At 70.8% G+C, this 55,884-nt stretch carries 60 protein-coding genes (1 of these 60 only partly in view); 41 read left to right on the forward strand and 19 right to left on the reverse strand.

Going from position 1 to position 55,884, the window contains the following annotated elements; genetic code table 11:
* The first annotated feature begins 194 nt into the window (after positions 1-194).
* The 14 genes from ACLJQZ_RS43935 (at position 195) to phoU (ending at position 16,049) form a co-directional block, all read left to right on the forward strand.
* Positions 195-608: a MarR family winged helix-turn-helix transcriptional regulator gene (locus ACLJQZ_RS43935; RefSeq protein WP_410627176.1), complete on the forward strand. Its 414-nt coding sequence runs from the start codon at positions 195-197 to the stop codon at positions 606-608.
* A gap of 218 nt (positions 609-826) precedes the next feature.
* Positions 827-1,966 (forward strand): tRNA dihydrouridine synthase DusB, encoded by a 1,140-nt coding sequence (dusB, locus tag ACLJQZ_RS43940; RefSeq protein WP_410627178.1) that lies wholly within the window; start codon positions 827-829, stop codon positions 1,964-1,966.
* Positions 1,967-2,069: 103 nt separating this feature from the next.
* Entirely contained in the window at positions 2,070-2,729 is a 660-nt protein-coding gene (locus ACLJQZ_RS43945) for a VC0807 family protein (protein ID WP_410627179.1), read from the forward strand.
* 32 nt (positions 2,730-2,761) lie between these two features.
* Positions 2,762-3,454 carry a GntR family transcriptional regulator gene (locus ACLJQZ_RS43950; protein ID WP_410627181.1) on the forward strand — a complete coding sequence of 231 codons (693 nt, stop codon included), beginning with the start codon at positions 2,762-2,764 and terminating at the stop codon, positions 3,452-3,454.
* Positions 3,451-4,452, forward strand: coding sequence for an ADP-ribosylglycohydrolase family protein (locus tag ACLJQZ_RS43955; RefSeq protein WP_410627183.1), 1,002 nt, complete (start codon positions 3,451-3,453; stop codon positions 4,450-4,452). Before ACLJQZ_RS43950 ends, ACLJQZ_RS43955 begins: the two co-directional genes overlap by 4 nt.
* Positions 4,449-5,327 carry a PfkB family carbohydrate kinase gene (locus ACLJQZ_RS43960; protein ID WP_410627185.1) on the forward strand — a complete coding sequence of 293 codons (879 nt, stop codon included), beginning with the start codon at positions 4,449-4,451 and terminating at the stop codon, positions 5,325-5,327. The genes ACLJQZ_RS43955 and ACLJQZ_RS43960 overlap by 4 nt, the downstream gene beginning before the upstream one ends.
* Positions 5,324-6,760: a purine-cytosine permease family protein gene (locus tag ACLJQZ_RS43965; protein WP_410627187.1), complete on the forward strand. Its 1,437-nt coding sequence runs from the start codon at positions 5,324-5,326 to the stop codon at positions 6,758-6,760. Before ACLJQZ_RS43960 ends, ACLJQZ_RS43965 begins: the two co-directional genes overlap by 4 nt.
* On the forward strand, positions 6,757-7,284 hold the full coding sequence (locus tag ACLJQZ_RS43970) for a cysteine hydrolase family protein (RefSeq protein ID WP_410627189.1): 528 nt from the start codon (positions 6,757-6,759) through the stop codon (positions 7,282-7,284). Before ACLJQZ_RS43965 ends, ACLJQZ_RS43970 begins: the two co-directional genes overlap by 4 nt.
* Before the next feature lie 9 nt (positions 7,285-7,293).
* Entirely contained in the window at positions 7,294-10,464 is a 3,171-nt protein-coding gene (locus ACLJQZ_RS43975) for an NACHT domain-containing protein (RefSeq protein WP_410627191.1), read from the forward strand.
* Entirely contained in the window at positions 10,461-11,294 is an 834-nt protein-coding gene (locus tag ACLJQZ_RS43980; RefSeq protein WP_326956668.1) for an alpha/beta hydrolase, read from the forward strand. The genes ACLJQZ_RS43975 and ACLJQZ_RS43980 overlap by 4 nt, the downstream gene beginning before the upstream one ends.
* An 82-nt stretch (positions 11,295-11,376) precedes the next feature.
* Positions 11,377-11,940, forward strand: a complete 564-nt coding sequence (idi, locus tag ACLJQZ_RS43985) for an isopentenyl-diphosphate Delta-isomerase (protein ID WP_410627193.1) — start codon at positions 11,377-11,379, stop codon at positions 11,938-11,940.
* Between the two features lie 120 nt (positions 11,941-12,060).
* Positions 12,061-12,765: a GGDEF domain-containing protein gene (locus tag ACLJQZ_RS43990; RefSeq protein WP_410627195.1), complete on the forward strand. Its 705-nt coding sequence runs from the start codon at positions 12,061-12,063 to the stop codon at positions 12,763-12,765.
* 1,077 nt (positions 12,766-13,842) lie between these two features.
* Complete coding sequence (locus tag ACLJQZ_RS43995; RefSeq protein ID WP_410627276.1) at positions 13,843-15,300, forward strand: LCP family protein; 1,458 nt, start codon at positions 13,843-13,845, stop codon at positions 15,298-15,300.
* Between the two features lie 83 nt (positions 15,301-15,383).
* On the forward strand, positions 15,384-16,049 hold the full coding sequence (gene phoU, locus ACLJQZ_RS44000; RefSeq protein ID WP_410627197.1) for a phosphate signaling complex protein PhoU: 666 nt from the start codon (positions 15,384-15,386) through the stop codon (positions 16,047-16,049).
* Positions 16,050-16,210: 161 nt separating this feature from the next.
* Here the strand turns inward: phoU and pstB are convergent, their stop codons facing one another.
* The 6 genes from pstB to ACLJQZ_RS44030 all read right to left on the reverse strand — a co-directional run bounded on the left by pstB (position 16,211) and on the right by ACLJQZ_RS44030 (position 22,146).
* Entirely contained in the window at positions 16,211-16,987 is a 777-nt protein-coding gene (gene pstB, locus ACLJQZ_RS44005) for a phosphate ABC transporter ATP-binding protein PstB (protein WP_247059102.1), read from the reverse strand.
* Positions 16,988-16,996: 9 nt separating this feature from the next.
* Positions 16,997-17,911 (reverse strand): phosphate ABC transporter permease PstA, encoded by a 915-nt coding sequence (gene pstA / locus ACLJQZ_RS44010; protein WP_410627199.1) that lies wholly within the window; start codon positions 17,909-17,911, stop codon positions 16,997-16,999.
* Positions 17,908-18,834, reverse strand: coding sequence for a phosphate ABC transporter permease subunit PstC (pstC, locus tag ACLJQZ_RS44015; RefSeq protein ID WP_410627277.1), 927 nt, complete (start codon positions 18,832-18,834; stop codon positions 17,908-17,910). The genes pstA and pstC overlap by 4 nt, the downstream gene beginning before the upstream one ends.
* A 199-nt stretch (positions 18,835-19,033) precedes the next feature.
* Positions 19,034-20,164, reverse strand: coding sequence for a phosphate ABC transporter substrate-binding protein PstS (gene pstS, locus ACLJQZ_RS44020; RefSeq protein WP_410627201.1), 1,131 nt, complete (start codon positions 20,162-20,164; stop codon positions 19,034-19,036).
* A 227-nt stretch (positions 20,165-20,391) separates the two neighbouring features.
* Entirely contained in the window at positions 20,392-21,321 is a 930-nt protein-coding gene (mshD, locus tag ACLJQZ_RS44025; RefSeq protein ID WP_410627203.1) for a mycothiol synthase, read from the reverse strand.
* A gap of 69 nt (positions 21,322-21,390) precedes the next feature.
* The gene (locus ACLJQZ_RS44030) at positions 21,391-22,146 is read right to left on the reverse strand and encodes a winged-helix domain-containing protein (protein WP_410627205.1); all 756 of its coding nucleotides are present in this window, start codon (positions 22,144-22,146) and stop codon (positions 21,391-21,393) included.
* Between the two features lie 174 nt (positions 22,147-22,320).
* Between ACLJQZ_RS44030 and ACLJQZ_RS44035 the strand changes: the two genes are divergently transcribed.
* The 11 genes from ACLJQZ_RS44035 to ACLJQZ_RS44085 all read left to right on the forward strand — a co-directional run bounded on the left by ACLJQZ_RS44035 (position 22,321) and on the right by ACLJQZ_RS44085 (position 29,882).
* Positions 22,321-23,220 (forward strand): DUF2993 domain-containing protein, encoded by a 900-nt coding sequence (locus ACLJQZ_RS44035; protein WP_410627207.1) that lies wholly within the window; start codon positions 22,321-22,323, stop codon positions 23,218-23,220.
* 9 nt (positions 23,221-23,229) lie between these two features.
* A complete protein-coding gene (locus ACLJQZ_RS44040; RefSeq protein WP_410627209.1) occupies positions 23,230-23,664 on the forward strand; it encodes a TlpA family protein disulfide reductase in 435 nt (144 codons plus the stop codon).
* A 144-nt stretch (positions 23,665-23,808) separates the two neighbouring features.
* Complete coding sequence (locus ACLJQZ_RS44045) at positions 23,809-23,904, forward strand: putative leader peptide (protein WP_371827599.1); 96 nt, start codon at positions 23,809-23,811, stop codon at positions 23,902-23,904.
* Between the two features lie 91 nt (positions 23,905-23,995).
* On the forward strand, positions 23,996-24,427 hold the full coding sequence (locus tag ACLJQZ_RS44050) for a DUF4395 domain-containing protein (protein WP_410627211.1): 432 nt from the start codon (positions 23,996-23,998) through the stop codon (positions 24,425-24,427).
* An 85-nt stretch (positions 24,428-24,512) separates the two neighbouring features.
* Entirely contained in the window at positions 24,513-25,349 is an 837-nt protein-coding gene (locus tag ACLJQZ_RS44055) for a sulfurtransferase (RefSeq protein ID WP_410627213.1), read from the forward strand.
* Positions 25,349-25,660 (forward strand): DUF1416 domain-containing protein, encoded by a 312-nt coding sequence (locus tag ACLJQZ_RS44060; protein ID WP_326945129.1) that lies wholly within the window; start codon positions 25,349-25,351, stop codon positions 25,658-25,660. Before ACLJQZ_RS44055 ends, ACLJQZ_RS44060 begins: the two co-directional genes overlap by 1 nt.
* 141 nt (positions 25,661-25,801) lie before the next feature.
* Positions 25,802-27,160: a DHA2 family efflux MFS transporter permease subunit gene (locus tag ACLJQZ_RS44065; RefSeq protein WP_410627215.1), complete on the forward strand. Its 1,359-nt coding sequence runs from the start codon at positions 25,802-25,804 to the stop codon at positions 27,158-27,160.
* Between the two features lie 127 nt (positions 27,161-27,287).
* A complete protein-coding gene (locus ACLJQZ_RS44070; RefSeq protein ID WP_326945132.1) occupies positions 27,288-27,902 on the forward strand; it encodes an FABP family protein in 615 nt (204 codons plus the stop codon).
* Positions 27,903-27,913: 11 nt separating this feature from the next.
* A complete protein-coding gene (locus ACLJQZ_RS44075; protein WP_410627217.1) occupies positions 27,914-28,510 on the forward strand; it encodes a 5-oxoprolinase subunit B family protein in 597 nt (198 codons plus the stop codon).
* A 5-nt stretch (positions 28,511-28,515) separates the two neighbouring features.
* Complete coding sequence (locus tag ACLJQZ_RS44080) at positions 28,516-29,364, forward strand: biotin-dependent carboxyltransferase family protein (protein ID WP_410627219.1); 849 nt, start codon at positions 28,516-28,518, stop codon at positions 29,362-29,364.
* Between the two features lie 98 nt (positions 29,365-29,462).
* A complete protein-coding gene (locus ACLJQZ_RS44085; RefSeq protein WP_326956658.1) occupies positions 29,463-29,882 on the forward strand; it encodes a hypothetical protein in 420 nt (139 codons plus the stop codon).
* On the opposite strand, the gene ACLJQZ_RS44090 is transcribed toward ACLJQZ_RS44085, so the two are convergent.
* Positions 29,861-30,709 carry an aminodeoxychorismate lyase gene (locus ACLJQZ_RS44090; RefSeq protein WP_410627221.1) on the reverse strand — a complete coding sequence of 283 codons (849 nt, stop codon included), beginning with the start codon at positions 30,707-30,709 and terminating at the stop codon, positions 29,861-29,863. The two genes, ACLJQZ_RS44085 and ACLJQZ_RS44090, sit on opposite strands and share 22 nt — an antisense overlap.
* Before the next feature lie 133 nt (positions 30,710-30,842).
* Between ACLJQZ_RS44090 and ACLJQZ_RS44095 the strand changes: the two genes are divergently transcribed.
* The 3 genes from ACLJQZ_RS44095 to ACLJQZ_RS44105 are packed head-to-tail and all read left to right on the forward strand — an operon-like array spanning position 30,843 to position 33,521.
* Positions 30,843-31,973: a YgfZ/GcvT domain-containing protein gene (locus tag ACLJQZ_RS44095; RefSeq protein ID WP_410627223.1), complete on the forward strand. Its 1,131-nt coding sequence runs from the start codon at positions 30,843-30,845 to the stop codon at positions 31,971-31,973.
* Positions 31,974-32,022: 49 nt separating this feature from the next.
* Positions 32,023-32,589, forward strand: a complete 567-nt coding sequence (locus ACLJQZ_RS44100; protein ID WP_410627225.1) for an aerial mycelium formation protein — start codon at positions 32,023-32,025, stop codon at positions 32,587-32,589.
* A complete protein-coding gene (locus ACLJQZ_RS44105) occupies positions 32,586-33,521 on the forward strand; it encodes an asparaginase (protein ID WP_410627226.1) in 936 nt (311 codons plus the stop codon). The genes ACLJQZ_RS44100 and ACLJQZ_RS44105 overlap by 4 nt, the downstream gene beginning before the upstream one ends.
* Here the strand turns inward: ACLJQZ_RS44105 and ACLJQZ_RS44110 are convergent, their stop codons facing one another.
* Positions 33,522-34,418, reverse strand: a complete 897-nt coding sequence (locus ACLJQZ_RS44110) for a hypothetical protein (protein ID WP_410627228.1) — start codon at positions 34,416-34,418, stop codon at positions 33,522-33,524.
* A gap of 207 nt (positions 34,419-34,625) precedes the next feature.
* Here ACLJQZ_RS44110 and ACLJQZ_RS44115 point away from each other — a divergent pair, with 207 nt between their 5' ends.
* The 3 genes from ACLJQZ_RS44115 (at position 34,626) to ACLJQZ_RS44125 (ending at position 36,808) form a co-directional block, all read left to right on the forward strand.
* Positions 34,626-34,814, forward strand: coding sequence for a DUF3073 domain-containing protein (locus ACLJQZ_RS44115; RefSeq protein ID WP_247059144.1), 189 nt, complete (start codon positions 34,626-34,628; stop codon positions 34,812-34,814).
* Between the two features lie 110 nt (positions 34,815-34,924).
* Positions 34,925-35,779, forward strand: a complete 855-nt coding sequence (locus tag ACLJQZ_RS44120) for a 3-hydroxybutyryl-CoA dehydrogenase (protein WP_410627230.1) — start codon at positions 34,925-34,927, stop codon at positions 35,777-35,779.
* Positions 35,780-35,872: 93 nt separating this feature from the next.
* On the forward strand, positions 35,873-36,808 hold the full coding sequence (locus ACLJQZ_RS44125) for an alpha/beta fold hydrolase (RefSeq protein WP_410627231.1): 936 nt from the start codon (positions 35,873-35,875) through the stop codon (positions 36,806-36,808).
* Here ACLJQZ_RS44125 and ACLJQZ_RS44130 read toward each other — a convergent pair.
* The 4 genes from ACLJQZ_RS44130 to ACLJQZ_RS44145 all read right to left on the reverse strand — a co-directional run bounded on the left by ACLJQZ_RS44130 (position 36,784) and on the right by ACLJQZ_RS44145 (position 41,177).
* Positions 36,784-37,632: an ECF transporter S component gene (locus ACLJQZ_RS44130; RefSeq protein ID WP_410627233.1), complete on the reverse strand. Its 849-nt coding sequence runs from the start codon at positions 37,630-37,632 to the stop codon at positions 36,784-36,786. The genes ACLJQZ_RS44125 and ACLJQZ_RS44130 overlap by 25 nt on opposite strands.
* Positions 37,633-37,879: 247 nt before the next feature.
* Entirely contained in the window at positions 37,880-39,478 is a 1,599-nt protein-coding gene (locus tag ACLJQZ_RS44135; protein ID WP_410627234.1) for an ABC transporter ATP-binding protein, read from the reverse strand.
* Positions 39,475-40,554 (reverse strand): CbiQ family ECF transporter T component, encoded by a 1,080-nt coding sequence (locus ACLJQZ_RS44140; RefSeq protein ID WP_410627236.1) that lies wholly within the window; start codon positions 40,552-40,554, stop codon positions 39,475-39,477. Before ACLJQZ_RS44140 ends, ACLJQZ_RS44135 begins: the two co-directional genes overlap by 4 nt.
* Positions 40,551-41,177 (reverse strand): hypothetical protein, encoded by a 627-nt coding sequence (locus ACLJQZ_RS44145; protein WP_410627238.1) that lies wholly within the window; start codon positions 41,175-41,177, stop codon positions 40,551-40,553. Before ACLJQZ_RS44145 ends, ACLJQZ_RS44140 begins: the two co-directional genes overlap by 4 nt.
* Positions 41,178-41,254: 77 nt before the next feature.
* On the opposite strand from ACLJQZ_RS44145, the gene ACLJQZ_RS44150 reads away from it, so the two are divergent.
* The 3 genes from ACLJQZ_RS44150 (at position 41,255) to ACLJQZ_RS44160 (ending at position 44,019) form a co-directional block, all read left to right on the forward strand.
* Positions 41,255-42,166 (forward strand): Gfo/Idh/MocA family protein, encoded by a 912-nt coding sequence (locus ACLJQZ_RS44150; protein ID WP_410627240.1) that lies wholly within the window; start codon positions 41,255-41,257, stop codon positions 42,164-42,166.
* Positions 42,167-42,431: 265 nt separating this feature from the next.
* Positions 42,432-43,091, forward strand: coding sequence for a VanZ family protein (locus tag ACLJQZ_RS44155; protein WP_410627242.1), 660 nt, complete (start codon positions 42,432-42,434; stop codon positions 43,089-43,091).
* Between the two features lie 175 nt (positions 43,092-43,266).
* The gene (locus ACLJQZ_RS44160) at positions 43,267-44,019 is read left to right on the forward strand and encodes a GNAT family N-acetyltransferase (RefSeq protein ID WP_410627244.1); all 753 of its coding nucleotides are present in this window, start codon (positions 43,267-43,269) and stop codon (positions 44,017-44,019) included.
* Positions 44,020-44,023: 4 nt separating this feature from the next.
* On the opposite strand, the gene arfB is transcribed toward ACLJQZ_RS44160, so the two are convergent.
* From arfB to ACLJQZ_RS44190, 6 genes are all read right to left on the reverse strand, one after another.
* On the reverse strand, positions 44,024-44,455 hold the full coding sequence (gene arfB / locus ACLJQZ_RS44165; protein WP_410627245.1) for an alternative ribosome rescue aminoacyl-tRNA hydrolase ArfB: 432 nt from the start codon (positions 44,453-44,455) through the stop codon (positions 44,024-44,026).
* Positions 44,456-44,503: 48 nt separating this feature from the next.
* Positions 44,504-45,574: a phosphoribosylformylglycinamidine cyclo-ligase gene (gene purM / locus ACLJQZ_RS44170; RefSeq protein ID WP_410627247.1), complete on the reverse strand. Its 1,071-nt coding sequence runs from the start codon at positions 45,572-45,574 to the stop codon at positions 44,504-44,506.
* 39 nt (positions 45,575-45,613) lie between these two features.
* The gene (gene purF / locus ACLJQZ_RS44175) at positions 45,614-47,143 is read right to left on the reverse strand and encodes an amidophosphoribosyltransferase (RefSeq protein WP_410627249.1); all 1,530 of its coding nucleotides are present in this window, start codon (positions 47,141-47,143) and stop codon (positions 45,614-45,616) included.
* 119 nt (positions 47,144-47,262) lie between these two features.
* Positions 47,263-47,571: a hypothetical protein gene (locus ACLJQZ_RS44180; protein ID WP_326951706.1), complete on the reverse strand. Its 309-nt coding sequence runs from the start codon at positions 47,569-47,571 to the stop codon at positions 47,263-47,265.
* Positions 47,558-47,797 (reverse strand): DUF397 domain-containing protein, encoded by a 240-nt coding sequence (locus ACLJQZ_RS44185; RefSeq protein WP_247059172.1) that lies wholly within the window; start codon positions 47,795-47,797, stop codon positions 47,558-47,560. Before ACLJQZ_RS44185 ends, ACLJQZ_RS44180 begins: the two co-directional genes overlap by 14 nt.
* A gap of 251 nt (positions 47,798-48,048) precedes the next feature.
* Positions 48,049-48,927: a helix-turn-helix domain-containing protein gene (locus ACLJQZ_RS44190; protein WP_410627251.1), complete on the reverse strand. Its 879-nt coding sequence runs from the start codon at positions 48,925-48,927 to the stop codon at positions 48,049-48,051.
* A gap of 165 nt (positions 48,928-49,092) precedes the next feature.
* Between ACLJQZ_RS44190 and ACLJQZ_RS44195 the strand changes: the two genes are divergently transcribed.
* On the forward strand, positions 49,093-49,926 hold the full coding sequence (locus ACLJQZ_RS44195) for an SAM-dependent methyltransferase (protein ID WP_410627253.1): 834 nt from the start codon (positions 49,093-49,095) through the stop codon (positions 49,924-49,926).
* Between the two features lies 1 nt (position 49,927).
* Here ACLJQZ_RS44195 and ACLJQZ_RS44200 read toward each other — a convergent pair whose 3' ends face one another.
* Positions 49,928-50,308 (reverse strand): sterol carrier family protein, encoded by a 381-nt coding sequence (locus tag ACLJQZ_RS44200; RefSeq protein ID WP_410627254.1) that lies wholly within the window; start codon positions 50,306-50,308, stop codon positions 49,928-49,930.
* Between the two features lie 56 nt (positions 50,309-50,364).
* On the opposite strand from ACLJQZ_RS44200, the gene ACLJQZ_RS44205 reads away from it, so the two are divergent.
* From ACLJQZ_RS44205 to ACLJQZ_RS44230, 6 genes are all read left to right on the forward strand, one after another.
* The gene (locus ACLJQZ_RS44205; protein ID WP_410627279.1) at positions 50,365-51,072 is read left to right on the forward strand and encodes a type VII secretion system-associated protein; all 708 of its coding nucleotides are present in this window, start codon (positions 50,365-50,367) and stop codon (positions 51,070-51,072) included.
* Between the two features lie 113 nt (positions 51,073-51,185).
* Positions 51,186-51,980, forward strand: a complete 795-nt coding sequence (locus tag ACLJQZ_RS44210) for a lysozyme (protein WP_410627256.1) — start codon at positions 51,186-51,188, stop codon at positions 51,978-51,980.
* A gap of 266 nt (positions 51,981-52,246) precedes the next feature.
* On the forward strand, positions 52,247-53,122 hold the full coding sequence (locus ACLJQZ_RS44215; RefSeq protein ID WP_410627257.1) for a lysozyme: 876 nt from the start codon (positions 52,247-52,249) through the stop codon (positions 53,120-53,122).
* Positions 53,123-53,296: 174 nt separating this feature from the next.
* Entirely contained in the window at positions 53,297-54,223 is a 927-nt protein-coding gene (locus ACLJQZ_RS44220; protein ID WP_410627259.1) for a hypothetical protein, read from the forward strand.
* A 4-nt stretch (positions 54,224-54,227) separates the two neighbouring features.
* Entirely contained in the window at positions 54,228-55,325 is a 1,098-nt protein-coding gene (locus tag ACLJQZ_RS44225; RefSeq protein WP_410627261.1) for a pentapeptide repeat-containing protein, read from the forward strand.
* Positions 55,322-55,884 carry the 5' portion of a pentapeptide repeat-containing protein gene (locus tag ACLJQZ_RS44230; protein WP_410627263.1) on the forward strand. It continues 262 nt past the right edge of the window, so only the first 563 of its 825 coding nucleotides appear in the window; its start codon is at positions 55,322-55,324; its stop codon lies beyond the right edge, outside the window. Before ACLJQZ_RS44225 ends, ACLJQZ_RS44230 begins: the two co-directional genes overlap by 4 nt.

Raw genomic sequence — 55,884 nt, forward strand, 5'->3', positions numbered from 1 at the left:
CGGTGATCAGATCGTCGTGCTGGGCTGGGGTCAGGTTGGCGTAGACATGCGCTGGGCGCATACTGGTGAAGGCCTCGTCGGGTCGTGTTGAGTGTGGTAACCCAATCCAACCTGACGAGGCTCTTCACGTTGCGGAGACATCAACTTCGGCGAGTTACGGACACAACTTCTGGCAACCTGCTTAGGGTCAGCGCATGGCGGAGCGACCGGATCTCGCGGCGATGCTCGGCGGACTGGTGCGCAGCCTGGTCGCGCTGGAGACGCCGGTGCTCGAGGAGCACCGGCTGAGCATGTGGGGTTACGTCGTGCTCAGCGCGCTCGACGACAGCCCGGTGCGCACCCAGGCGGCGCTCGCCCAGGCGATCGGCGCCGACAAGACGCGGATCATCGGCACGCTCGACGAGCTGCAGGACGCGGGGCTGATCAGCCGCGAGCCGGACCCGGCCGACCGCCGCGTCCGCCTGCTGGCGATCACCGAGGCGGGCCGGGAGCGGCGGCGGGCCGCGCAGGACCGGATCCAGGCCAAGGAAGAACGGTTGCTGGCGCGGCTGCCCGCGGCCGACCGGGCGGCGTTCCTCCGCGCGGCGCAGGCGCTCGCCGCGGAGTAGCGCGGGTCAGGGCTTGCGGGCGACGACGCCGGCGACGATACATCCGGGCAATGCTCGCCCGGCTCGGATCCACCCCGACCGGCGCATTGGGTCCGGCAGCACGACCATCCCGTGTTCCGGTGACGAAGATCGCACCCAGAGTAGTGGAACGGGTCTGCCGCGTGAAGGCGCGCGGCGCTTCCGGCCCCTGGTCGACGTGACCGACCCCACAAGCGACAATGGAGGACGTGACCGCCACCCTGAGCAAGCCCGCCCTGAAGATCGGCCCGTACGAGGTCGATCCGCCGGTCGTGCTCGCACCCATGGCCGGGATCACCAACGTCGCCTTCCGGCAGCTGTGCGCCGAGTACGGCGCGGGGATCTACGTGTGCGAGATGATCACCGCGCGGGCCGTCGTCGAACGGCACCCCGGGACCATGCACATGATGACCTTCGGGGCCCACGAAAAGCCCCGGTCCATGCAGCTCTACGGCGTCGACCCGAAGACCATGGCCGAAGCCGTCCGGATCATCGTCGGCGAGGGTCTCGCCGACCACATCGACTCCAACTTCGGCTGCCCGGTCGCGAAGGTGACGCGCAAGGGCGGCGGGGCGGCGCTGCCGTTCAAGCGGAAGCTGTTCGCCGACATCGTGCGCGAGTCCGCGGCCGCGGCCGGCGACGTCCCCTTCACGGTGAAGTTCCGCGTCGGCATCGACGACGACCATCTGACCTACCTCGACGCCGGCCGCATCGCGGAAGCCGAAGGCGCGGCGGCCGTCAGCCTCCACGCGCGCACCGCCGCGCAGCGCTACTCGGGCCAGGCCGACTGGACGAAGATCACGGCGCTCAAGGAAGCCGTCACGACCATCCCGGTGCTGGGCAATGGCGACATCTTCTCCGCCGCCGACGCCCTGCGCATGGTCTCGGAGACCGGTTGCGACGGCGTGGTCGTCGGCCGCGGCTGCCTCGGCCGCCCGTGGCTGTTCGGCGAGCTGGAAGCGGCCTTCGCGGGCCGCCCGCTGCCGACCCCGCCGACGCTGGGCGAGGTCTCCCGCGTCCTGCGCCGCCACGCCGAGCTGCTCATCCAGCACGACGGCGAGACCAAGGCCCTGCGCGACCTGCGCAAGCACATGGCCTGGTACTTCATGAACTTCCCGGTCGGCGCGGAACTGCGCCGCGGGTTCGCGATGGTGTCGGGTCTCCCCGAACTGGACGACCTGATCGGCAAGCTGGACCACGACGCCCCGTTCCCCGCCAACGCCGACGGCCCCCGCGGCCGCCAGGGCTCCCCGGGCAAGGTCACACTGCCGCACGGCTGGCTGAACGACCCGGACGACGACTGCGTCCCGGAGACGGAAGACATGCACTCCGGCGGCTGAGCCGGATCGGTTACCCATGGCCTGAGCGACCATGACATCTGTCAGCCCGAAGTCGTGGCGGACGGCATCCTTCCCATGCCCTCCGCCGCGACAAGCTCTTCCCATGACGAACTCCAGCGCTCCCGCCTCGCTCCTCAAGACGCTCGCCATCGAGATCGCCCTGCCGACCGGCGTTTACTACGGGCTCCACTCGCTCGGCGCCAGTGTCTTCCTGTCGCTCGCCCTCAGCGGGATCGTGCCCCTGGCGCGGACGCTCTACCAGTTCGCCAAGGACCGGACGCTCAACGGCCTCGCGCTGGTCGTGCTGGTGACCAACGTCGTCGGGATGCTGCTGACCTTCGTCGCCGGGGATGCGCGGATGATGATCGCCAAGGACTCGATCGGCAGCGGGATCACCGGGCTCGTCATCCTGATCTCCGCGTTCAGCGCGCAGCCGATCATGACCAAGGCGCTGCGCCCGTTCCTCACCCACGGCAAGGCCGACCACGAAGGCGCCTGGGAGCGCCTCACCGGCAACCGCCGGTTCGAGACGGTCCTGCGTCGCGCCAGCTTCGTCTGGGGTATCGGCTTCATGCTGGAGAGCGCGGCTCGGGTCGTCGGTGCCTTCACGCTGCCCGTCGAGACCATGGTGTGGCTGAGCACGGTCCTGTTCATCGGTTCCTTCGCGCTGATCATGGTCGTGGCCGGGGCGATGAGCGCCGAGGCCGGCGAGATGGTCGCGAACGAGGCCAAGACGGACGACCGCGCGCTCGTCGCCGCTTGACCTGCGGAAACCACGGGTGTACAGGTGTGTACATGTACACCAAGCGGGAGCAGCTGGTCGGCGATCTCTCCGACCTGATCCGGTCCGGGCGGCTGGCCCACGGCGATCGGCTGCCCGGCGAGAACCAGCTCGCGCTGCAGTACCAGGTCAGCCGCGGCACCGTCCGCAGCGCGCTCTCCGAACTGCAGCAGCTCGAGCTCATCTCCACCCAGGCCGGCGTCGGCTCGTTCGTCACCTTCGACGGCGTCCAGCTCGACCAGCGGCTCGGCTGGGCCCGCGCGCTGGCCGACGCCGGGGCGCCCGTCACCACCGAGCTGCTCGGCATCGAAGCCGTCGAAGATCAAGCCCTGCAAGAGGAATTCGGGCTGGACAGCTACGTCGCCGTCCGGCGGGTGCGGCGGGAACACGGGCGCGGGATCTCCCTCGAGACGGCGACCGTGCCCGCGATCGGGCCGCTGGCCGAACTCCCCGAAACCGGTCTCCGGGACGACTCCCTGACCAAGACGCTCGAAGCCGCCGGGCGGGTCTCCACCGGCGGGGACCAGTGGATCAGCACCGAACGGCTTGACGCCTGCGCCGCCGGACTCCTCGGCCGCGCCATCGGTGAGCTCTTCCTCCGCGCCGAGCGCACCTCGGTCGACGTCGAGGGCCGGCTCGTCGAACGCGTCGTCAGCCTCCTGGACCCCGATCGGTTCCAGTTCCACCTCACCTTCGGACACCGGTGACCGCGCGGGACCGGGCGCTCGGCGCGTTCACCGGGCTCGCCGTCGGCGACGCGCTGGGGATGCCGACGCAGTCCATGTCCCGCGCCGCCATCGCCGCCGCCTACGGGCCGGTCACCGGGCTGCTCACCGCCGTCGCCGAGCAGCCGGTCGCGCCGTCGATGCCCGCAGGCTCGATCACCGACGACACCGAGCAGGCCATCCTGCTGGCCCGGCTGCTCATCGACGGCCGCGGCACCGTCGAGCCGCGGGTCTTCGCCGACGCCCTGCTGATCTGGGAGGCGGACATGGTCCGCCGCGGCTCCGCGGACCTGCTCGGCCCGTCGACGAAGCGCGCGCTCTCCCGCCTCCAGGACGGCGTCCCGGCCGACGAAGCCGGCCGCACCGGGACCACCAACGGCGCCGCCATGCGCGTCACGCCGGTCGGCATCGCGACACCGTCGGGGAACCTGCACGCCCTGGTCGACGCGGTCGTCGCGACCGCGCGCGTCACCCACAACACCAGTCTCGGCATCGCCGCCGCGGCGGCGGTCGCGGCCGCCGTCTCCGCCGGGGTCGACGGTGCGAGCCTGGCCGAAGCGCTCGACGCCGGCGAGCGCGCGGCCGTCGTCGGCGGGGACCGCGGGCACTGGGCGGCCGGCGGCGAGATCGCCGCCCGGATCCACTGGGCGCGCGGCTGGGTGCGGGGCATGACGCACGACGCCGTCGCCGACGCGGTCGCCGAGGTGATCGGGACGTCGGTCGCGTCGCAGGAGTCCGTCGTGGCCGCTTTCGCGCTGGCCGAAGCCATGGGCGACGACCCCGCCGCGGCGCTGCGCCTAGCCGCCGGGCTGGGCGGCGACACCGACACCGTCGCGGCGATCTGCGGGGCCATGCTCGGCGCCGCGCACGGCGTCGACGCCATCCCGGCGGACCTCGCCGAGACCGTCCGCGCCGTGAACCACCTCGACCTCGGCCCGCTGGTGGACGAGCTCCTCACGCTGAGACGGCGCGCGCGGTGACCGGGCGGCTGGTGCACACCGGACAGGTCGTGATCGATCTGGTCATGGCGGTGCCCACGCTGCCACCGCCGGGCGGCGACGTCCTGGCGTCTTCGACGAACTTGCTGCCAGGCGGCGGTTTCAACGTCATGTCCGCGGCCGCGCGCTCCGGCGCCCGCGTGCTGTACGCGGGCAGCCACGGCACCGGCGCCTTCGGCGACCTCGCCCGCGAAGCCCTTGCGCACGAAGGCATCGAGGTGGCCCACGAGCCGACGCCGGACCTGGACACCGGCGTCGTCGTCGCGCTCGTCGACGCGACCGGTGAGCGCACCTTCGCGACCGGCACCGGCGCCGAAGGACGGCTGTACTCCGCACTCCTCGATCATGTCCACCCAAAGAGTGACGACGTCGTCTACGTCACCGGGTACAGTCTGTTGCACGAGATCAATCGAACTGCTCTCTTCGCTTGGCTGCCTCACTTGCCCGGCTCGAGGATTCTGTTCGACCCCGGCCCACTCATCGCCGAGCTTGATCTTGGAGCCCTCCGTGACACACTGTCCATAGTAGACATTCTCAGCTGCAACGCGTGCGAAGCCGAGGTCCTCGGCGAGCTGCCCTCGGTTGCCATCGTCCGCGACGGCGCGAAGGGTTGCCGCGTCCACGAAAACGGCCGGACCGCGGACGTCCCGGGCTTCCCCGTGGACGCCGTGGACACCAACGGCGCGGGCGACACCCATTGCGGCGTGCTGGCCGCGGAGCTGCTGCGCGGCAGTACCCTCCTCGACGCCGCCGTACGCGCCAACGCGGCGGCCGCGCTTTCGGTGACCCGCCGGGGTCCGGCCACCGCGCCGGACCGGGCGGCGATCGACCGCCTACTGACCAGGAACGAGCCATGACCACTACCGAACGCAAGCTCAAGGTGGAGACCAACGGCCTCGACGTGATCGACGACGCCGAGCGCCGCGGCAGCCCGCGCGGGCTGTTCTGGCCGTGGTTCGGCGCGAACGTCTCGGTGCTCGGGCTGAGCTACGGCTCGTTCACGCTCGCGTTCGGCATCTCGTTCTGGCAGGCGCTGGTCGCCGGCGTCGTCGGGATCGTCTTCTCGTTCCTGCTGTGCGGGTTCGTCGCGATCGCGGGCAAACGCGGGTCCGCGCCGACGATGCTGCTCTCGCGCGCGGCCTTCGGCGTCCGCGGCAACCGGCTGCCGTCGGCGATCTCGTGGATCCTCACCGTGGGCTGGGAAACCGTGCTCACCGCGCTGGCGACGCTGGCCACGGGAACCGTCGTCAAACGGCTCGGCTGGGGTGACGGCACGGCGGCGAGCGTGATCGCGCTGGTCGTGGTCGCGGTGCTGATCGTCGGCGCCGGCGTGCTCGGGTTCGACGCCATCATGAAGCTGCAGACGTGGATCACCTGGATCACCGGCGTGCTCACGATCGTCTACGTGATCCTCGTGGTGGGTGACGTCCACTGGGACGCGGTCAGCGCGCTGCCGTCGGGCTCCGCGCAGCAGTGGATCGGCGCGCTGGTGTTCCTGATGACCGGCTTCGGCCTCGGCTGGGTCAACGCGGCCGCGGACTACTCGCGCTACCTGCCGCGGTCGGCGTCCGGGCGTGGCGTGATCGGCTGGACGACGTTCGGCGCGTCGGTCGCGCCGCTGGTGCTGCTGGTGTTCGGGCTGCTGCTGGCCGGGTCGTCGACGGAGCTGAGCAAAGCGATCGGCCTCGACCCGATCGGCGCGCTGACGACGTTGCTGCCGCTGTGGTTCCTGGTGCCGTTCGCGATCGTCGCGGTGCTGGGCCTGGTCGGCGGCGCGGTGCTGGACATCTACTCCTCCGGGCTGGCGCTGCTCTCGGCCGGCCTGCGCGTGCCGCGGCCGATCGCGGCGCTCGTCGACGGCGTGCTCATGGTGCTCGGCACGATCTACATCGTCTTCTTCAGCGACGGCTTCCTCGGGCAGTTCCAGGGTTTCCTGGTCACGCTGGGCGTCCCGGTCGCGGCCTGGTGCGGCGTGATGCTGGCGGACGTCCTGCTGCGCCGCCGCGACTACGCCGAGCAGGACCTGTTCGACCGGGCGGGGCGCTACGGAGACGTCCGGCTCGGCCCGATCGCGCTGATCGTGGTCGCGACGGCGCTCGGCTGGGGCCTGGTGACGAACACGTCCGCGGGCTGGCTGAACTGGCAGGGTTACCTGCTGGAACCGTTCGGCCTCGGCGGCCGCGACGGCTCGTGGGCGTTCGCCAACCTCGGCGTGCTGGTGGCGCTGGTGCTCGGGTTCGCCGTCACGCTGGCGACAAAACGGCGGATCCGCGCCCAGGAGGCAGCGTGAAGTCGATCCTGGCGGTCATCGACCTGCAGAACATCTTCGCCGACCCGGCGAGCGAGTGGTTCACCCCGCGCTTCGCCGAGGTGGTCCCGCGAATCCACCGCCTGGTGAAGGCGTTCGGCGACGACGTCGTGTTCACCCGGTTCATCGCGCCTGCCCGCCCGGAAGGCGCGTGGAAGCAGTACTACGCGCAGTGGCCGTTCGCGTTGCAACCACCGGAGTCGCTGTTGTACCAAGTGATCCCCGAGTTCCAGCCGATGTCCACTGTGGACGCGACCACGTTCGGCAAGTGGACCCCACGCCTGGCGACCAGAGTGGGCGGCGCGCGCCTGGTGCTGGCGGGGGTGTCGACGGACTGCTGTGTGTTGTCGACGGCCTTGGCGGCGGCGGACGCGGGCGTCGCGGTCACAGTCGTCTCGGACGCGTGCGCGGGGGTGGACGACGAGAGCCACGCGAAGACGCTCGACATCCTGCGCCTCTACGGGCCGCTGGTGAAGGTGGCCACGTCGGAGGAGGTGCTCGGCTAGGCTCGACAGGTGAGCCTCGAAGCCTCGGCGATCGCGTTGACCACGGCGGTCGTGAAGGCCGCGGCGAAGATCTGGCTCGGCGACCGCCCGATCGCCGCCGACGCCACGGCCAAGGTCTTCGACCTGCTGGAGAAGCAGGTCACCGGGCTCAACGACCGCCGCAAGCTGCGGCTCCTGTTCACGAACCTCGAGTCGCGGGTGGCCGACCGCCTCCTACCGTTCCTCGACGTCGAGTTCCGCGCGCTGCCGGAGCACGAGCGGGCCGCCGCGGTGGACGCCGCGCGCGAGACGTTCGACCGTGCCGCGCTGACCGACGACGACCTGTTCGCGACCGACCTCGACGCCGCGTTCCTGTACCGCTCGCTGCTCCGGACCGTCCCCGGCGTCCCGCGCGAGTTCCTGCTGTCGGCCGACGCGGTGGAGCTGTACCAGCGCGTCCTCCGGGAGTGCTGCGCGTACCTGGTGCAGGTCACGAGCACGCTGCCCCGGTTCCAGCCGGGCGCGCTCGTCGAGATCCTCCAGCGGGAAACGGAGATCCTCGAGACGGTCCGCAACGTGCTGGCCGCGCTCCCCGAACGCCGGCACCCGGACGACTTCGCCGCGGACTTCCGCCGCCAGGTCGTGACGGCGCTCGACCGGATGGCGTTGTTCGGCGCGGGCTTGGCCGACGCGACGCGCCTGTACCCACTGTCGGTCGCCTACCTGAGCCTGAGTGTCAGCGCCGACCAGGACGGCGTGTCCGGCGACCGGATCGAGCACGTCCTGCCGCACACGTCGCGGATCCTGCTGCGCGGCGAGGCCGGTTCCGGGAAGACGACGCTGCTGCAGTGGCTGGCCGTCCAGTGCGCGAGCCGGAGCCTGCAGGACGTCGAAGGCTGGGCCGGCCTGGAGCCGTTCCTGGTGCGGCTGCGGCGGTTCAGCCGGTCCCGACTGCCGGCGCCGGAGCAGTTCCTCGACGAGGTCGGCCGGCACATCGCCGACGAGATGCCCCGAGGCTGGGTGCAGGAGCGGCTACGCCGCGGCCGGGCCGTGCTGCTCGTCGACGGCCTCGACGAGCTGCCGGACGACCGCCGCCGCGAGGTGCGGGACTGGCTCCGCGAACTCGTCGTCGCGTTCCCGCGGGCCCGGTACATCGTCACCACCCGCCCGGCCGCGGTGGCTCCCGACTGGCTGCACAGCGAGGGTTTCACCGAGGTCCGGCTCCAGCCGATGACCCCGCGCGACGTCCGGACGTTCGTCACCCGCTGGCACGCGGCCATGCCCGGCGATCCCCTCGACGACCGCCGTGACGCCCTGATCACGGCCATCGGCGCGCGCAGTGCGTTGCGGCGGCTCGCCGAGAACCCGTTGCTGTGCGCGCTGCTCTGCGCGTTGCACCACGAGGGCAACGGGCAGCTGCCGGACAACCGGATGGAGCTGTACGAGGTCGCGTTGCGCATGCTGCTCGACAGCCGCGACGTCGAGCGGCGGATCGAGTCGCCGATCCGGCTCTCCCTGACGGAGAAGCTGGTTCTGTTGCGGCACATCGCTTATTGGCTGGTGCGCAACGGCCACACGGACACCTCGATCGCCGACGCCGAGGCGCGCATCGCGGCGAAGCTGCGGTCGATGGGGCAGATCGACGTCACCCCGCGCACGGTGTTCCGCCACCTCCTCGACCGCGGCGGCGTACTGCGCGAGCCGGTCCCGGGCCGGATCGACTTCGTGCACCGGACGTTCCAGGAGTACCTGGCGGCCCAGGCGGCCGTTGAAGAGGACGACATCGGCATCCTGATCGCCAACGCGCACCTGGACGAGTGGCGCGAGGTCGTCGTGATGGCGGCGGGTCACGCCCATCCCCGGCAACGCGAACTCCTGCTGGACGGCGTGCTCACCTGGGACGCCGACGAGGCGCAGCGGCTGCAGCTCGACCTGGTGGCGCTGGCTTGCCTGGAGACGTCGCCGGAGCTGAACGAGCGGCTGCGCAACGAGATCGAGGACCGCGCGAGCACCCTGATCCCGCCGAAGTCCCACGAGGAGGCGGCGGCACTGGCGGCAGCCGGCGAGTTCGTCCTCGACCTCCTGGCCACCTGCGAACCCGAACCCGCCGAGGTGCCGTTCCTGCTGAACGCGGTCGCGATCATCGGTGGCGCCGCAGCCCTCGATCTCCTCGCCCGGTACGCCGGAAGTGCGGATCCGAACGTCGCCTCGACGCTGATTGCGGCGTGGGACAAGTTCGATCCCGAGGAGTACGCCGAGCGGGTGCTCGCGGAGTCCCCGCTGGTGGACGGGTTTGTCAGCGTGCGCGAACCGGCGATGTCGGCGAACCTGAAGCACTTGCGCCGGCTCGTGGGGCTGCGGTGCGAGTTCGGCGACGGCTACGGCCGGCTGGACTTCGTTCGTGACCTCCCCCGGCTGAAGGTGCTCTGGATCTCCGACCTCGCCGGGTACGACCTGCCCGCGCTGGCCGGCACGGGCCTGAAGCAGCTCGCGCTGACCGGACCGCCGCTCCCGCAGTCGATCGACCTCGCCCCGCTCGCCGAGGTGCGTGGCCTGACTTCGATCGAGGCCCGGATCGAAACCCACGGGTGGGCGGCGCTGGCGAGCCTGCCCCGGCTGAAGGACCTCCAGCTGAGCTGGATCGACGACCCGGCGCGCCTGGCCGACCTCACGGCGCTGACCGGCCTGCGATCGCTGTCGCTCGGCAACGTCTTCCGGCTGACCGACCTGACGCCGCTGGCGTTCCTGACCGCGCCGGTTTCCCTCAGCTTCCAGGGCTGTCAGGCGCTCAAGGACGTGTCGCTGCTGCGCCGGTGGGCCGACCGGCTGAGCCGGTTGCGCCTGATCGCCTGCCCGGCCGTCGACCTGGCGCCGATCGGCGAGCTGACCGAACTGCGGCTGCTCGATCTCACCGGGGTCGAGCTGACCGACCTGTCGATGCTGTCCGGGTTAGGCCGGCTGCGGACATTGCGGCTGCGGGCGCTCCGCACCGTGCCCGGCTTGGCGCCGCTGGCCGATCTCTACGAACTCGAGGAGTTGCGGGTGACCGGGTCGGGTGTGCTGGACCTGCGGCCGCTCGCCGGGCACGCCGGGCTGCGCGTCGAGGTGAGCACCCACATCGAACCCGTCGGGGCCGAGCTGCTGGGACCGGGCAGTGCCGTGGTCGTGTCCACCGTGGCCGAAGTAGATTTGGGCTTGTGATCGACCACATCAGCGTCACCACCGAAGCCGGTTCCTTCGACGCCATTGCCGCTGGGCCCGAAGACGGGCGGCCCGTGATGCTGTTGCACGGTTTCCCCGAAGCCGCCGTCGAGTGGGAGCACCAGGTCGCGACCCTCGGGGTGCTCGGCTACCGGGCCGTCGCGCCCGACCAGCGGGGGTATTCGCCCGGGGTGCGGCCCGAACCGGCCGCCGACTACCGGATCGATCACCTCGTCGGGGACGTGATCGCGATCGCCGACCGGCTCGGGTGGGGGAAGTTCGACCTCGTCGGGCACGACTGGGGCGGGGCCGTCGCCTGGTGGACCGCCGACGCGCATCCCGAACGGCTGCGCAGCCTGGCCGTCGTCTCGACGCCGCACCCCGCCGCGCTCTCCGCCGCGATGAAGGCCGACGAGGACCAGTACCTGCGGACCCAGTACATGACCGAGTGGCGGCAGACGCGCGTCACCGAGCGGCGGATGCTCGAGAACGACGGCCGGGCGCTGCGGGACATGTTCGAGCGGCGGGTGTCGCCGAGCAAGGTCGACGAGTACATCCGGCGGCTGTCCGAGCCGGGGGCGCTCACCGCCGCCCTCAACTGGTACCGCGCGGGCCGGCCCGGCGGGAAGATCGGCAAGATCGACCTGCCGACGCTCTACATCTGGAGCACCGAGGACGTCTCGTTCGGCTCGACCGCCGCGCTCGACACCGGCAACTGGGTCACCGGGCCCTACCGGTTCGAGATGCTCGAGGACGTCACGCACTGGGCGCCCGAGGAGGCGCCGGAGTCCGTCACGACGCTGCTCGTCGAGCACCTCGACGCGCGGTAGCCGCCCATCACCCTGCCGTGATCACCGCAGCCACCCGCCTCGCGGTACGAGACACCCGCGGCCGTCGTGTCTACTGGGGCGCGTGGATACCGCGACCGAAACCGAGACCGAGCGCGTCGTCTTCGTCACCGAAGACGGCGTGCCCACCGGCGAGACCGGGCCCAAGCTGGCCAGCCACCACGAGCACACCCGGCTGCACCTGGCGTTCTCCTGCTACGTCCTGCGTCGCAGCGACCAGGCCCTGCTGATCACCCAGCGCGCCCACGAGAAGAAGGTCTGGCCCGGAGTCTGGACCAACAGCGTCTGCGGGCACCCCGCGCCCGGCGAGTCCCTCGAGGACGCCGTCCGCCGCCGCGCCGCCTACGAGATCGGGCTGCCGTCGCTGTCCGGCCTGCACTGCGTGCTGCCGAAGTACCGGTACCGGACGCCGCCGTTCGAGGGCATCGTCGAAAACGAGTTCTGCCCGGTGTTCGCCGCCTGGACCGACACCGAGCCCGCGCCGAACCCCGCCGAGGTCGACGGCTGGCGCTGGATCTCCTGGAACGACTACACGGAGTTGCTGACCGACAAGACGGCTAATGTGAGTTACTGGGCCAAGGACCAGTATGCGCAGCTCAAGGACATCAAGCCGTTCTCGGACCTCTGACGGCCCGACTCCGCTGAGTCACCGGCGACCTCCCGTTTGAGCGAAATTCACTTTCGTCCGTACCCACACCTCAAGCGCGGGCACCTCTACGACGACAACCAATGCGTGGTGGAGGTGGGCATGGTCGCCGAGGACGAAGGCGCGCTGCGCCGGCCCGGCGGACCCCGGCCGCCGGACCTGCTCCGCCTCCACGAGGCCGTCGCGAGCCTGCTGGCGACCCAGGGCGACTGGCGCCGCGCTTACCAGCACCTGCGCTCCGCGCTGGACATCGCCCGCGACGGCAGCCTGCGCGACGCGCTGACGTCGAGCTACAACCGCCGGTACCTCGACGAGCGCCTCTACGGGCCGGTCACCGGCTGGCACCCGGCCCGGCCGCGGCCGCCGCTGGCCATCGCGCTGATCGATCTCGACCGCTTCAAGCGCGTCAACGACACGTACGGTCACCTCGTCGGCGACCGCGTCCTCCGCCGGGTGGCCGACCTCCTCCAGGAGGAGCTGCCCGAAGACGGCTTCTGCGCCCGGTACGGCGGCGAGGAGTTCGTGCTGTGGCTGCCCGGCGTCGACGTCGGGGCCGCCGTCCGCATCGTCGACGCCGCCCGGGTGCGCGTCGCCCGTCACCCGTGGTCAGAACTCCAGCCGGGACTGCGCGTGACGATCAGCGCCGGGCTCGCGCACGACTGCGTGACCGAGCCGGACGCGGAGCCCAGTCCGGAGCGCCAGCTTCGGTGCGCGGACACCTTGCTTTACGCCGCGAAACGTGCCGGGCGGAACAAAGTCGCCTATCACGACGCGCAAACCACTCGGTTAATAACCCACTCAGAGTAACGTAAACTTCGGATTACCCCGGATTGAGTAAAGGCGTCTTCACCCGTTTGTCGACGCCAAGCGGCCGTTCGTCGACTCAAGGTGAAGAAAATTCCGGGAGGGTGTCGTCACGAACGGGGGGTATCCGTACGATAACGAAAACCTCCGGGGGAACGATCACCTCTGGCGGGGGAAGACGGCCTAGTCGAAGAGCCGCCCTGCGATCGCGCGAAAGGAGACCGAGTGCCGGACGAGCACGACAGCCCGGGAACCGGTCGCCGCGTCGATGGCCCAGCGCGACCCCGAAGCGGCAGACGCAGGTCCATGGAGGACCAGGGCGGGATCAGCGTTTCGGACGTCGTCGCCAAGACCACCGGTGTCCGGCCCGTCCCGCCGCGTGATCAGCAGGACCGCACTGACCAGCCGGGACACCGCGCGCACGGGGCCGAGCCCGCCGTCCCGCCCCGGGCCGCGCAGCCGCCCCGGGCGCGTGCGCCGCGACCTGGGCAGCCCGCCGCCGACAACCCGGCACCCGCGGACGCCACGCGTCAACCGGGCCCCCCGCGGCCGCGGCAGCCCCGCCGCTCGACCGCCGCCCCGCAGCCCGAGGCCCCGCTCCAGCGCCGCCCGCCGGCCACGAACCCGGGTCAGCAGCAGACGTCGGCCGCGCAACAGCCGCCCCGCCGGCTCCGCCGCCCCGCGCCCGCTCCGGACGGCGCCGTGCCGCCGCGGCCGGACGCGCCGGCGCTCCAGCGCCCCCCGGCGCCCGACGCGTTTCCGGTGAAGCGGCCACCAACTGCCCCGCCGAAGCCCGCTGACGGCCCGGCGGCGAAGCGCGCCGCCGCGAACGAGTCGTCGGCTCCGGGACGTGTCCGCCCCGCCGGGGAGACCCCGCCCGTGCGGCGTCCGCCGGCCGACTCACCGGCGGCCAAGCGCGCCGCGGCCAAGGAATCGTCGGCTCCGGGACGCGCCCGCCCCACCGGCGACACCACCGCGCTGCGGCGCCCGCAGGCCGACGCGCCCGCGCAGCGCCCCGCCGCGGCGTCCGACACCACCGCTCTCCGGCACCCGCAGGCCGACGCGCCCGCTGTGGGCGCGGTGCCGTCGCGCGCCGAGCTCGACCCGCTGACGATGACCGACGAGATGGAAGCGATCGACGAGGCGACGCAGTACCGCCGCAAGATCGACCACACCCTCGCCCGGTTCTCGGCCGCGCACGACGAAGGAAACGCCGAAGAGGCGAAGCGGCGCGAACGCCGTGAGCGGCTCTCGCCCGCTTCGCTGATCGAAAGCACGCGCACGGCGCTTCAGCGCGTCGTCACCCCGATCGCCGACGACGAGCCCGAGCAGGACGCCGCCGAGCTGGCCGCGCAGACCCGGCTGCAGGAGAAGAAGCAGCGGAAGAACGAGCAGGCGAGCCGGTTCGGGCGGATCGCCGCCGCCGTCGTCGCGGCGCTCGTCTTCCTCGGCGTCGGCGGCGCGTGGGGCGCCCAGACCTACTTCGACGCGAAGTTCACGCAGATCTCGGCCCTCGACGAGAACTCGTCCGACATCCAGGACGCCGCGGCGCAGGCCAACGACGAGAACTTCCTCATGGTCGGGTCGGACACCCGCGACGGCGCGGCGGCCGAAGAAGGCGTCGGCACAGCGGACAGCACGCCGGGCGCGCGCTCGGACACCGTGATGGTGGCGCACATCCCGGCCGACCGGCAGCGGGTCGTCGTCACGTCGTTCCCGCGCGACCTCGAGATCGACCGGCCCGACTGCCAGCGCTGGGACCCGGCGCAGAACAAGGACACCGACGAGAAGGTCCCCGGCCAGAAGATCGCGAAGCTCAACACCGCGTACGCGGTCGGCGGGCCGCCCTGCATCACGAAGGTGATCCAGCAGATCACCGGGCTGCGGATCAACCACTTCGTCGGGATCGACTTCAACGGCTTCAAGGAGATGGTCGACGCGGTCCACGGCGTCACCGTCCACAACGAGATCCCGATCGACGACACCATCCTCGGCAAGGTGCTACTGGAGACCGGCGACGTGACGATCTCCGGTGACCAGGCGCTGAACTTCGTCCGCGCGCGGCACGTCAAGGGCGACCCGACGTCCGACTACGGCCGGATCAAGCGGCAGCAGGCGTTCATCGGGGCGCTGCTGAAGAAGGTCATGTCGTCCGACGTCGTCCTCGACCCCGGGAAGCTCAGCGACTTCATCACGGCGTTCGCGAAGGCCACCTTCGGCGACAACCTCGGCGTCAAGCAGATGATGACGCTCGCGCAGTCGATGAAGGGCCTCGACCAGTCGAAGATCTCGTTCCTCACGGTGCCGACGGTCGGGCTGCCCAACACCCGCGGCAACGAGGTCCTCGTCCGCAGCAAGGCGAAGGCGTTGTTCGACGCGCTGCGCACCAACACCGCGCTGCCCGACCCGAACGCGCCGATCCCGCAGAGCGAGCAGCCGCCGCCCAGCAGCTCGTCGAAGTCGTCGTCGTCGTCCAAGACCACTTCGAAGACGTCGAGCAGCAGCAAGAAGACGAGCAGCACGAGCAGCACGGGCTGACGCGCGAGGATCGTTAGTCCGGGTTCACGTGCGGTTCACCCGGCGATGCGGTATCGGACCACGGTTGGCCGTAGGGTTGGGCCATGCGTGAGGCTTACCATGTCGAACTCGAACAGCTCGCCGACAACCTGGCGGCCATGTCGCTCCAGGTCGCCGACGCCATGGAGCGCGCCACGCGGTCGCTCCTGGAGGTCGACCTCAGTCTCGCCGAGCAGGTGATCAGCGACGACGCGAAGGTCGACGACGCCCGCGCTCTGTGCGAGGAGCAAGCGTACGCCCTCCTCGCGCTGCAAGCGCCCGTGGCGACCGATCTGCGGACCGTGCTCGCGGCGATCCACGCCGCGGAAAGCCTGGAGCGGATGGGCGACCTGGCCCTGCACGTCGCGAAGGCGGCGCGGCGGCGGCACCCCGAACCGGTGCTGCCCGAGGCCGTGAGGCCGTACTTCGCCGAGATGGGCGAGGTCGCGGTCAAGCTGGCCCGGCAGACCGAGGTGGTCATCAAGACGAAGGACGTCGAGGCCGCGAAGTCGCTCGAGTCCGACGACGACCAGGTGGACGACATCCACCGCCACCTGTTCACCGTACTGATGGACCGCGAGTGGCCCCACGGCGTCGCCGCCGCGGTCGACGTCACCCTGCTGGGCCGTTTCTACGAACGCTACGCCGACCACGCGGTGTCGGTCGCGAAGCGGATGATCTTCGTGGTCACCGGCAAGATGCCGGGCTACGGTTCCGACGACGACATCTGAGCCTCGGTACGACGAAGGCCCCCGACTCCGATCGGGGGCCTTTTTCTTTGTGTATCACATGGTTTCGAATATCCACTTCGGACAGATACCCGGACGAAGAAGAAGGCCTTTCTCGCCGGCCCCGAGCGCGGGCGAGAAAGGCCTTCCGTGACAACGACTACTCAGCCGAAACGGCCGGAAATGTAATCTTCCGTGGCCTTCTCGTCCGGGTTGGAGAAGATCTTCTCCGTGTCGTTGAGCTCCACCAGCCGGCCCGGCTGCCCGACGCCGGCGAGGTTGAAGAACGCCGTCTGGTCGGAAACCCGCGCTGCCTGCTGCATGTTGTGCGTGACGATGACGATCGTGTAGTCCTTCTTCAGCTCGCCGATCAGGTCCTCGATCGCCAGGGTCGAGATCGGGTCCAGGGCCGAGCACGGCTCGTCCATCAGGAGCACGTCCGGCTGCACCGCGATCGCGCGGGCGATGCAGAGGCGCTGCTGCTGCCCGCCCGAGAGGCCGCCGCCCGGCTTGTTGAGGCGGTCCTTGACCTCGTTCCAGAGGTTGGCGCCGCGCAGGGCACGCTCGCCGATCTCGTCGAGCGTCTTGCGGTTCTTGGTGCCGCCCAGCTTCAGCCCGGCGACGACGTTGTCCCGGATGGACATCGTCGGGAACGGGTTGGGGCGCTGGAACACCATGCCGATCGTGCGGCGCACCTGGACCGGGTCGACGGCGGAGGCGTAGATGTTCTCGCCGTCCAGCAGGACGTCGCCCTCGACGCGGGCGCCGGGGATGACCTCGTGCATGCGGTTCAGCGTGCGCAGCACCGTCGACTTGCCACAGCCCGACGGGCCGATGAACGCGGTGACGTTACGGGGCGGCACGGACAGGGAGACACCGTCGACGGCGTGGAACTTGCCGTAGTAGATGTCCACGTCCTTGACGTCGATTCGCTTTGCCATGGCTACAGCTCACTTCTTCTTCGGGGCGACAAGGCGCGCGAACACGGTGGCGAGGAGGTTGATGATCGCGATGATGAGCACCAGCGTCAGGGCCGCGCCCCAGATCCGGTCGAAGCCGACCGAGCCGGGGTCCATCGAGTTGGTGACGCGCTCGTTGTTCATCAGCAGCGGGAGCGCCGCCTGCTCGCCGCTGAAGATGTCCCAGTTCGTGTAGGCGGAGTAGCCGACGAGGACCAGCAGCGGCGCGGTCTCGCCCATCACGCGGGCGAGCGCCATCATGATGCCGCCGATGATGCCGGACAACGCCGTCGGCAGCACGATCTTCACGATCGTCTTCCACTTCGGCACGCCCAGCGCGTAGGAGGCCTCGCGCAGATCGTCCGGGACGATCCGCAGCATCTCCTCCGACGAGCGGACGACGACCGGGATCATCAGCAGCACCAGGGCCAGCGACACGGCGAAACCGCTGCGCGGCAAGCCGAACGTGGTGATCCACAGCGCGTAGATGAACAGCGCGGCGACGATCGAGGGGACACCGGAGAGGATATCGACCATGAAAGTGGTGGCCTTCATGAGCTTGCCCCGGCCGTACTCGACGAGGTAGATCGCGACGAGCAGGCCGATCGGCACCGCGATGATCGCGCAGACGAGACCCTGCAGCAGGCTGCCGATGATGGCGTGCAGGACACCGCCGCCGACCTCGTCGGACAGGAAGTTGCCCAGGTCCTGCGACCACCAGTTGCTGTACGGGATGCGCTTGACGCCGTTCGCGACGACCGTGTACAGCACCCACACCAGCGGGACGACGGCGATCAGGAACGACAGCCAGACCAGCGTGGTCGCCAGGCCGTTCTTGACCTTGCGGGCCAGGCTGACCTGCTGGAACGCGGGAGTCGTGGCCGGGGCTTCGAGCGTGGAGGTCATGCTCGGTCTCCCTTCTTGCCGATGACGGACCGCGCCGCGAAGTTGACGAGGAACGTGAGCACGAACAGCACCAGGCCAGCCGCGATGTAGGCGCCGGCCGAGATCTCGTTGTTGAACTCGCTGTAGTTGGCGGCGATCTTCGAGGCGAACGTCGAACCGCCGTCGAAGAGGCTCCAGTCGAAGTTGCGGCCCTGCGGGATGAGAAGGATGACGGCCAGCGCGATCGTCTCGCCGAGGGCCCGGCCGAGACCGAGCATGGACGCGCCGACGTACCCGGCCTTGCCGAACGGGAGCACCGTGGTGCGGATGACTTCCCAGCGCGTGGCGCCCAGTGCCAGTGCGCCCTCGAGCTGCGGGGTCGGCGTCCGCTCGAACACCTCGCGCGAGAGCGAGGTGATGATCGGCAGGATCATCACGGCCAGCACGATGCCGGCGGTGAAGATCGTGCCGCGCACGCTCGGCGCGACGTTGCCGGGCGCCAGCAGCGGGAACCACGAGAAGGTGTCGTTGATCCACTGCGAAAACGGCTCGATCGCCGGGGCGAAGACCAGGATGCCCCAGAGGCCGAAGATGATCGACGGCACCGCGGCGAGCAGGTCGATGACGTAGGCGAACGGCCTCGCGAGCCGCTTCGGCGCGTACTGCGTCAGGAACAGGGCGATGCCCAGCGAAACCGGCATCGCGATGATCAGCGCCACGAGCGACGTCGCCACCGTGACCTCGAGGAGGTCGAGGATGCCGAACGACATGTTCGCCGGGTCGTTGGTCGACCAGCCGTGGTTGAAGAAGAAGTTGGCCTTGTCGGCCTGCAGCGCCGGGATCGCCTGGATGAGCAGGAAGATCCCGATCAGGCCGATCAGGGCGACGACGAAGATCCCGGCCCCGGTGGTCAGGTTCTGGAAGATGCGGTCACCGGGCCGCACCTTCTTCCGGTTCTCGCTCGCGGGCGGCTCGGGCACCGCCGTCGAGGTGGGTTGCTCCGAAATCGGATCCTCCGGGGGCGTGGTGGCGGACGACGAACGCCCACCGGGGTCGCCGGTGGGCGTTCGCGTCGAGGATGACTCGCTCATCAGCTACTTCTGACCAGCCTCTATCAACTCGGGTATCAGTCGCAACGCGGGGTCAGGAGATCGCCTTGACGGCGGTCAGGACCTTGGTCTGCAGCGACTGCGGGATCGGCACATAACCCTTGGCGGACAGCGGCTGCTGACCGTCGGTGGCGGCCACCGTCAGGAACGCCTTGACGGCCTTCGCGACGTCCGCGTTCGCGTACTTGGAGCAGACGATCTCGTAGGTCGTCAGCAGCAGCGGGTAGGCACCCGGGGTGTTGCTGGCGTAGATGCCGTTGAGGTCGAGCGCGAGGTCGTTCGTGCCATCCTTGAGGAACTTGGCCGCGTCGAGGGACTTCGCCACGTTCTCCGAGTTCAGCTCGACGCCGCCGGAACCGCTGTCGATCAGGGCCGGAGTCAGGCCGTCCTTGGCGAACGCGCCCTCGACGTAGGTGATGCCACCGTCGGCGGCCTTCACCGCGGTCGCGACACCGTTGGAGCCCTGCGCACCGTTGCCGACGCCGCCGTTGAACTTCTTGCCGGCACCCTTGGTCCAGTCGGCCTTCGCCGCCGCGCCCAGGTACTTCTGGAAGTTGTCGGTGGTGCCCGACTCGTCGGCTCGGGAGACGACCTGGATGGGCTTGTCCGGCAGGGTCAGGCTCTCGTTGCCCTTGACCGCCTTGATGGCCGGGTCGTTCCACTTGGTGACGGCGCCGCTGAAGATCTTGGCGGTGACCGACGGGGTCAGCGTCAGCTTGTCCACGCCGGACAGCTTGTAGGCGACCGCGATCGGGCCGACGACCATCGGGATGTTCCAGGCGTCACTGGCGCAGCGGGCCTTGGCGGCCGCCGCGTCGGCGTCCTTGATCGGGGAGTCCGAGCCGCCGAAGTCGATCTGGTTGGCGTTGAACTGCTTGACGCCGGCGCCCGAGCCACTGGGGTTGTAGTTGACCTGCTGGCCCGGGCACTTCTTGCTGAACTGCTGCGTGAAGATGTCGATCGCGTTCTTCTGCGCCGACGAACCTTCCGCGGACAGCGGGCTCTTGCCACCGCACGCCACGTCGGCCGTGCCAGTGGCAGCGGGAGCGGCAGCCGAGTTCGAGCTGCTGCTGTTCGTCGCCGCGGGGTCGGAACCACAGGCGGCGAGCACGAGCGCGGCGCTCGCCACGATGCCGACCGCGCTCAGGGGCCGCATGATCTTCACTGCATTTCCTCCATCAGGAGCATCACGGGTTCGGCAGCGGCGTGTTTCGCCGCGCCGGATCCGGACATTAGGCAGCCCTGGTGGACGGTCAGCCGTGAACAAATGAACGCAAAGTGAACAAGGCCCCGGATGTGAGCAGTGCGACTACTCCGAAAGGATGCCGTGTCCTGGCCGTGACCTGGGGGTTTGCCGACAGTGACCGACCGCTTGCACGGCGTCCGATGTGGTCACCGACCGTACTGGACGTCGGTCTCGTGACGCGTGAACCCGAGCTTGGTGTAGACCGCCAGCGCCGGGGCGTTGTCGCCCTCGACGTACAGGATCACCTGTCGCAGCCCCTGCTCCGCCAGGTACCGCAGCCCGGCCAGCGTCAGCGCCCGGCCGAGGCCGCCGCCTTGGGCGGCCGGGTCGACGCCGACGACGTACACCTCGCCGACACGCTCGCCGCCGAACCGGCCCGGCGTGGCCTCGTGCACCTTCGTCCAGTGGAAGCCGATCACGGTGCCGTCTTTCGGACCCTTTGCTGTGTCTTCTTCGATGGCGAGGAAGAAGCCGGCGGGGGCGAACCACGACCGCCGCTCGTCGGCGCGGATGTCGCCGGTGGTCATCGCACCCTGCTCGGGGTGCCAGTCGAAGGCGCGCGCGTTGACCTGGACGACGGCGTCCTCGTCCTGCTCCGGCACGAAGGTGCGCAGCGAGACGCCGTCGCGCAATACCGGCTCCGGCCAGTCCGCACCGTCGACGGTGGTGTGCAGGATCAGCAGTTCGCGCTTGCGCTCCAGCCCGGTCCGCAGCGCGAGCTGCCGGGCCGCGGGGTGGTCGCCGTGGGCCCAGACGCGGAACCCGACGGCGGCGCGCTCGTCGAGCGCCTGAAGCAGCTTCGCGCCGTACCCGCGGTTGCGGTGGGCGGGGTGCACGAGCAGCTCGGCGACCTGGTGGCCGAAGGAGTCACCTGTGGTGTCGAGGTGCGCGTAGCCGACGACGTCGCCTTCGACGCAGGCGACGAGGTGCTCACCGCCGTCGAACTCGCCCGGGAGCGCGCCGTCGGGTTCGACCTCGGGCCGCCCGTCCGCCTCGCGCACGGCCAGCAGCAGCTGCCGCACGTCCGCGAGCTGCTGCTCGTCCAGCTTCTGAAGCCATTCCCCGTCTCCGCTCACCCCTGTGACCGTACCCGGCACCGGAGCAACGCGAAGGTCGTGCGGGACGTCCTGGAGAGCGTGGGGGACCTAGTGCGCGTGCTCGGGAGTGTCGGCTGGGGCCTCGGCGGGCGCCTGCACCGGCAGGCTCGGCCGCTGCTGCGCGCCCTTGGCGGGCCGCTCGAACTTGTAGCCGACGTTGCGCACGGTGCCGATCATCTGCTCGTGTTCCGGGCCGAGCTTGGCGCGCAGCCGGCGGACGTGGACGTCGACCGTGCGGGTGCCCCCGAAGAAGTCGTAGCCCCAGACCTCCTGCAGCAGCTGGGCGCGGGTGAACACCCGGCCGGCGTGCTGCGCGAGGTACTTGAGCAGCTCGAACTCCTTGTAGGTGAGCTCCAGCGTGCGCCGCTTGAGGCGCGCGGTGTAGGTCGCCTCGTCGATGACCAGCTCGCCGACCCGCAGCTCGGCGTCGACCTGCGCGGAACCGCCGTCGCGGGTCGTGACCAGCCGCAGCCGGGCGTCGACCTCGGCCGGGCCGGCCGTCGGCAGGAGGATGTCGTCGGTGCGCCATTCGGCACTCACGGCCACCAGGCCGCCTTCGCCGACGACGGCGATGATCGGCGTGGAGGCCTCGTCCTCGCCGGTGCCCTTGAGCAGCCGGCAGAGGCTCTTCGCCGAGGCCAGATCGCTGCGCGCGTCCAGCAGGATGACGTCCCGGTGACCCGCGTCGAGCAGGGCGGTCACCTCGGGGGGACGGACGCGTACGGTGTGCGGCAGCAGGTCCAGCGCGGGCAGCACCGACGTGGCATCCGCTTCCGCAGTCAGTACCAGAAGGTCCAGGCTCATGAGCTGCACCGCCTTCTCAAGTCGTCGCCTCACGGTGGCGTTAGTCGGTGCTAAGTGAGAATAGCGGCTCAACGGCCGGGTACCTAACCCTTGCTGGATCGATCACACCTGGAGAAACCCCCGGTGCGCCCGACGAACCCCGATGATCCCCGACGAAACAGGAGTACGGACGCGATGGTGAGCAGGCCCGTGACCCGGGACGACCGACCCGCACCGAGGCCGGACGCGCGACGCCGCGGCCGCCGGGGCCGGCGCTGGGTGATCGCCCTGGTCGTGCTGGTGCTGCTGCTGGTCGGCGCCGACTTCGGGGCCGCCGCGTTCGCCGAGCACACGATCTCGCAGAAGGCGCGCGAACAGCTGCAGCTGACCGACGACCCGTCGGTGACGATCCACGGCTTCCCGTTCCTCACGCAGGCCCTGGGCGGTGACTACAGTCACATCAGCGTGTCGGCCGCCGGTGTGCCGGTCGGCGACAAGCTCCAGGACGTCGCGCTGAACGCCGAGCTCGAGGACGTCACCGCGCCGCTGTCGGACCTCACGAACGGCAACACCAAGGCGATCACCATCGGCAAGCTGACCGGGGCGGTCACCATCAAGGCCGCCGACCTGGCCCGCATCTCGCCGCTGGACAAGATCAAGGACCTGCGGATCGAGCCCGCGACCACGGACTACGTCCAGAACGGCGACTCCGGGCAGGCCGAGCCGACGCCGACGACCACCACGACCGCCGCCGACGGCCAGCCGGTCGACGAGTCGAGCACCGGCGTCCGCATTTCGGGACACCTTCAGTTCGCGGGCAAGGATCTGGAAATCTTCTGCTTCGCGATGATCGAGGCGAACGCGAAGGCGGGGACGATCACCTTCGCGCCGAAGCGGCTGCAGTTCGGGAATGACCAGGAGACGACGCTCGTTCCCCAGGCGGTGCAGAAGGCGCTCCTGCCGAACTTCAACGCGTCGATCGCGACGAAGGACCTGCCGCTGTCGGTGACGCCGACCGGCGTGCGGGTGCAGAGCGGATCGGTGACGATCAAGGGCGAGGCGTCGAACGTGTCCTTCGCGGACCTGAGCAAGTAGGAGTGGCCGGTGACGGGGCTGTGGGTGCTCGTGGCGGTACTGGTGGCCGGGACGGCCGCCGGGCTGCTGCTGCGGGCCCGCAACGGCCGGGTGCGGGAAGCGCGGGACGCCGAGCCCGTGCGTGAGCTGCCCGGCCCCGTCGCCGCCGTCCTCGACCCGGCGTCCGCCGTGACGCTGGTCCAGATCTCCACCACCTTCTGCGCGCCCTGCCGGCACGCGAAGGCCGTGCTCGCTCCCCTCGCGGAGAAGACCGACGGCCTGCACCACGTCGAGCTCGACGTCACGAACCAGCCGGAGGTCGCGCAGGCCCTGGCCGTGCTGCGGACGCCGACCACGATCGCGCTGACCCCGGACGGCCGGGAGCTGCTGCGCGTCGGCGGCGTCCCGAAGGGCCCCGAACTGCTGGAAGCGCTGCGCCCGCATCTCACTGCGCGGACGTCCTGACCCGTCGTTCGCGTTCGCACACGACGTCGTCACTTTCCCTAGGAAAGATGCGTCCAGGGGGTCGACGGGTCCCAAGGGACGGGAATCGTCCCAAGGTATGAACGTGGTTCCCACTCTGAGGGAGCACTGGGTACCCTCGCACCCGTGACCAGGCTGACCACCTTCTTGACGCAGCGACGCGCAGTAGACCTCTGCCGCGTCCGCAGCAGCCTGTGTCGCCTTCAGCCAGACCAGCGCTGAACGACGTCTTCATCGCCTCGGTCCCCAGCCAGCCTGAAAACGCTGACGCGTGCCGTTCGCACGCATCCCCTCTGCTCCAGCTGGAGGAACCATGTCCGCCGGACCGGCCGTCGACCCGCGTGGCCCGCGGTTCGCCGCCATTCTGACGACGATCGTGCTCGCGGTCGTCCTGGTCACCCAGTGGTGGCCGCTGCTGGCGATCCAGACCGTCGTCTTCGCGATCGGCGCGTTCATCGGGCTCAAGCCCGCGCCGTACTCGATCGCCTACCGCTACCTGGTGGCCCCGCGCCTCGGCCCGACGACCGAGCGGGAGGACGCGGCGCCGCTGCGGTTCGCCCAGGCCGTCGGGTTCGTGTTCGCACTCGTCGGCACCATCGGCTTCGCCGTCGGCATCACGCCCCTCGGCATCGTCGCGACGGCCTTCGCGCTCTTCGCGGCCTTCCTCAACGCGGCCTTCAACTTCTGCTTGGGCTGCGAAATGTTCCTGCTGATCAAACGCTTCAGCCCCGCCCGCGCGTCCTGAATCCATCCATGCCCCCGCCACCACCCTCAACGGAAGGCGCTTCGCGCCGCAGTGTTATCCCGATCCAGAAAGAGAGTTCATCTCCATGAGCCGTGAAGACGTCCTGGTCACCACCCAGTGGGCCGAGGAGAACCTGGACACCCCCGGCGTCGTGTTCGCCGAGGTCGACGAGGACACCACCGCCTACGACGGCGGCCACATCCGGGGCGCGGTGAAGTTCGACTGGCGCAAGGACCTGCAGGACGGGGTGCGCCGCGACTTCGTCTCCAAGGAAGGCTTCGAGAAGCTCCTGTCGGAGAAGGGCATCTCGAACGACGACCGCGTGATCCTCTACGGCGGCAACAACAACTGGTTCGCCGCCTACGCGTACTGGTACTTCAAGCTCTACGGCCACGAGAACGTCCGGCTGCTCGACGGCGGCCGCAAGAAGTGGGAGCTCGACGGCCGGGAGCTGAACTCCGACGAAGTCAAGCGCGACACCACCGACTACAAGGCCAAGGACCAGGACCTGTCCCTGCGCGCGTTCCGCGACGAGGTCGTCCAGTCCATCGGCGCGAAGAACTTCGTCGACGTCCGGTCGCCGGACGAGTTCTCCGGCAAGCTGCTCGCCCCGGCGCACCTGCCGCAGGAGCAGTCCCAGGTTCCCGGCCACATCCCGGGCGCGCTGAACGTGCCGTGGGCGAAGGTCGCCAACGAGGACGGCACCTTCAAGTCCGAGGGCGAGATCGACGAGCTCTACAAGGAGCAGGGCATCGACGCCGGCAAGGGCACCATCGCCTACTGCCGCATCGGTGAGCGCTCGTCCATCGCGTGGTTCGCGCTGCACGAGCTGCTGGGCCACCAGGACGTGAAGAACTACGACGGTTCGTGGACGGAATACGGCTCGCTGGTCGGCGTGCCGGTCGAGTTGGGAGCCAAGTGATGGCAGTCGACGACAGCTGCGGCGCACCGGTCCAGGAGGCCACGCCGGCGGACTACGACACCAAGGGCCAGGTCGTCCTGGCCGGCAAGGTGACCGGCGCGGACGGGCCCGTCGGCGGCGCGTTCGTCCGGCTGCTGGACGGCGGCGGCGACTTCACGGGCGAGGTCGTCTCCTCGGCCGACGGCGACTTCCGCTTCTACGCGGCGCCGGGCGAGTGGACCGTGCGCGCGCTGCACCGCAGCGGCAACGGCGAAGCGTCCGTCACCGCCGCCGGGCCCGGCCTGCACCAGCTGGCCATCTCGGTCGCCTGAGTTCTGCTCTGCCGTGAGGGGCACCTTCAGGGACGTGGTGTCCCTGAAGGTGCCCCTCACGGCTTTCGGCGGCAGCCAGGACGCGGTGGACCGCATCCGGCGAGTTGACCTCGACCCGGGTCGAGGTCGCAACCTGTTCAGGTGACCCTCACCGCTCCTGTGACGCGCCGGACCGGCCTGCTCACCGCCGTCTTCCTGGGCAGTTTCATGGCCCTGCTCGACGTCAGCGTCGTGAGCGTCGCGCTGCCGACCATGCAGCGGACGCTGGGCACCAGCTTCAGCGGCCTGCAGTGGATCATCGACGGCTACACCGTCGCCCTCACTGCCGTGATCCTCTCCGGCGGCACGCTCGGCGACCGCTACGGCCGCAAGCTCGTCTACCTGTGCGGGCTGACGCTGTTCACGATCGCGTCGGCGGGTTGCGCGCTGGCGCCGACGCTCGAAGTGCTGGTCGTCGCCCGGATCATCCAGGGCTTCGCCGCCTCCGCCGTGATCCCGGGCTCGGTCGCACTGCTCGCGCACGCGTTCCCGGAGCCGGCCGCGCGGGCGCGGGTGATGGGCCTGTGGAGCACGGTCGCGGGCTGCGCGCTGGTGCTCGGCCCGCTGATCGGCGGCCCGCTGACGGACGCCTTCGGCTGGCCGTCGATCTTCCTGATCAACGTGCCGATCGGGCTCGTCGCGGTCGTGCTGGGCCGCCGCGGGATCGGCGAGTCCCGCGACCCGGCGCACGGCGCGCTCGACCTGACCGGGCAGGTGCTCGGCGCCCTGTGGATCGGCCTGCTGACGTACGCCGTGATCGAAGCCGGACGGCTGGGGCTGAGCACGTCCGTGCTGGTCACCGGGGTTCTCGGGCTCGCCGCGCTGACGGCGTTCATCGTGGTCGAGCTGCGTGTGGCGCACCCGATGCTACCGGTGCGGCTGTTCGCCCGGACCCGGTTCTCGGTGGCCATCTTCGCCGCGTGGAGCCTCGGGTTCGCGGCTTATCCGGCGGTCTTCCTGATCGGCGTCTACCTGCAGCAGGCCCGCGGCGCGACGGCGACCGAGGCGGGCGCCCAGATGCTGCCGTACGTGCTGGCGAACGTCGCCGCGGCCTTCACCGCCGGCCGGCTTTCGGCGCGCTACGGCGCGGAACGGCTGCTGCCGATCAGCTACTTCGTCGCGGCCGTCGGCTCCTTCGCGTTCCTGGTACTGGACGCGCAGAGCCCGTACTGGCTGGTGGCGCTCGCGTTCGCGCTGGCCGGCGCCGGGGTCGGGCTGTCGGTGACGCCGTCGACCATCGTCGGGCTGGCCGGGCTGCCGGGACACCGCAGCGGGATCGCGTCGGCGACGGTCAACGCCGCCCGCCAGACCGGCACCGCGCTCGGCGTCGCCGCGCTGGGCGCCCTGCTGGCCCGCGGTTCGACGCTGCCGACCGGCCTGCACGCGGCGATGGGCGTGGCCGGCGTGGTGCTGCTCGCGGTGACCGTGCTCACCGCGGTGACCCTGCGCCGGGCCGGGTGAGCGACGGCGGACTATCCTGCTGGGCGTGGAAGCACTGTTTACGACCTTGCTGGTGCTCGCCGGCGTCGCGATCACCTGGTTCGCCGTGTACGTCGTCTACCGGCTTTACGCGGACCAGCGCTGACCCATGACCGACAGCGGCGACGACGCCATTGCAGCAGCGGAAATGCGCGCGGCGAGCACCCGCGCGCGCAACCTCCCGTTGTGGGACGACCTGCCCATCCCCAACGACACGGCCAACCTGCGCGAGGGGCCGGACCTCAACGAGGCCTGCCTCGCGCTGCTGCCGATGGTCGGTGTCTGGCGCGGTGAGGGCGAGGTCGACTACCCGACCATCGAAGGCCCCCGCAAGTTCGCGCAGCAGCTGACGATCGCGCACGACGGCCGGCCGTTCCTGATCCACGAGTCGCGGTCCTGGCTGCTCGACGACGAGGGCAACGTCATCCGCCCCGCCGCGCGCGAGACCGGGTTCTGGCGGCCGCAGGCGGACGACACGCTCGAGCTGCTGCTCACGCACAACACCGGGCTCGTCGAGCTGTACTACGGCAAGCCGCGCAACCAGACGTCCTGGGAGCTGGGCACCGACGCGGTGATCCGCACGGCCAGCGCGAAGGAAGTCAAGGCCGCCCAGCGGCTGTACGGCCTGATCGAGGGCTCCCTCGGCTACGTCGAGGAGCGCGCGATGATGGGCCAGGAGCTGCAGCCGCACACCTCGGCCCTGCTGCACCGCGTGGTCGGCTGACGGCACCCGGCATGCGCTGGCGGCGGTGTGGCGAGGACGCCGCCCTGCTGGACTGCGACTCGCTCGACCAGATGCGGGCCGCACACGCGACCGTGCTCGCCGCGCGCCCGGACGGCGTCGTCGACCTCGTTCCCGGCGCTCGCAGCCTGCTGGTCGTCGGCGCGGTCGCCGCGGTACGCGCGTTGCTGGACGGCGCCGACCTCACGCATCCGCCCGACGGCAACCCGCGCGAAGTGACCCTCGACGTCCACTACGACGGCGAGGACCTCGCGCTGGTCGCCCAGGACGCGGGGTGCTCCGCCGACGCCGTGGCCGAGCTGCACACCGGCGCCGCCTACACGGTCGCGTTCACCGGCTTCGCGCCCGGTTTCGGCTACCTGACCGGACTTCCCTCGCCGTTGCGGCAGCCGCGGCTGGATTCCCCGCGCACCCGCGTCCCGGCCGGGTCGGTGGGGCTGGCGGGCGAGTTCACCGGCGTCTACCCCCGCGAGTCCCCGGGCGGCTGGCGGCTGCTCGGGCACACGACCACGCCGCTGTTCGACGCCCACGCCGACCCGCCCGCTCTGCTCGCACCAGGCGATCGCGTGCGGTTCCGGAGCGTCCGGTGAGATCCATGGAAGTCGTTTCGCCCGGCCCGTACGCGCTCGTCGAAGACCTCGGCCGGCCCGGTTACGCGCACCTCGGCGTGGCGCCGTCGGGTGCGCTCGACACCGCGTCGCTGCGGCTGGCGAACCGGCTCGTCGGCAATCCCGAGCATCTGGCCGGCATCGAAGCCCTGCTCGGCGGGCTTTCGGTGCGCTTCACGGCATCGGCGACGGTGGCGGTGACCGGCCCCTCGGTCCCGGTCGAGGTCGACGGCCGTTCCTTCGGCTCCCACGCGCCGGTCTTTGTCGGAGCCGGGCAGACGCTCGTCTTGGGCACGCCCGGTGCCGGGTTGCGCTGCTACCTGGCGGTGTCCGGCGGGATCGACGTCGAGGAGGTGCTGGGCAGCCGTTCCCGGGACGTCCTGTCCGGCATCGGCCCTTCGCCGCTGCGTTCCGGTGACGTCCTGCCGCTCGGTCCAGCGCGCGGGGTTCCGGCGGGCGCTGATGTCGTCGCCCCGGCCGCGGCGCCCGCGAGCCTGGTGATCCCGGTGACTTCGGGCCCTCGCCACGACTGGCTGGAGTCCCCGGCCGAGGGCCTGTCGGCATGGTGGACGGTGACGTCCGAGTCGAACCGCGTCGGCCTGCGCCTGGACGGCACCCCGCTGCGCCGGGCCGCGGCGTTCGCCGAGGCGGAGCTGCCCAGCGAAGGCGTGGTCACCGGCGCGATCCAGGTGCCGCCGAGCGGCCTGCCGGTGGTTTTCCTGGCCGACCACCCCACCACGGGCGGCTACCCCGTCGCAGCGGTGGTCCGGACCGCCGGCCTGAGCGCACTCGCCCAGGCGCGACCCGGCACCCGAGTGCGCTTCCGGGTGACGTGAAAGGTCTGTACCGCCACGCGGGTGAGACCCGGATCACGCGGTGCACCCGTCCGGGTAGCGCCCGGAACCATGTCGCGCCGCCGCCCGTCCAGATAGCTGTGGAACAGGTGACGATCAGCGGTGGCACGGGTTTCCTGGACGTGAACGTGCGCGCGCGGGCGGAGCTGCCCCAGGCGTTGCGGATCGCGCTCGCCACCGGGCAGCTGCGGCGTCCGCTGGCCACCACGCTCGGCCCGGTGCTCGACCTGCTCGTCGACGGCGACTACCGCGTCAGCGGTCCGGAACGCCTGCCGGACGAGGTGTCCCTCACCCCGACCGACACCTGGCCGCCGTCCGACGAGGCGCGCGTCGGCTACTACCGGACCGCGATCCGCACCGGCCACCGCCCGGTCGCCGTGGTCCTGGCCGACGGCGAGCGCGAGCTGATCCTCGACGGCCACCACAAGATCGCCGCCTACCGCGCCGAAGAGATCGCGCCCGCGGTCGTGCGGATCGCTCAGGCGTACTCGGCCTCGTAGGCCGCCACCAGCTCCGCGTACACCGCCGACGAGTCGGGCAGCAGCACACCGTCCAGCGTGTGGACGCGCGTCAGCTTGCGGACCGACGAAGCCATGAACACGCCGTCCCCCGCCACCAGGTCGGCCACGCGCAGCGGCTCCACCTTGACCGCCCAGCCGGCCTTCTCGGCGCCGCGGAACAGCGCGGCCTGCGTCGTGCCCGGCAGGATGCCGACGCTCGACGGCGGCGTGAAGAGCGTCCGCCCCTTCGCCAGCACCACGGTCGACGTCGGGCCTTCGAACACCGAGCCGTCGGCGGCGGTGAAAATCACATCTTCGGCGTCCCGGCGGCGGGCTTCGCGCAGCGCGGCCATGTTCATGGCGTACGACAACGGCTTCGCGCCCAGCAGCAGCCACGGCGCGCGCTCGGCGAGGTCCGGCGGGAAACCGCGTTCCAGGGTGACCGCGGCGACGCCCTCGGCGCGCGCCTTCAGGATCGACGGCGCGACCTCCGAACCCAGCGCGAAACCGGTCGGCACCGCGGCGGGATCGCCGTCGGAACCCCTGGTGTACACCAGTTTCAGCACCATTTCGGGACTACCGGTCCAGTGTTCGAGCACCAGCGAGACGACCCGCTCCCAGGCCGCGAGATCGGGCTCCGGCAGGTCGAGCATGGCCGCCGACCGCGCCAGCCGGTCGAGGTGCGGCCGCAGCTCCCGGGGCTTCCCGTCGACCACGAGGATCGTCTCGAAGACGCCGTCGCCGCGGGTCAATCCGAGGTCGTCCACCTTGATCTGGGCGGTGTCCGGGTCGGCCAGGGTTCCGTCGAGGAAGACGAGCACGCGCATTCCAACACGGTACTGTGCCGACCGGTACTGACCCGACCACAGTCACGCCGAATGGCTTTGCGGCAACGGTCACGTGCCGTGCGGGGTGTCGGCCTGCTTTTGGCCGGATCAGTACTCGCCTAGGCTGGGCGGTATGCCGTACCGCTCGCCGCTGCTGGACGTGCCCGGATCCATCCCCCCGCCCGACGACCACCCCGAAGCCGGCGTCCCCTGGCACTGGGGAGACCCCTTCGCGGAGCAGCGCACCGCGACGCGTGGCGTCGTCGTGATCGATCGGTCACACCGCGAAGTCCTGGCCGTGACCGGCGAGGAGCGGCTGTCGTGGCTGCACCTGGTGATCTCGCAGCACGTGACCGAGCTCGCCGAGGGGTCCGGCACCGAGGCGCTGGTGCTCGACAGCCAGGGCCGGGTCGAGACGCACATGGTGCTGGCACACCTCGACGGCACCGTCTGGCTCGACGGCGACCCGGAACCGCGTGTGACCAGTGCGCTGCCGAAGGGCGGCCCCCAGACGCTGCGCGAATACCTCGAAGCCATGAAGTTCTGGTCCAAGGTGGACATCCGCGACGCGACCGACGAGCTGGCCCTGCTCACCGTGCTCGGCCCGGACAGCGAACGCGTGCTGAGCGCGGTCGGCGCCGAGGTCGGGCCGGAGCCGTACGCGGTCGTGGCGCTGCCCGGTGGCGGCTTCGCGCGGCGGATGCCGTGGCCCAGCCGGTTCAGCGTCGACCTCGCGGTGCCGCGCGCCGAGCTCGCCGGCTGGTGGAAGAGGCTCACCGACGCCGGTGCCCGCGCGGCCGGGAGCTGGGTGTTCGACGCCTTGCGCGTCGAGTCGCTGCGGCCGCGGCTGGGCGTCGACACCGACGATCGCACGATCCCGCACGAGGTGGGCTGGGTCGGTTCGGCCGCGCACGTCGCGAAGGGCTGCTACCGCGGCCAGGAGACGGTGTCGAAGGTGCACAACGTCGGCCGCCCGCCGCGCAACCTGCTGCTGCTCCACCTGGACGGCTCCCCCGAGATCCGGCCGGAGCCCGGCGACCCGGTGCTGCTCGACGGCCGCACGGTCGGCCGCGTCGGCACGGTGATCCAGCACCACGAGCTCGGCCCGATCGCGCTGGCCCTGGTCAAGCGGTCGACGCCGGTGGGTGCCGAGCTGCTGACCGGCTCCGAGGACCAGCTCGTCCAAGCCTCGATCGACCCCGACTCCGTGCCGTCGGAGCTCCCGGCGCCCGGGCGGACCGCGGCGGCGCAACTTCGTGGCTGATCGAAAACCCCTGACAGCAGGATCACGCCCAACCGGGATAAACTGCGCTGTGATCGAAGTGCGGCCCGGCGGCAGGCGGCGGATCGACCGCGTGCTCGGCCCGGGATACCTCAGCGGCTTGGGTGACCTGCCGTTGAAGGTGCTCCGCGAGCGGCGCGACGAAGCCGCCCAAGAAGAGACCGATCTTTCCTACTTGCGCAGGCTGCTGCACGCCCGGATCGACATCGTCCGCGCCGAACAGACCCGGCGCAGCTCCGGCGGCGAGTCCAGCATCGTCGACCAGCTGGCCACGATCCTCGCCGACAACGCGCTGGGCCCGGCCGCGGGCTCCGGACGGCACCAGCAGCTGGAGCCCTCACGCGCCGGTGAGCACCGCCGGCACGCCGAGGCGCTGATCGGCGACACCGACCTGACCGACGTCGGTTCCCTGACGGACGACAAGCTCGCCGCCGCTTTGGACACCTACGCCAGCGAAGAGCTTTCGGTGTCGTCGTTCCGGCGCGAGGTCCAGAACGTCATGGACACCTTGAACGCGGAGATCGCCCAGCGCTACCAGCAAGGTTCGGCCACTGTGGACGAGCTGCTCGAGAGCGAAGGCGGGCACGAGGTTCAGTGACCAACCCCGTCCTGGCCGAAGTAGTCCGTTCCGATTTCGTCGAAAGCGTCCACCGCGGCGCGCTCGTGGTGACGGGCCCCGAAGGCGACGTCCGGCTGGCGCTCGGCGACGTCACCTCGCCGGTCTTCCCGCGTTCGTCGAACAAGCCGTTGCAGGCCGTCGGCATGCTGCGGTCCGGACTGGACTTCACCGGCGAGGACCTGGCGCTGGCCTGCGCGTCCCACTCCGGCGAGCCCCGGCACGTCAAGGGCGTGCTGGAGCTGCTGCAAGCGGCGGGCCTGACCGAGGACGACCTCGCGTGCCCGGCCGACTTCCCGCTGCACGTCCCGAGCATGCGCGACGCCGCCGAGCCGCGGCGCGTGATGATGAACTGCTCCGGCAAGCACACCGGCATGCTCACCACCTGCGTCCGGGCCGGCTGGCCGACCGCGGGCTACGAGGCGCCGGACCACCCGCTGCAGCAGGCGATCGCCGCCGCCGTCACCGACCTGACCGGCGAGCCGATCGCGCACACCGGCGTCGACGGCTGTGGCGCGCCCCTCTTCGCGTTCTCCCTGACCGGGCTGGCCCGCGCGTTCGGCCGGGTCGGCAGCGCCGCCGACGGTCCCGAACGGACGGTCGCCGACGCGATGCGCGCCCACCCGTGGCTGGTCGCCGGCACCGGGCGCGAGGACACCGAGCTGATGTCCGCCGTGGACGGTCTCGTCGCGAAGGGTGGCGCCGAGGGCGTCCAGGCCTTCGCGCTGCCGGACGGGTTCGCGGTGGCGCTGAAGATCGACGACGGCGCGAAGCGGGCCTGCGCGCCGCTGGCCGTCGAAGCGCTGCGGTTCCTCGGCGTGGACGTCTCCGGCCTCGACGAGCTCGCCCACGGCTCGGTGCTCGGCGGCGGCCGTCAGGTCGGCGAGATCCGGGTGCCGGAGCTGCGCGGCTAGCTAGTTGGCGCGTTCCCGCGAGGCCAGATCGCCCCAGAACTCCCGCAGGTCGGAGAACAGTTCGGCGAGCTCCTCGACGTTGCCCGTGCGCAGCGCGTCCAGGATGTCGTGGACCTCGTCGGCGGTGGTGTCGGCTTCGAGGATGGGGTCCGCGAACAGCTGCACGAGGCCGCCGTAGTCGAGCTCGACGATCGAGTCCGCGTGGAAGTTGTCGAGCCAGCGCCGCGTCTCGAACAGCACCCGGCCCGGCCCGGAGTCGCCGAAGGTCTGTTCCAGCAGGTCACCGGCCTCGCGCGCCCGGTGCTGGGCGTCGGCGAGGGTGCTCCGCCAGGACAGTTCGCGCTTCGGGTCGTCGCGGCCGGAGCCCAGCACGAGCTTGCGCGCCTCCGGGTCGACCAGCACGAACCACGGCAGTGGGACGGTCCAGGTGGTCGACAGCGTGTGCGCGGCGGAGGTGCTGAGGTCCGACAGCGCGGACTTCGTGCGGGCGCGGATCGTGTCCTGGGTGAAGCCGGCTTCGTCGAGGATGACGTTCTTCAGCGCCGGGTGCGCGTCGCCGAGGAAGGTCACCAGCGCGGCGGCCGAGCGGGCGCGCAGCTCCAGCGGGCAGACGAACGGGCCGTGCACCCGCTGGGCGGCCGGCACGTCGGCCGGATCGAGCACCAGGACGTCGGTCTGCAGGCTGGGCGCGGCCTTGCCGTTGGCGAGCTCGGCGGGCAGCAACCGGCGGGGCGCGGCGACTTGTGACTTGAGCCACATGGCCTGCTCGCGGGCGCCCGCGTCGGTCCGCCCCAGCTTGGCCGCCGCGACGGCCGCGCGCAGCCGATCGTCGAGCGGCTCGCCCAGGGCGAGCAGGGGTTCGTACACCCGCAGATAGGCCACGAAGGGACGGAGCACGAGTAGATCGTGGCACGCCGACCTGCGCCGATCGTCACCGACCGGCCGGTAACCGGTGTCCGGCGGACACTGTCACCACCGGCACACCGTGCCACGTCGCATCGAACCCCCCGGACACGGTACGGTGTCAGCAGGAAAGAATTGTCGAGACGATGCGGGGCCGCCGATTCCCCCGGCCGCCCCGCCCCTGTGCGAGGGGGTCGAGCCATGGGGCGCGGCCGGGCTAAGGCCAAGCAGACGAAGGTGGCGCGCGAGCTCAAGTACAGCTCGCACGAGACCGACTTCGATGCTTTGCAGCGCGAGCTGTCGACTGGTTCCTCTAGTGGTCACTATGAGGAGCCCGATAGCAATGATCAAGATCCGTACGACGACGGGTACGACGAGTACCGTCGTTGAGCACGCGTAACCGCGCGAGGGCGTAGCTGGACACAACCCGGCGACCGCCCTCGCGCGCTGCGTGCTGCCCAAAACCCTGTGGGCTGCGTAGCGGATGAAGGAGTGAGCCGGTGGTAAGTCGGGTTGGAGTCGTCGGGGCGGGACTGATGGGTTCCGGCATCGCCGAGGTGCACGCGCGGTCCGGATTGGACGTCGTGGTCACCGAGGTGAACCAGCCGGCGCTCGACGCGGGCAAGGCGCGCATCGAGAAGTCGCTCCAGCGCGGCGTCAAGAACGGCAAGCTCTCCACCGAGGACGCCGACGCGGCCCTCGGCCGGCTGCGCTTCACCACGGACATCGCCGAGTTCGCCGACCGCGAACTGGTCATCGAGGCGATCCTCGAGCAGGAGCAGGCGAAGGTCGACGTCTTCCGCCAGCTCGACAAGATCGTCGAGGCGGAGGACGCGCTGTTCGCGTCCAACACGTCGTCGATCCCGATCATGAAGCTGGGCATGGCGACGAACCGCCCCCAGCAGGTGGTCGGCATCCACTTCTTCAACCCGGTGCCGGTGCTGCCGCTGGTGGAGCTGGTGCCCTCGCTGCTGACGAGCGAGGAGACGGCCCGCCGCGCGGAGGACCACGCGACGACGGCCCTGGGCAAGACGGTCATCCGGTCCCAGGACCGCGCCGGGTTCATCGTGAACTCGCTGCTGGTCCCGTACCTGCTGTCGGCGATCCGCATGATCGAGTCGGGCTTCGCCTCGGCGGAGGACATCGACCGCGGCATGGAGCTGGGCACGGCCCACCCGATGGGCCCGCTGCGGCTGTCGGACCTGATCGGCCTGGACACCATCAAGGCGATCGCGGACTCGATGTACGCGGAGTTCAAGGAGCCGCTGTACTCGTCCCCGCCGCTGCTGCTGCGCATGGTGGACGCGGGCCTGCTGGGCAAGAAGACCGGCCGCGGCTTCTACTCGTACAGCTGACCGACCTTCGTCGCCGCACGATCCACTTTCGGTGGTCCGTGCGGCGACTTTGTCGTCTTGGGCCGGACGGCCGAGCTCGCTTGACTGTCAGGCATGCCTGATCCGAGCCGCCGTGCTGCCCTCGCCGCTTCCGCCGCCGGCGTCGCGGCGCCCTCTTTCGCGGGTGCTTCGCCCGCGGACACCACCATGCAACGGCGTCGCGGGGTGACCACCTTCGTCTTCGCCGCGGGCGCCAACGGTGTCTTCGCCGCCCCGAACGAGCTGGTCCTGCGCGGGCACCGCGGCGTCGGCGTCGACCAGCCGGGGCAGCAGTTCCGGCGCTCCTACCAGGCACCCCAGGACCTGGCGGCGTTCGCGACGGAGCCGTCGGCGCTGGCCGGCGTCACGCTCGCCGACCAGGTGGCGGCCACGGTCGAGGTCGTCCGCCGCGCGGCGGCGCACGGCCCGGTGGTCCTGGTCGGCGCCAGCATCGGCGGCGCGGCGATCAGCCTGGTCGCCGACGCCGTGCCGGACCTGATCGACCTGCTCGTCTACGACACGGCGTTCTGCTGCGTCGACCTCGAGACCCCGGACGAGTACATGGCCACCCCGGAGGCGGCCGAGACCCGCGTCGGCGATCTGCTGGGCTTCGCCGCGGCCGACCCGTCGGTGATCGGCGCCGTCCGGTTCAACTGGCGCACGGCGGACCGCGCGTTGCTCGCGAAGGCCAAGGAGGCGTTCGTCGCCGAAGGCACGGACGCCGAGTTCCACGCGTTCCTCAACGCCATGGCCCCCGACGACCTCCTCGGCAAGGGCGCCACCCCGGCCCGCGGCGACCGCGCGAGGTGGGGCCGCGTGCCCCGCGTCTACGTCCGGCACCTGCGCGACCGGATCATCCCCCTGGCCCTGCAGGACCGGATGATCCGCGAGGCCGACGCCGCCACCCCGGGAAACCGCTTTCACGTCATCGACCTGGACACCAGTCACGTCCCGGACGCGGCGAAGCTGGCCGAGCTGGTTGACATCTACGACGGGTTGACGCGCTCCTGATCGAAGACCACGGGCGCGTCGAAGGCCGCCCGCCGCGACGCGCGGCGCAGGACGGCCAGGACGGCCGGCCCCAGCACGAGGATCGCGACCGCGTTGGTGATCGCGCGGCCGGTGTCCCAGCCGAGCGTCGAGGTCAGGACGGTGAAGACGGCGAACCGGTGCAGGTTGTCCAGCAACGGCGCGCCGGGCACGTAGCCGAGGCCCGCGGTGGTGCCGCCGAGCGACGACCCGGCGAGGAACGGCCACGACCACAGGCTCATCAGCAGCCCGAAGAGGTAGGCCGCGACGACGCCGTACGCCACGAGCAGCGCGATCTCGGCCTTCCCACGGGCGCGCGGAAGCAGCCCGGCGCCGAGCCCGATGAGCGACGACGCGAGCATCTGGAACGGCAGCCACGGCCCGACGCCCGCGGTCAGCAGCGCCGAGGTGAACAGCGACGTCGAGCCGAGGACGAACCCGAACCCGGGCCCGAACACCCGCCCGGCGAGCACGAGCAGGAAGAACACCAGCTCGATCCCGCCGGTCCCGGCGCCGAGCGGCCGCAGCCCGGCGTTCACCGCGGACAGGACACCGAGCAGCGCGAGCGCTTTCGCATCGATTCCGCCGCGCGACAGTTCGGCCAGCACGACGAGGATCAGCACGGGCAGGGTCGCCATGAAGACGAACGGCGCATCGGCGGTGTGCGCGGACACACTCGGCGCGGGGTGCGCGAAGAGCGGCCAGCAGAACATGACGAGCCCGAGGATCGCCGCGACGGTGAGCACCAGCGCGGGACGCGGGCGAAGGCGGATGGCCCGGGGCGGCGGGTCGAGGAAGCCGGTCACGTCAGCACCTCGCACGAAGTCGCGCGGGACCGCGCCCGCCCACCGACACCGGCTCGCAAGCCGACCAGCGGTGCGGAGGTGCGCGAAGCAGCTTCGGGCGCGCCCACACACCGCGCCGGATCGACGCGCGACCACCCGCACGAATGCGCGCGGGACCGCGTCCGCCCACGGACACCGGCTCGCGAGCCGGCCGGCGGTGCGAAGGTGCGCGAGGGCGCAGCAGGCGAGCGACGTTGAGTGGCGGACGTCATGACAGGGCTTCCGCTACTTCGTCCACCGTCAGCCACTCCTGCGGCGCCAGCACCTTCGCCACCTGGGGCGCGAAGGCCGGGGACGCGACGATGACCTCCTTCGTCGGGCCGTCCGCGACCACCTCGCCCTCGGCCATGACCACCACCCGGTGGGCCACCGACGCCACGAACTCGACGTCGTGGGTGGCCAGCACGATCGCGTGGCCCTGCGAGGCCAGCTCTCGCAGGATCGCCGCGAAGCGCCGTTTGGCGTGGTAGTCGAGGCCGCGCGTCGGCTCGTCGAGCAGGACCACCGGGGGTGCCGCCGCCAGCTGGACGGCCAGCACCAACGCCAGTCGCTGCCCTTCGGACAGGTCGCCGGGGTGCGCTTCACCGGCGACCGCCGGGGCCAGGCGGTCCAGCAGGGACCTCGCCGTGCCTGCCGTGGCCCCGGATTCGGTGTCGGCCTGTGCGCACTCGGCGTCGACCGAATCCAGGTACAGCAGATCGGCGGGTGACTGCGGGACCAGCCCCACACGCTGACGGGCCGCTCTCGGCTTGAGCGACGCAGGGTCCACGCCGCCGACGTCGACCTTCCCCGCCGACCGCGGACCGCTGCCCTGCACCGCCCAGAGAAGCGACGACTTGCCGGAGCCGTTGCGTCCCATCAGCGTGACGATTTCCCCCGGCCCGACGCGCAGGTCCACCCCACGCACCGCCAGGACATCTCCGTAACGGACCACCACCCCTCTCACGTCCAGTGCTCGACCGGTCACCGAGAGAGTACGACCCACCACCGACAATTCTTGAAGCCGCGATCGCAGCGGCCCCGCGACCCGCCGCGCGTCCCGCACCGACAGCGGCAACGGCGTCCAGCCCGCGAGCCGCCCCAGCTCGACGATCGGCGGCGCGATCTCCGCCGTCGCCAGGATCTCCGCCGGCGGCCCGGACCGCACCGAGCCGTCGCCCGGCAGGTACAGCAGCCGGTCGGCGTACTGGACGACGCGCTCCATGCGGTGCTCCGCGACGACCACCGTGGTCCCGAGGTCGTGCACCAGCCGCGTGATCGCCGCCAGCACCTCCTCGGCCGCCGTGGGGTCCAGCGCGGACGTCGGTTCGTCGAGCACCAGGACCCGCGGGTGCGCCGTCAGCACCGAGCCGATCGCGACGCGCTGCTGCTGCCCGCCCGAGAGTGTCCGAAGTGGACGGTTGCGCAGCTCGGCGATGCCCAGCAGGTCCAGGGTTTCCTCGACGCGCTTGCGCATGACGTCCGGCGCCACCGCCAGCTGCTCCATCGCGTACGCCAGCTCCTCCTCGACCGTGTCGGTCACGAAGCCGGCCAGCGGGTCCTGTCCGACGACGCCGACCACCGCGGCCAGCTCGCGCGGCGGGTGAGAAGACGTGTCCAAGCCGTCGACCAGCACCCGCCCGGCCAGCCGTCCGCCGGTGAAGTGCGGGACGAGCCCGTTGATCGCGCCGAGGAAAGTCGACTTGCCGACGCCGGTCGGCCCGGCGACCAGGCACAGCTCGCCCTCCTCGACCAGCAGCGAGACGTCGGACAGCACCGGCCGCGCGGCGTCCGGGTAGGTCACCGTGACCTGCGAAAACTCGATCACCGGACCACCTCCGACAACGATGGGGGGCGGGGTGCGACGAACGCGGGCAGCGCCCCGAGCAGCAGCGACAACGCCGGCAGCAAGGACACCTCGGGCCAGCTCAGCGGGCTCAGCGACGGGTAGAGGTTCCCCGGATCGACCCGCGCGGAGAAGAACAGCAGCGCGCACGCCCCGACGCCGGACGCGACGACCAGCGTCTCCGGCCGGCGCCACGGGTCCGGCCGGTAAGCCGTCCGCCGGATGCGCCGCCCACCCAGCACGAACCCGGCCGCGGCCACGACCAGCCCGAGGGCCAGCAGCGGCACGCCCAGCCACGACGACGTCCCGTCGAGCACGCCGTAGACGCCGACGCACACGCCGACCAGCCCGCCGAGCACGCAGCCGGCGATCGCCGCGCGCACGCCGGCGCTCAGGTAGGCGCGCCGGCCGTAGCCGCGCGAGTCCATCGCCGCCGCCAGCAGCAGCGAGCGGTTCATCGCGTCCTCCAGCACCGGCACCACGATGCCCTTGACCGCCCGCAGCCCGCGAGTCCGCCCCGCCCGCAGCCGTCGTGCCCGCCGCACGCGCTGGACGCTCTCGACGAGCTGCGGCGCCACCGTGAGCGCCACCGTCACGGCCGTGCCGACCTCGTACAACGCGCCCGGCACGGCCTTGAGCAGGCGTTTCGGGTTGGCCAGGGCGTTCGCCGCGCCAACGCAGAGCACCATGGTCGCCAGCCGGAGGCCGTCGTAGAAGCCGCCGAGCAGCTCCTCCGCCGACGTCGAGCCGAGCAGCGACACCCCGGCCGCGAACGCCGGCAGCGGGATCCGCGGCAGCGTGAACAGGATGTGCCCGCCGTCCTCGCCGCCGATCAGGATCCGGAACAGCACCCGCGTCGCGACGATCACCGCGCCGACGTAGGCGTACAGCCGGAACGCCAGCGCCCACGGCGCGTCACTCCGCCGGTTCGCGACGACGAAGCCGATGACCGCGATGAGCAGGCCCAGCAGCAGCGGGTTCGTCGTCCGGCTGGCCGCGACGGCCAGCGCGAGCGCCCAGACCCACCACGCGCCGGGGTGCAGCGCCCTGCTGGTCACGTCCGGCGACGTCGTGCGGCGCCCCAAGCCGCGCCACCGATCAGCAGGATCGCCGCGATGGCGATGACCACGCCCCACGGGAATGAACTGCTGGTGGCCGCGGGCGCCGGGGACGGGGTCGAAACGGCCTGGCGGACCGGCGCCACCCGAGGCGGCGTCGGCAGGTCGTTGGCCGTCTTCGGCCGGGCGAACGACCAGCCCTCGAACCCGTCGGCCGCCGGCTTCGACGTCTGGGCGCCTTCCTGGCTCGACTCCCACTTGCCGCCGGCCGCGGCGTGCCAGTAGCTCCAGTACGCCGTCGCCGACGGCATGCCCGCGCACGACTCGACGTCCGGGCCCGGTTTGCCGTCGATCCGGCAGGCGATGGCGAGGCCGTACTTCTGCGAGCCCGCGACGTCGATCCCGGCGCCCTGCAGCGCCGCGATGCCGGTCGCGGGGGTGCCAGGGGCGCAGCGGATCAGCGGCTGCGGGGCCAGGTCGCCGAAGTCCACGACCACCGTCACGCCGCCACCGGCCGGGCAGGTGCCGTCCGTGCCCGTCGCCGACGCGGGCGCGGCCCCGGCGAAGCAGGTGGCCAGGAGGAGCAGACAGACCGCGGCGATGCGGGACGGCAGGGTGATCATGCAGGCACTTTAGCCAGGACGACCGCCGTCGCAGGTGCGGTTCCGGCGCGACGCCGACCACACCTAGACTGCGGCCCGTGGGACAGCGCATCGCGGAGGGACAGCTGCGGGTCGGCCTCGTCGGCGCCGGCCCGTGGGCGACGACGGTTCACGCGCCCGGCCTGGCGGATCACCCCGGCACGGCGCTGACCGCGGTCTGGGCCCGGCGGCCGGAGGCGGCGCAAGCGCTTGCGGACACCCACTGCGCGACCGCCGCCGAGAGCATCGAAGACCTGTTCGCGCAGGTGGACGCGGTGGCGTTCGCCGTCCCGCCGTCGATCCAGGCCGAGCTGGGCGTCCGCGCGGCCGAAGCCGGGAAGCACCTGATCCTCGAGAAGCCGATCGCCGCCGACCTGGCGGGCGCGCAGCGGCTGGCCGACGCGGTCGCGGCCGCCGACGTCGCCGCCCTCGTCGTGCTGACCCTGCGGTACTCGGCGCAGACCCAGGAGTGGCTCGCCGGGCTCGCCCAGGCGGGCGGCTGGGCCGGTGGCGGCGCGCGCTGGCTGTCCGGCGCCCTGCTCGGCGGCCGGTACGCGGCCTCGGAGTGGCGTCAGGACGACGGCGGCGCACTGTTCGACATCGGCCCGCACGCCCTCGACCTGCTGGATGCCGCGCTCGGGCCGATCACCGACGTCGTCGCGGCGCGGCGGAGTCCCGGCGACACGTGGCAGCTGATGCTGGCCCACGAGAACAACGTGGTCAGCACCGCCACGCTGGCCCTGCGGCTGCCGGTGCAGCCGACCGTCGTCGAGGTCGCCGTCTGGGGTCAGCACGGCTACCGCACGCTCGGGCGCAAGCCCGGTTCGGCGTCGGAGTCCTACACGGCGTTGCTGGACGACTTCGCGGCGATGATCGCCAGCGGCACCACGGCCCACCCCTGCGACGTCCGCCGCGGCCTGCACCTGCAGGCCCTGATCGAGCGCGCTCGCGAGCTGGCCGGCGAAAAGTAGTACACAGGCACCCCCTGAGAGTTTCCGTTGTGAATCAAGGGGTTTACGAAGCATCCCCCGATTCATCCACAGGGTTGTCCACAGCATCCACTGTGGACAGTGCGCCTCCTGACCGAACCACGGAAAGTTCCGTCGCGCCACCGGAAAGATCACCGAATAGTGCGCCTCCCTCAGCATGCCGAGACGATCTTGTGATGCGAAGGTGATCTTGGGAGGGCCGTTTCCAGCGCACAGAAGATCTTTGGGTGCTCAAGGAGGGAGGCGCATGGAAACCCTGCTGCGCGCCTTCTGGGGGATGATTCCGGTTTCGGCCATCGCGCTGCCGTACGCGCTGCTCGGGTGGCCACTGCTCGCGGCTCGACGACGGCGAAGACTCCCGGCCCGGTACGCGAGCGCGACCGCCGGCGTCGACAGCGCCGCCGTCCTGGTCGCTTTCCTGGTGTTGTGCCTGGTCACGATGCCTGTCGGCGGCTCCGGCCAGAGCACGCTCGACCTCGTCCCGGGCGCCGACATCACCGCCGCGTTCGGCGACGACGGCTCACTCTGGCAGGTTATCGGCAACGTCCTGCTGCTCTGCCCGCTCGGCGCGCTGCTCCCGCTGCGGCTGCGCGGCCTGCGCGCCCTCGTGCGGATCGCACTGGCCGCTCTGCTCGTCTCCGTGCTGGTGGAAGGTACGCAATATCTGATCCACACCGGCCGGGTGACCTCCACCGACGACGTCCTGCTCAACACCACCGGCGCGATCCTCGGCGCCGCGTTGAGCAGGCGCGTTTGGCGCTCACTGGACCCGCCGCCACCACCGCCGGTGGTCATCCCGACGCAGCAGCGCCGCACGGTCTGCGAAGCCCCGACGCTCACCATGCGGGTCCCGCGGTCGGTCTGGGACGCGCGGTACGCCACCATCGCCCACCCCGACCGGCAATAAACCGGGTTGCGGGCCGTGCCACACTTGGCTCTGAAGAGCCCCTTTCGACTCGAGGAATGAACGCCTATGCCTGGCGCCGTCTCCGGCGTCGGCCTCCGCTAGGCCCGACGCCCAGCGATCCACCCGCACTGAGCTGCGGTTCCTTGATGTGCTCGCGAAAGGGCTTCCACCAGCAATGTCCGCTATCCAGACGTATGTCCGCAAGACGGCGCCCCGTGGCCGGGAGACCGAGCAGGTCGGGCCGTTCCTGGCCACCTACTCCCCGGACAACGACCACCCGATGCTCAACTACGCGATCCCGGACGACGGCGCGCGGCCGTCGGCGGCCGAGATCGACGCGCTGACCACGGCGTACCGGCGGCGGGGCCTGCTCCCGCGGCTGGAGTACTTCACCGACATCGCCCCGGACCTGGAGAAACTCCTGGTCGAGGCCGGTTACCAGCTCGAACGGCAGGTGCCGTTGATGACGTGCACGCCCGCCGAGCGGGTCGGCAAACCGGTCCCGGCGGGAGTCCGGCTGCGTGCGCCGGAGTCCGATGACGACATCCGGCGGCTGCGGTCGGCGCAGAACACGGCGTTCGGCGAGTCGCCGGAGGTGCCCGACAAGGAGGTCGAACGTCTGCGGTCCGGCATCGAAGCCGGGGTGCGGCACCTCCTGGCGGAGGACATCGCCACCGGCACGGTCCTCGGCGGTGGCCTCGCGCTCGCGATCGTCGACGGCACCACCGAGGTCGCCGGCATCGCCGTGCTCGAGCCGTACCGCGGCCGCGGGATCGCCGCGGCGATCACCGCCCGGCTCACCCGTGAAGCACACGAGTCCGGCGCGCACACGGCGTTCCTCATCCCCGGTGACCTGGGGATCGGGAACGTCTACGCCCGGGTCGGCTACCAGCCGGCCGGGGAGTGCGTGCACCTCTCGCTGAGCTAGACGCTCAGTCGTTCAAGCGGCCGGAGCGGCCGCGCTTCACGTCGCTCCGGCGCTTCTTCGACGCCAGGCGGCGCTCCTTCGAACCGCGTGACGGCTTCGTGGGGCGTCGCTTGGCGGGCGGTGGGGCCGACGCGTCGCGCAGCAGGTTGGCCAGCCGGCCGCGCGCGGCTTCGCGGTTCTGCAGCTGGGAGCGGTGTTCGCTCGCCGCGATCGTCAGCACGCCGTCGACCAGCCGGCCCTCGAGCCCGGCCAGCACGCGATCCCGCAGGTGCTCGGGGATCGACGGCGACGCGGCGACGTCGAACGACAGCTCGACCCGCGAATCGGTGGTGTTCACGCCCTGGCCACCCGGGCCGGACGACCGCGAAAAGCGCTCGGTCAGCTCGGCTCCCGGGATCGTGAACCGGGAGCCGATCACCACGTCTCCGGCTGCCATGTCACCAGTGTGACAGCCGCGATCAAGTCACTTCTTGAGAGAACGCTGTCAGAAGCGCGGGTGGTCGCCCGAAAGCACGGCGCGCGGGCCGTCGATGTCGTTCGCGGGCTGGACGTCGCCCAGCACCCACGCCGGGACGTGCCGCGCGGTCAGCATGGCCAGCGCCCGGTCGACGTCCTCGGCCCCGACGATCGCGACCATGCCGACGCCCATGTTGAACGTCTTCTCCAGCTCGGCGCGCTCGACCCGGCCGCGGTGGCCGATCAGCGCGAACACCGCCGACGGCGACCAGGTGCCGCGGTCGAGCCGGGCGACCAGGCCGCGTGGCATGACGCGGGCGAGGTTCGCCTCCAGGCCACCGCCGGTGATGTGCGCGAACGTCCGGACCTCGGTCTCCGCGGCCAGCGCGAGGCAGTCCTTCGCGTAGATCCGCGTCGGCTCCAGCAGCTCCTCGCCTAGCGTGCGGCCGAACTCCTCGACGTGGCCGCCGAGCGGCATCCGCGCGATGTCCAGCAGCACGTGCCGGGCCAGGGAATACCCGTTCGAGTGCAGTCCCGACGAGCCGAGCGCCAGCACAATGTCACCCGGGCGGACCTTCTCCGGCGACAGCAGCGCGGACGCCTCGACCACGCCGACGCCGGTGGCCGACATGTCGTAGTCGTGCTCGCCCATCATGCCGGGGTGCTCGGCGGTCTCGCCGCCGAGCAGCGCGCAGCCGGCCTGGACGCAACCCTCGGCGATGCCGCCGACCAGCGCGGCGATCTTCTCCGGGTGCACCTTGCCGACGGCGATGTAGTCCTGCAGGAACAGCGGCTCGGCGCCGGTCACGACCAGGTCGTCGACGACCATCGCGACCAGGTCGATGCCGACGGTGTCGTGCTTGTCCAGCGCCTGCGCGACGGCGATCTTGGTGCCGACGCCGTCGGTGGAGGAGGCGAGGATCGGTTCCTTCCACTTGTCGAGCTTCAGCGAGAAGAGCCCGGCGAAACCACCGACACCGCCCAGCACCTCCGGCCGCGTGGCCCGTTCGGCGTGCGGCTTGAGCAGCTCGACGGCTTGGTCGCCGGCGTCGATGCTGACACCGGCGGCGGCGTACGTGGCGCTCGTGGACTCGCTCACGGTAGAAGGACTCCCAACTGGAAGGACTAGCCGAAGGGGCTAGGGACGCCGAACTGCGTCCTCGGCACCGTACCCGGCCGGGCTGACCGGGGTCGCCGCGCCATTGACCGCGTCGAGGCTTTCCAGCAGGTTCTTGCCGATGAGCGCGTCGTCGGGCAGCGCGATCGGGTATTCGCCGGAGAAGCACGCCGTGCACAGCCGCGACTTCGGCTGTTCCGTCGCCGCGACGAGGCCGTCGAGCGAGATGTAGCCCAGCGAGTCCGCGCCGATCGAGCGGCGGATGCCGTCGAGGTCGACGCCGTTCGCGACGAGCTCGGCCCGCGACGCGAAGTCGATGCCGTAGAAGCACGGCCACCGGACGGGCGGCGACGCGATCCGGACGTGCACCTCGAGCGCGCCGGCCTCGCGCAGCATCCGCACCAGCGCGCGCTGGGTGTTGCCGCGGACGATCGAGTCGTCCACGACGACCAGCCGCTTGCCGCGGATGACGTCGCGCAGCGGGTTCAGCTTGAGCCGGATGCCGAGCTGGCGGATGGTCTGCGACGGCTGGATGAACGTGCGCCCGACGTAGGCGTTCTTCACCAGGCCGGTGCCGTACGGGATGCCCGAGCCCTGCGCGTAGCCGATGGCGGCCGGCGTGCCGGACTCCGGCACCGGCATCACCAGGTCGGCCTCGACGGGCTCCTCGCCGGCGAGCCTTCGGCCGATCTCGACGCGGGTGGCGTGCACGCCGCGGCCGGCGATCGTGGTGTCGGGCCGCGCCAGGTAGACGTACTCGAAGACGCAGCCCTTGGGGTCCGGGTTGGCGAACCGCGACGAGCGCAGGCCCTCGGCGTCGATGGCGATCAGCTCGCCCGGCTCGACCTCGCGGACGAACGACGCGCCGACGATGTCCAGGCCCGCGGTCTCGCTGGAGACGACCCAGCCGCGTTCGAGACGGCCGAGCACCAGCGGGTGCACGCCGTGCGGGTCACGCGCGGCGTACAACGTGTTCTCGTCGGCGAACACCAGGCAGAACGCGCCCTTGAGCGTGGGCAGCAGCTCCATCGCGGCGCCTTCGATGCCCTTGTCGGCGGCGTTCGCGGCGAGCAGCCCGCAGATCAGGTCCGAGTCGCTGGACGAGCCGGTCAGGCCCGCGTGCGGCTTGAGGCCCGCGGCGATGGTGCGTTCACGCAGCTCCGCCGTGTTGACGAGGTTGCCGTTGTGCGCGAAGGACAGGCCGCTGCCGGTCTCGGTGGTGCGGAAGATCGGCTGCGCGTTCTCCCAGATGGTCGCGCCGGTGGTCGAGTACCGGCAGTGGCCGACGGCGATGTGGCCCTGCAGCGACTGCAGGATCTGTTCGTCGAAGACCTGGCTGACCAGGCCGAGGTCCTTGAAGACCACGATCTGGGAGCCGTCGGAGACGGAGATGCCGGCGGCCTCCTGGCCCCGGTGCTGCAGGGCGTAGAGGCCGTAATAGGTCAGTTTGGCGACTTCTTCCCCGGGAGCCCAGACGCCGAAGACGCCACACTCCTCGCGGGGTTCCGGGTCGGGCTGGTCGGAGGACACGAGCTGTGGGTCGGAAACCACCGAGGTGCTCCCAGGAAGACGCGGTCAGGCCGATTTCAGTGTAAACGGTCCGGACATGAGTCAGGCCCCGCCCGGCGTGGTTCTGACCACTTCGGACAGGGCCTGAAGTTCTTCGTGCGCTAGCAGGCATCCGGCAGCGCGAGGATTTCCGTGAGCACCCGGGCTCCGTCACCGCTGCGGCGCCACAGCCACCGCTCGGGTTCGAAGATGTTCTCTTCGGTACCGGGCATGCGCGTCGCCACGACGTCGTCCTCGGCGTTGAGCCGGACCACGTCCACCACGTTGTCGTGCACCCGCACGCCGACGACGGCGAGAACTTCGCCCCGGTCATCGGCGGGGTGGACGAACTGGTAGCCACGGGCGACCAGTTCCTGCAGTCCGGTCTCGATGTCGTAGACGGGAGCGACGGGGGCCTCAGCCGAGGACATCGTCGAACTCACCGTCCTTCGCACCCGCGAGGAACGCGGCCATCTCCGCGCGCGTGTAGACGAGCGCCGGGCCGGTCGGGAAGCGCGAGTTGCGCATCGCGATCTCGCCGGTGGTCAGGGGTGCGACCTCGACGCAGTTGCCGACGGCGCCGCTGTAGCTCGCCTTGCGCCACTGGGCACCGGACAGCCGATCGGCCGGGATGCCGTTCTCGAATCGCTCTGCCATGGTCCCAACCTCTCGATACGGGATACCTGGGGCGGTGCAGATGCATGTGCATTTGCCCGCGTAGATCACGCTAGCACGTGTGCCTGCAGCGGTAAATGCACGTGCAGAATTTCTTGCAAAGTTCTCCCCCAGCGAGGGATCACCTGGTCACACTTCACCTAACGGGTGAGACAAACGTTCTCTAATGGGCGAGTCGCTACGCCTGGTAACCGATCAGCGGGAACCTGTCGATACCGTCGAACGCAGGTCTTCTAGATCTCTTGACGGCGCTTCGCGAGCATGGACCGGCTCCGGTCGGGTGTCTCCGCGTCGACCGCGAGCATGTCCAGCGCCCGGCTGTACTTCTCGATCTCTTCGCGCTTCTCGATGTAGTGCGCGCCGGTGAGGTACTCGACGTACGCGATGTTCGGCAGTTCCGGTTCGCCGAACCGCATCAGCGAAAACGCGTGTTCCGCGGACAGCCCGCTGCGCGAGTACGGCAGGACCTGCACCGACACGTGCGGCAGCGCGCTCATCTCGAGCAGGTATTCGATCTGCCGCTTCAGGACCTTGACGCCGCCGATCGGCCGGTGCAGCACGGACTCGTCGAGCACCATCCAGACACGCGGGGCGTCCGGCCTGCTGAACATCTTCTGCCGCCGCATCCGCAGCGCGACCAGCTGGTCGACCCGGTCGTCGGCCATCTCGGGCCGGCCGTGGCTGAAGATCGCCCGCGCGTACCCCTCGATCTGCAGCAGGCCCGAGACGTAGAGCGGCTCCCAGATCTGGATCCGGGCCGCGGCCTCTTCCAGGCCGACGAGGTCGGTGAACCAGTTCGGCATCGTCTCGCCGAAGCGGCGCCACCAGCCTGGTTCGTTCGACTGCTTGACCATGTCGAGGAACGTCTGGCGCTCGGTGGACTCCTCGACGCCGTACATCGTCAGGAGGTCGGTGACGTCGCGTTCCTTGAAGCCGACCCGGCCCAGCTCGAGGCGGCTGATCTTCGATTCGGAGCCGCGGATGTTGTAGCCGGCCTGCTGCCGCGTGATGCCCGCTTCTTCACGGAGCCGTCGCAGCTGCGAGCCGAGGATCATCCGGCGCGCCGTCGGGCCGATGTTCTGTTCAGCACTGGACGCGTTCACCGCGTTCATTCCCGGACCTTCCGCGCGTCAGTCACCAGGGGGCTCTAGCCCGACTACCGAAAGTACACGTTGGGCCGTCCTGCGCAAAGAGGTGACCCGGTTTACCGCATGCTTGCGTAGTCCTACTCTACGTATGAGTACGAGACTTTCGACACAGAACTTGCGAGGTTCAAGATGCCCGACGCCGCGACCCGGACCGAACGAGTTCCCGTTGGAGTCGACCCGACCCGGGCCAGCATCGCGCGGGTCTACGACGCGTTCCTGCTGGGCAAGGACAACTACGAGATCGACCGGGAGGTCCTGAAGCAGGTGCAGCAGGCCGCTCCCGAAGCGCAGGACCTCGCCTTCGAAAACCGGGGTTTCCTCATCCGCGTGTGCCGGTTCCTCGCGGGCCAAACGGGTATCACCCAGGTTCTCGACCTGGGATCCGGTCTCCCGACCGCCGAGAACACCCACCAGGTCGTCCAGCGGATCAACCCGGAGACCCGGGTCGTCTACGTCGACAACGACCCGGTGGTCCTCGCCCACGGCCGGGCGCTGCTCGAGGAGAACGAGCACACCCACTTCGTCGCCGAGGACATCTTCGAGCCGGCGCGGATCCTCGAGAACGAGATCGTGCGCGAGCACATCGACTTCACGCAGCCGCTGATCATGTTGCAGATGGGCACCTTGCACCACTTCAAGGGCGACCACGACCGGCCGGCGGAGATCATGCGGGAGTACGTCGACGCGCTGCCGTCCGGCTCCTTCGTCGGGCTCAGCCACTTCTTCGACCCGGAGAACGAAGACTCCGCGACCGCGCGCCGCATGGAGGACTTCTTCGTGCACAGCCCGATGGGCTCGGGCACGTTCCGGACGCAGAAGGACATCGAGGCCCTGTTCCCCGGCCTCGAAATGGTCGAACCCGGCGTGACCCTGTGCGCCGACTGGTGGCCGGACGGCCCGCGCCTCAAGGAGCTCAACGTCGCGCAGCGCACCATCGCGGGCGGCGTCGGCCGCAAGCCGTAAGTCAGACGCGGACGAGCGGGAGCCACTGCGCGAGGTCGGCCCGGGTGCCCGAAGCGGACACCCGGCCGTCGGCCACCGCAGTGGTCCAGTCCACTCGGCCCGTCGCGAGTTCCAGCCACGTGCGCGGATCCGTCTCGATCACGTTGGGCGGGGTGCCGCGGGTGTGGCGCGGTCCGTCCACGCACTGCACCGCGGCGAACGGCGGGACGCGGACCTCGACCGTCCTTCCGGGAGCGTCGGCCGCCAGCGCGCGCAGGCTGAGCCGGACGGCGGCGGCGAGCTCCGCGCGGGCCGGGTCGGGCCCGTCTCCCCGCAGCCACGGGGAAATCGCCTGCACCGCCGCACGTAACTGTCCGGGGTCGACCGAACGCGAAGAGGCCATGGGCAAACAGTAGAGTGGCGCACCAAGAGTTTTCCGGCACACCCGAGAACGTGGGGATCACGATGGCGCAGCGGGACGAGGCAGATCGGATGGTTTCGCAGCAGCCAGCCGGAAACGGACCGGATCGCCCCGGCAAGCACGGCAAGCACAGCCGGTCGGCGCGGCGCGGCGGTCAGCAGGCCCGTCGCTCCGGCAAGCACGGCACACCCGAGATCACCGAGGAGATGCGCGCGAACGCGCGCGCCAACCCCGACAGCTGGCTCTACGTCATCGACGAGGCCTTCGACCCGAACGGCCCGGTGCCGTCGTGGGCGGTCGTCGGCGCGTACCCGGTGAACGCCGACGGCGACGTCGTCGCGGACTTCCACCCGAACGACCGCTACCGGCCCTCGCCCAAGGCCCTCGGGTTCCCGGAGCCGTCGAACGACCTCGAGCACCTGCTGCAGCTCGTCCGCACCGAGCACCGGCCGCCGTCGGACCTGCCGAAGATCGTCCTCGACTCGACGCTGTTCGTCTACGCGATGTCGCCGGTGCAGCGCACGGTCATCGGCTTCCACAACACCGACGGCCGGGTCATGGTGCCGGCGTACACGCGCAAGACCCTGGTGCCGCGCGAGTGGCCGCACGCCCGCGCGGTCGTCGGCCGCGACATCGTCAGCCTGCTGGGTGGTCACCCGGTCGCGATCAACCCGCACGACCTGATCACCGCCGTCGTGCCGGCGGAACACCTGGTGAAGGCGCTCGCGGACGAACAGCGGCGCTGACGGCGTCACCCTTCAGCCCCTCACACTTTCGAGTGGCACCGGGTAGCCGATCCGGCGACACGGGTGCATCGTGAGGCTCAATGAGACTCACGGGACTGGTGGGGGGCAAGAGGGTGAAACGACATTCGCTGCCGCTCCTCGCCGCCGCCGCGTTCCTGGTCGCCGGGCAGGCCCCGGCGACCGCCGTCGACCTGTACGAGGGCGCCGAGGACCACTACGCCGGTTCGCAGATCGCCAAGGTCGAAGGGATCGAAGCGCTCCCGGACGTGCTGTACGCGGCCGACGACCAGCAGCTCGGCCACGACGTCAGCGGGCACCAGGGGCCGGTCGACTGGAGCGGCGCGGCCGGGGCGGGCGCGAAGTTCGTCTACGTCAAGGCGACCGAGGGCACCGGCTTCGTCAACCCGCAGTTCGCCCAGCAGTACAACGGGTCCTACGACGCCGGGCTCATCCGCGGCGCCTACCACTTCGCCCGGCCGGACGTCTCCGACGGCGCGTCCCAGGCCCGGTACTTCCTGGCCCACGGCGGCGGCTGGTCGGCCGACGGCCGGACGCTGCCGGGCGCACTCGACGCGGAGTACAACCCGTACGGCGAAACCTGTTACGGCAAGGACGCCGCCGGAATGGTCCGCTGGCTCAGCGATTTCTCCGAGACCTACCGCGCGGCCACCGGCCGGTACCCGACGATCTACACGTCGACGAGCTGGTGGAAGCGGTGCACGGCGAACAACGGCGGTTTCGGTGCCAACCCGCTGTGGATCGCCCGCTACAACACCTACATCGGCGAGCTCCCGGCCGGCTGGACCGTGCACACGATCTGGCAGTTCGCCGACAAGGGGACGCTGCCCGGTGACCAGAACTGGTTCAACGGCGCGGCCGAGCGGCTGCGGGTCCTGGCGCTCGGCTGACCGCGTTTCGCCGGCTACCGGAACGGCCCGGGCGTGCCCGGCCGACCGATCGCGGGCGCGTGCGCTCGGCTGAACGGCGCAGCACATCGGTAATAGGTGTTAACCAGTCACCAATTGATGATCGACTTCCGCAGAAAATCACCCACGCGGATACCCAATTTCACGGAACTGAGTGACAAACCCCGGGTGCGTCGCTAACAATCGTGCTCGGACGGCTACCTGCAGTAAGCCGTCCTCAGCGAGGGTATCTGTGAAGGGATTCAACGATGTCCACTTCCCGAAGAGGGCGGCTGTTCGCTGCCCTGGCCGTCCCCGCCACGCTGCTCCTGCTCGGCAGCACGGTCCAGGCAACGGCCGCCACCATCTCCCCCGAGGTCGACCCGGTGACCGCGATCAACGCGGACATCGCCGTGCACAACCACGACATGGGCTCGCAGATCCGGCGCGTCGAAGGTGACAAGTCGACGCCGAACACGCAGAAGGCGGCGCAGCAGCCGCAACCCGCTCAGGCCATCCCCGGCCAGGTGCTGGCCACGGTGGCCGGCATCGACGTCGCCAGCTACCAGGGCAACGTCGACTGGGCGAGCTGGTGGAACCAGGGCAAGCGGTTCGTCTGGACCAAGGCCACCGAAAGCGCGAGCTACACCAACCCCTACTTCGCCCAGCAGTACAACGGTTCCTTCAACCAGGGCTTCCTCCGCGGCGCCTACCACTTCGCCACCCCGAACACGGCGAGCGGCGCCGCCCAGGCGAACTACTTCCTGGCCCACGGCGGTGGCTGGTCGAGGGACGGCAGGACCCTGCCCGGCGCCCTGGACATGGAGTACAACCCGTACGGCGCCACCTGTTACGGGCTGAGCCAGGCGGCGATGACGTCGTGGATCCTCGACTTCCACGACACCTACCACGCCAAGACCGGCCGGTACCCGGTGATCTACACGTCCCAGAGCTGGTGGAACCAGTGCGTCAGCGCCGACTTCTCCAGCACGGCCCCGCTGTGGGTCGCGCGGTACGCGTCGTCGGTCGGCGCCCTGCCCTACAACTGGGGCTTCTACACCGTCTGGCAGTACACCTCGAGCCCGCTCGACCAGGACACCTTCAACGGCGCCCTCGACCGGCTCCAGGCCCTCGCCAACGGCTGACCCGCACCACGCCGGCTCCCGGATCGTGACGACTTCGCGTCGTCGCGGCCGGGAGCCGGTTTCATGCCGTACCGTCCGAGCTTGCAGAATGCTGCTCACGACTCCTGGGGGAACCGCACGCGTCCGCCGGGCGTCGGATGCGCACGAACACCCCGCGCCCGGAAGGCATGACCGATGACCTACCCGCCTCAGCCGGGCCAGCCCGGCCAGCCCGACCCGTACGGCCAGCAGCCGCAGTCCGGCGGCTTCCCGCAGCAGCCGTATCCCCAGCAGGGCGGGTGGGACCCCAACCAGCAGCAACAGCCGTACCCGACGCAGCAGTACCCGCAGGGCTGGGACCCGAACCAGCAGGGCTACCAGCAGCCGGGCACCGCCGGTTACCCGCAGCAGGGCTGGGGCGACCCGAACGCCCAGCAGGGCTGGGCCGACCCGAACGCCCAGCAGCAGCAGGCGTGGGCGGACCCGAACGCCCAGCAGTACGGCCAGCAGGCGTGGGACCCGAACGCCGGCGGCCAGATGTCGGGCTGGGACCAGCAGGGCGGTTACGGGCAGGGCTTCGGCGGGCCGCCGGCGCCGCCGAAGCAGAGCAAGACCGGGATGTGGATCGCCGTCGGCGCCGTCGTGGTGCTGGTGCTGGCGGGCCTGGGCATCACCGGGTTCGTGGCGCCCGGGTTCTTCCTGTCGAAGGACGACAACACCGTGGCGTCCCCGGGCACGAGCACCTCGGCCAAGCCGTCGACGCCGAAGAGCACTCCGAAGAAGTCGACGACGCCGAGCACCAAGGCCTCGACGCCGGGCGGCGGCTCGGGCTCGGGCCAGGGCAAGGTCGTGCTGCAGGGCTTCATCGACAAGCTGAACGCCGGCGACAACAACGCCGCGATCGCGATGGGCTGCTCGGACTCGAAGGACCTGCTCGACTCGTGGCTCAAGACGTTCCTCAAGTCGCCGCTGCAGCTGGAGCTCGGCGACGTGCCGGACGACGAGTACCTCGTCGAGGGCCAGGTCACCGGGACGTCCGCGGGCAAGTCGGTCAAGGGCACGCTGAGCGCGACGAACTTCGACGACAAGGGCTTCTGCGTCAGCACCATGCTGGTGTCCTGAGCGGGTGAAGCTGTGGCGATCACCGCTGGCGTGGACGTTCGCCGCGTCGCTGGTGCTGCTGCTCGGGGTCGGCGGCTGGTTGCTGACCGACCCCGCCACCAGCCGCAGTGACGCGCTCAAGACCGGCGGCCTGGCCGGCGGCGCGATCGTGGCGCTGTACGCGCTCTGGCTGAACGACCGGCGCCGCCGCGTCGAGGAACGCCGCCAGGACATCGAACGGCAGCGGCACGAGCTGGAGTCGCAACGCGCGGAGCAGGACCGCGAGCGGGTGGCGGACGAGCGGTTCGCGAAGGCGGTCGAGCTGCTCGGCCACGCGGCCGACCAGGTGCGGGTGGGGGCGCTGCACGCACTGGCGGGCCTGGCGCGGAGCCGCCCGGCGTACACGCAGACGGTGCTGGACGTGCTGTGCTCGTACCTGCGGCGGCCGTTCCAGCACCCGCGGTACGAGTCGGATCTTCCCCGCAAGACCCGGGAAACCCTCGCCGGCCAGCCCGACGACGAACGCGAGCTGCAGGTCCGGCTGACCGCGCAACGGCTGGTCGTCGGGCTGCTGCCGCCCGCCGCCGAGGACGGGTCACCGTCGTACGACCTCGACCTGACCGGCGCCACGCTCGAGTACTTCGACCTCTCGAAGCGCCGGCTCGGCGATCTCTGGCTCCGCTACGCGACCCTCTACAGCAGCACGAGCCTCAGCGGCACCGTGTTCACCGGCAAGGCGTACTTCACCGGCGCGAGCACCGGCTCCGGCCGCCTGACCGGGGTGTTCCGTTGCAAGGGCGCGCGGTTCGAAGGCAACGCCTGGTTCAGCGGCACGACCTTCGGCGAGCTGGCCGACTTCACGAACACGACGTTCGCCGGGCCGACGACGTTCAAGGACGCTAAGTTCCTGAAGGACGTGGTGCTCGCCGGCGTCTCCGCCACCCACTCGCTGGATCTGTACCGAACCCGTTTCGAGGGTCAGACCGACCTGCGGTTCTCCGCGCTGCCCGAGTCCGTCTCGCTGTACAACACGCGCGTCCAGTCCGAAAAGGACGTTCAGCTGCCGGCCGGTTGGAAGCTCGAAGAACTGCGTGACGGCGAAGTGCGGATCGTGGCCGAGTGAAGCGCTTTTCGCCCTTGGTGGCCGCTTTTCTGTTCAGCGCCGTCATCTTCGCCGGCGTCCTGGTGTGGCTGCTCGCCGACCGCGGGACCAGCCGGGGTGACGCGCTCAAGACGGCCGGGCTGGCGGGCGGCGCGGTCGCGGCGCTGTACGGGCTGTGGCTGAACGACCGCCGCCGGCGCACCGAAGAGGACCGGCACGAGCTGGAACGCGGCCGGATCTCCGACGAGCGCTTCGCGAAGGCCGTCGAACTGCTCGGGCACCAGGCCGACCAGGTCCGGGTCGGCGCGATGCACGCGCTGGCCGGGCTCGCGCGGACCCGGCCCGACGTCTACGGGCAGACCGTGCTCGACGTGCTGTGCGCGTACCTACGGCTGCCGTTCGCCCACGAGGACTTCGGTGACGACGTCGAGGATTCCGCCGCGGCCGGGCGGGAGCGGCAGGTGCGGCGGACGGCTCAGCAGCTGGTCCAGACCCTGCTGGCGGACGTCGACGAGCCGGGCGGGCCGGCGTACGCACTCGACCTCTCCGGTGTCCGGCTCGAACGGTTCACCCTCGCGCA

It is taken from the genome of Amycolatopsis sp. cmx-8-4 (assembly GCF_046548675.1).
Classification (GTDB): domain Bacteria; phylum Actinomycetota; class Actinomycetes; order Mycobacteriales; family Pseudonocardiaceae; genus Amycolatopsis.

Bases quoted from the DNA above. Each gene is read 5' to 3' on its own strand.
- ACLJQZ_RS43935 (WP_410627176.1), top strand. From the start codon at position 195: ATGGCGGAGCGACCGGATCTCGCGGCGATGCTCGGCGGACTGGTGCGC.
- dusB (WP_410627178.1), top strand. From the start codon at position 827: ATGGAGGACGTGACCGCCACCCTGAGCAAGCCCGCCCTGAAGATCGGC.
- ACLJQZ_RS43945 (WP_410627179.1), top strand. From the start codon at position 2,070: ATGACGAACTCCAGCGCTCCCGCCTCGCTCCTCAAGACGCTCGCCATC.
- ACLJQZ_RS43950 (WP_410627181.1), top strand. From the start codon at position 2,762: ATGTACACCAAGCGGGAGCAGCTGGTCGGCGATCTCTCCGACCTGATC.
- ACLJQZ_RS43965 (WP_410627187.1), top strand. From the start codon at position 5,324: ATGACCACTACCGAACGCAAGCTCAAGGTGGAGACCAACGGCCTCGAC.
- ACLJQZ_RS43990 (WP_410627195.1), top strand. From the start codon at position 12,061: ATGGTCGCCGAGGACGAAGGCGCGCTGCGCCGGCCCGGCGGACCCCGG.
- phoU (WP_410627197.1), top strand. From the start codon at position 15,384: ATGCGTGAGGCTTACCATGTCGAACTCGAACAGCTCGCCGACAACCTG.
- pstB (WP_247059102.1), bottom strand. From the start codon at position 16,987: ATGGCAAAGCGAATCGACGTCAAGGACGTGGACATCTACTACGGCAAG.
- pstA (WP_410627199.1), bottom strand. From the start codon at position 17,911: ATGACCTCCACGCTCGAAGCCCCGGCCACGACTCCCGCGTTCCAGCAG.
- ACLJQZ_RS44030 (WP_410627205.1), bottom strand. From the start codon at position 22,146: ATGAGCCTGGACCTTCTGGTACTGACTGCGGAAGCGGATGCCACGTCG.
- ACLJQZ_RS44035 (WP_410627207.1), top strand. From the start codon at position 22,321: ATGGTGAGCAGGCCCGTGACCCGGGACGACCGACCCGCACCGAGGCCG.
- ACLJQZ_RS44050 (WP_410627211.1), top strand. From the start codon at position 23,996: ATGTCCGCCGGACCGGCCGTCGACCCGCGTGGCCCGCGGTTCGCCGCC.
- ACLJQZ_RS44055 (WP_410627213.1), top strand. From the start codon at position 24,513: ATGAGCCGTGAAGACGTCCTGGTCACCACCCAGTGGGCCGAGGAGAAC.
- ACLJQZ_RS44060 (WP_326945129.1), top strand. From the start codon at position 25,349: ATGGCAGTCGACGACAGCTGCGGCGCACCGGTCCAGGAGGCCACGCCG.
- ACLJQZ_RS44070 (WP_326945132.1), top strand. From the start codon at position 27,288: ATGACCGACAGCGGCGACGACGCCATTGCAGCAGCGGAAATGCGCGCG.
- ACLJQZ_RS44075 (WP_410627217.1), top strand. From the start codon at position 27,914: ATGCGCTGGCGGCGGTGTGGCGAGGACGCCGCCCTGCTGGACTGCGAC.
- ACLJQZ_RS44080 (WP_410627219.1), top strand. From the start codon at position 28,516: ATGGAAGTCGTTTCGCCCGGCCCGTACGCGCTCGTCGAAGACCTCGGC.
- ACLJQZ_RS44090 (WP_410627221.1), bottom strand. From the start codon at position 30,709: ATGCGCGTGCTCGTCTTCCTCGACGGAACCCTGGCCGACCCGGACACC.
- ACLJQZ_RS44095 (WP_410627223.1), top strand. From the start codon at position 30,843: ATGCCGTACCGCTCGCCGCTGCTGGACGTGCCCGGATCCATCCCCCCG.
- ACLJQZ_RS44115 (WP_247059144.1), top strand. From the start codon at position 34,626: ATGGGGCGCGGCCGGGCTAAGGCCAAGCAGACGAAGGTGGCGCGCGAG.
- ACLJQZ_RS44125 (WP_410627231.1), top strand. From the start codon at position 35,873: ATGCCTGATCCGAGCCGCCGTGCTGCCCTCGCCGCTTCCGCCGCCGGC.
- ACLJQZ_RS44145 (WP_410627238.1), bottom strand. From the start codon at position 41,177: ATGATCACCCTGCCGTCCCGCATCGCCGCGGTCTGTCTGCTCCTCCTG.
- ACLJQZ_RS44155 (WP_410627242.1), top strand. From the start codon at position 42,432: ATGGAAACCCTGCTGCGCGCCTTCTGGGGGATGATTCCGGTTTCGGCC.
- ACLJQZ_RS44160 (WP_410627244.1), top strand. From the start codon at position 43,267: ATGTCCGCTATCCAGACGTATGTCCGCAAGACGGCGCCCCGTGGCCGG.
- arfB (WP_410627245.1), bottom strand. From the start codon at position 44,455: ATGGCAGCCGGAGACGTGGTGATCGGCTCCCGGTTCACGATCCCGGGA.
- ACLJQZ_RS44180 (WP_326951706.1), bottom strand. From the start codon at position 47,571: ATGTCCTCGGCTGAGGCCCCCGTCGCTCCCGTCTACGACATCGAGACC.
- ACLJQZ_RS44185 (WP_247059172.1), bottom strand. From the start codon at position 47,797: ATGGCAGAGCGATTCGAGAACGGCATCCCGGCCGATCGGCTGTCCGGT.
- ACLJQZ_RS44190 (WP_410627251.1), bottom strand. From the start codon at position 48,927: ATGAACGCGGTGAACGCGTCCAGTGCTGAACAGAACATCGGCCCGACG.
- ACLJQZ_RS44195 (WP_410627253.1), top strand. From the start codon at position 49,093: ATGCCCGACGCCGCGACCCGGACCGAACGAGTTCCCGTTGGAGTCGAC.
- ACLJQZ_RS44200 (WP_410627254.1), bottom strand. From the start codon at position 50,308: ATGGCCTCTTCGCGTTCGGTCGACCCCGGACAGTTACGTGCGGCGGTG.
- ACLJQZ_RS44215 (WP_410627257.1), top strand. From the start codon at position 52,247: ATGTCCACTTCCCGAAGAGGGCGGCTGTTCGCTGCCCTGGCCGTCCCC.
- ACLJQZ_RS44220 (WP_410627259.1), top strand. From the start codon at position 53,297: ATGACCTACCCGCCTCAGCCGGGCCAGCCCGGCCAGCCCGACCCGTAC.